Genomic DNA, 56,585 nt, shown 5'->3' with positions numbered 1-56,585 from the left:
GTGCTTCGCGCCCGAGTTCGAGACGACGTAGACCGGGCCCGTGGTGAGGCCGGCGGTCTCTGTGGCATCGGTGTTCACGTATCCGCGGGCGTAGGTGTGGTCGTGTCCCATGAGAACCAGGTCGATGTCGTTGCGCTGGAAGACCGGCAGCCACTCGGCGCGGAGGATGGGCTCATCGCGCCCGGCCGAGGCCGAGAACACGGGCTGGTGGAACGTGACGACATTCCACTTCGACGGGCTGTTCTGCAGCAGCAGGTCGAGCCAAGCGCCCTGGAAGCGCGTCCAGAGGGTGCCGATCTGCGACGAGGGGCACTCCGCCCCCGTGCACGACGGGAGGCCGGCCGGGGTGAGGAACGTCGTGTCGCGAGTGGCGTTCAGCGTGATGAAGCGTACGCCCTGGTAGTCGGTGTAGTACGCGGTCTCGGCGGCGAAAGAGCTCCAGTGGTCGAAGAACGCGCGGTACTGCTGTGCGACCTCGGAGTCGCCCTTCGCCAGGTTCGCGAGTTCGCCGATCGAGCTGGTCGACGGGTTGTTGTGCGGGTACTCGAACGCGGCCTTCCACGCCGTGAGCAGCTTGTCACCGGAGTACTCGTGGTTGCCCGGAGCTGCCATCACGTTGGTGCGGACGGCCGAGTCCTTCATGCCCTTGAACCAGTTGACCCACTCGTTCTCGTTGCTCGACGTGTTGATGAGATCACCCGCGTGCACGGAACCGATCGAGCGGGGAGCCTGCGCCTCGGCCTGCTTCACGACACTCGGCCACGTGGTGTCGAGGCCGATCTGGGCGTCGCCGTAGTAGATGAACTGGAAGTCGGTCGCGGACGGATCCGCGGTGCGGAAGGTGAACCAGTCGCTCCAGCTCCCGGGAAGGCCGACGCGGTAGCGGTACTCGGTGGCAGCGGTGAGACCCGTCACCGTCGCCGAGAAGTGCTTGTTGGGGTTGCCGTTCACGACTCCCGCGTCGTACGCGTCGACCGTGCGGGTCTCTCCGCCGGCGGACGGGGCGATCTCGACCTGTCCGACCGTGTGCGAGGCGTCGCCCGCGAGCCAGGAGAACGACTGCGAGACGGCCGGCTGCTCCGTCGGGGTGAGGATGACGCGCGTCGGCGGTGCGACGACGGGAGTGCCTGGCGCGGAGGCCTTCACGAGGGTCAACGACGACATGTCGAAGAAGATGTCGGAGCTGGTCGCGCGATCCTGGAACAGCGACACCGCGATCGTGTTGGTGCCGTCGTGCAGGAGGGTTCCCTCGGCGCTGAACGTGCTCGTGAGCGGGTCGCCGTTGCTGTCGCCTGCGTACTCGACGTTGACGGTGTCGGTGATCCTGCCGTCGACGTACCGGGCCACCTCCTGGCCGTTGATCCACACGATGACGGCGTCGTCGTAGGTGATGGTGCTCTGCAGGGCGGCGACCTGCTCCGCGACGCCTGCCTCGAGCTCGAACGTCGTGCGGAAGAAGTAGGTCGGCACGGTCGGTGCCGCCGTGCCGTCGAGGTAGTGGTTGAGCAGGGTCTTGGGCGTCTGCGGGCCGACCGGTGCGAGCTTCCCACCCTTGGCGCCGAACGAGCCGGGCGCCGTCTTCCATGCGTTGTCGTCGTAGGCGGGCAGGGTCCAGTCGCGGAGGGCTGCGGGAGCGGGAGACGGGTCGGAGCCGTCGTCGAGGTAGTGCCAGGCGGTGTCGCCGGTGATCAGTGAGCCCGTCGGCACTTCGGGATCGGGGGCGGCAAGAGCCGCGGGGGCGACGACGGCGCCGCCGAGCAGGGCGAGGAGCGCGACGGCCGTCAGTCCGCGGCGCCGCCACCGCACCGCAGGGGTGGGGGAGGTCATGTCAGTCCTTCGAGGTGGGGTATCCGTGCTCAGCCGCACGGGGCCCCTCCACCCCATCGAAGCGGGATGACCGGCGTCTGACCCCGAAGCGAAGGGAGGGTGAACTCCGTTTACGATGAGCGCCCGGCCGAAACGGAGACCGACGTCGTGCGGAGCGGCGTGTCGAGGGGCGGCGCGCCGGCGCGCGGACGGATGGTCTGGGTTTTCGCAGAAGAGTTCGCAGAAGAGGAGACGCCCCGGCGCGGACGGCTCGCCCCGGTACGCTGGAACCCATGCTCAACATGGCTGACGGCCTCGCTCGTCTCGGTGCGCTCGCCGAGAATCCGGTCGTCCGCACCCTGGCGACGGCGTTCGAGGAGGCGGGCTTCGACCTCGCGGTCGTCGGCGGCCCGGTGCGTGATGCCCTGCTCGGCCGCGACACGCACGACCTCGATTTCACGACGAACGCGTCCCCCGACGAGATCCTGGCCATCGTCACGCCCATCTCGACCGCGCAGTGGGACATCGGTCGCGCGTTCGGCACGATCGGCGCACGCGTGCAGCGTGAACAGGTCGAGATCACGACCTATCGCGCGGACAGCTACGACGGTGTGACCCGCAAGCCCACCGTGGAGTTCGGCGACACCATCGACGGCGACCTCGTGCGCCGCGACTTCACCGTCAACTCGATGGCGCTGCAGGTGCCGTCCGTGAAGCTCGTCGACCCGACCGGCGGGGTGGAAGACCTCATCGCCGGCGTCCTGCGCACCCCGGCGGATCCTCGGGTGTCGTTCGGCGACGACCCGCTCCGGATGCTGCGGGCCGCTCGCTTCAGCGCCCAGCTCGGCTTCCAGGTCGAGGAGGCCACGGCCGCGGCGATCACCGAGCTGCGCGAGACGCTGAAGATCGTCAGCCCCGAGCGCATCCAGTCCGAGCTGGTGCGCCTCATGCAGACCGACGACCCGGTGCGCGGGATCCGCGTGCTGGTGGACACCGGGCTGATCGACGAGTTCCTCCCCGAGGTCACCGAGCTGCGCCTCGAAGTCGACGAGCACCACCACCACAAGGATGTCTACGAGCACTCGCTGACCGTGCTCGCCCAGGCCATCGAGCTCGAACACTCCCGTCATCCCGGAGCCGCACCGGATGTGCCGCTGCGCATCGCCGCGCTGCTGCACGACATCGGCAAGCCGCGCACGCGCAAGCTCGAGGCCGGGGGCGTCGTCACGTTCCACCACCATGACGTCGTGGGTTCGCGCATGGCGCGCAAGCGGCTGCAGGCGCTGCGTTTCGACACCGAGACCACGAACGCCGTCGCCACGCTGATCGAGCTGCACCTGCGCTTCTTCGGCTACGCCGAGGGGGCGTGGACGGACGCCGCCGTGCGCCGCTACGTGCGCGATGCCGGCGACCTGCTCGAACGCCTGCACATCCTCACCCGTGCCGATGTGACCACGCGGAACAAGCGCAAGGCCGGCCGTCTCGCGAGCGCCTACGACGACATCGAGTCACGCATCGCCGCGCTCCGCGATCAGGAGGAGCTCGACGCCATCCGTCCGGAGCTCGATGGCAACCGCATACAGCAGGTGCTTGGGATCGCACCGGGGCGCGAGGTCGGCGAGGCCTATCGGTTCCTTCTCGACCTGCGCCTGGACGAGGGTGTGCTCGGTGCGGATGTCGCCGAGCAGCGCTTGCGCGAGTGGTGGGCTGCGCGCGACTGACCGCGCACGGTGGCTGCATGGTGACCGCCCTCGGTAGCCGCACTGTGGTGGCTCAGACCAGGGGCGAGGTCACGATCGCCGCACTGTCAGACGGCAGCGTCACGAGCGAGTCGTCCCGACGGAACCCCGACGTGGACAGCAGCACCCTGGTTCGGGCTCCCACGTCGAACGCCTGCGACGTCGATGTGAGGTTGACGACCACGGAGAGGTCTCCGCGGTCGATGCGGTAGACCCGCCGTTCGGGCGTGCCGTCGGTCTCTCGAACCTCCACCGCGGTGTGCGTGGAGTCGGGGTCGGTGAGGGCGGGCCACTCTCTCCGCAGCATCACGAGGTCGCGGTACAGGGCGAGCATCCGGGCGTGCTCCGGATCGTCGAGCTCGCTCCAATCGAGGTGGGAGCGGGCGAACGTGTCGGGTTCCTGCGGATCGGGCACCGCATCCGGGTCCCATCCCATCCGGGCGAACTCGGCGGTCCGCCCCTCGGCGACGGCGCGGCCCAGCTCGGGTTCGGGGTGCGAGGTGAAGAACTGCCAGGGGGTGGACGCGCCCCACTCCTCGCCCATGAAGAGCATCGGAGTGCCGGGGGCGGTGAGGGTCAGGACCGCAGCGACGGCCAGGCGATCCGGAGAGAGGGTGGCGGAGAGGCGGTCGCCTGCCGCGCGGTTTCCCACCTGATCGTGGTCCTGCGCGAAGGTCACGAGTCGCCAGGTCGGCACGTCGGGGGGAATCGGCGTGCCGTGGGGGCGTCCGCGGAACGAGGAGAACGTGCCGTCATGGAAGAACCCGTGCTCGGTCACCTTCGCCAGGGCATTCTCCGCGGCGAAGTCGGCGTAGTAGCCGCCGGTCTCACCCGTGAGGGCCACATGGACGGCGTGGTGCCAGTCGTCTGACCACTGCGCGGTCAGGCCGTAGCCACCGGCCTCACGGGGCAGGATGAGCGTCGGATCGTTGAGGTCGGACTCGGCGATCAGGGCGAGCGGACGATCGAGATGCACCGACAGCGCGTCGACGCGTTCGGCGAGTTCGCGGAGGATGTGCACAGGGCTCTGATCGTGCAGAGCGTGCACGGCGTCGAGACGCAGCCCGTCGACATGGAAGTCCTGCAACCACATCAGGGCGTTGTCGATGATGTAGTCGCGCACGGCCGGTTCGTCGAGGTTGACCGAGTCGCCCCACGCCGTGCTCTCGCCCTCGCGCAGGTAGGGACCGAACAGGGGGAGGTAGTTGCCGCTCGGGCCGAGGTGGTTGTAGACCACGTCCTGCACCACGGCGAGCCCGTGCGCGTGCGCGGCATCCACGAACCGCTGGTACGCGGCAGGGCCCCCGTACGCCTCGTGCACCGCGTACCAGAGCACGCCGTCGTAGCCCCAGTTCCAGCGTCCGTTGAAGGCGTTGACCGGAAGCAGCTCGACGTGCGTCACCCCCAGGTCCACCAGGTGAGGCAGCCGCGTGATCGCGGCGTCGAGCGTCCCCTCCGGCGTGAACGTGCCGAGGTGCAGCTCGTAGACCAGGCCTCCGGCGAGCTGCCGTCCCGCCCATCCCGCATCGGTCCAGGCGAAATCACCGATGTCGAACGCCGCCGAGGGCCCGTGCACACCGTCGGGCTGTCGGCGAGAACGCGGATCCGGCCGCAGCTCGGGATCGTCGTCGAGGAGGAACCCGTAGCGCTCGCCGGCCTCCAGCTCGGCGGCGGCGCGCCACCATCCGCCTGACGCCGGATCGAGATCGGTCTGCGTCGTGCTGCCGTGTCGAGAGGCCCGTCTCAGCCGCACCCTCCTCGCCTTCGGTGCCCAGACCTCGATCATCGATACCCCGCCGTCATCGATACCTCGCCGTCATCGACGTCCTGCCCTCACCGACGTCGTGCCGACGTCGAGCACACGGAGTTCATCGGGCGAGCTCGAGCAGAGCCACCGGATAGGTGTCCAGCAGCTCGGCCAGCCGGACCGGCCCCGCTCCGATGCGCCGGCCGGTCAGCAGGTCGGTTGCGGGGATGTCGGGACGCATCATGACAGTGTCGCCCCATCCGCCGCGGCGCGCCAGCCCCATCGGAAGACGAGTGGCAACGGAGGTGATCCCTCCGCGATGAGCCGCGACGGCGTGGTCGGCCGCCGCGCCCTCGACGACAGCGGGACGGTAGAACCGGAACAGCTCGGGGTTGTCTCGACGGGCGCGCAGAGCTCGCGACGTGACGAGCAGCTTCGCCCGCGCAGAGTCGTCGACGGCGGGGAGGATGCCCCGCGCGACGTCCGCGTCGAGCTCCGCGAGCATCCGCCTCCGCAGCTCGAAGTCGACGGGGCGGCGGTTGTCGGGGTCGACGAGGGAGAGGTCCCACAGCTCCGTGCCCTGATACACGTCGGGGACGCCGGGCGCGGTGAGCTGCAGCAGCTTCGCGGAGAGCGAGTTGGAGCGGCCGGCCGCCAGGATCTCGTCCACGAAGCCTTCCAGGATCGGCGCGGCTTTGCCCTCGAGCGTCTGCGCGATCGTCGCGAGGCCCTCCTCGAACCGCGCATCCGGGTGCTGCCAGGTCGTGGCCTCTGCCGCCTCGCGTGCCGCCTTGGTCGCATAGGCGAGGAACCGCTCGGAGGAGAGGGGCCACGCACCGACCGCCGCCTGCCAGAGCAGGGCATCCAGCGGACCGTGGCCGCTGGTCGCGATGGTGCGGAGTTCACCCAGCACCTCGGCCCAGCGCTCGGGGATCTCGGAGAGGACCGACAGCCGGGCGCGCACATCCTCCGAGCGCTTCGTGTCGTGCGTCGACAGCGTGGTCATCGAGTGGGGCCAGGCGCCGAGCCTGGCGTTCTGCCGCCGATGGAAGTCGTCGACGGTCACGGCGGGGATCGCGGGGTCGGCGCCCACCTCGGTGAGCGTCCCCAGTCGGGTCAAGCGGTAGAACGCGGTGTCCTCGACGCCCTTCGCCATCACGGCTCCGGTCACCTGGGGGAAGCGCTGCGCGACCTCGAGGTGCGGGTCGGACAGCAGTGGTTCGAGCTCGGCGAAGGCGGCGGAGAGGTCGGGGCGGCGTCGACGGGCCTCGGTGAACGCGGCGCGCAGATGCTCGCGCCCCTCGGGGAGGTACGAGCGATACACCGGGAAGCATGCCACGAGCTCTGCCAGAGCGTCATCGGCGTGCACGATCCCGTGGGGGAGCGTGCGCACGAGCCGGCGCACCTCCGCCTGCAGCAGCCCGTCGGCGATCATGCGCTTGGTGTCGTGGATCAGGTCCGGCCACGCGGGGGCGGCCGGGAGTCCGGTCTCCGCACGCAGTCTCTCGTCGAGTGCGTCGAGCGCATCGACTCCCGCCCGGTCGACGAAGAGCCGATCGATGTCGGCGAGAGCGTCGTATCCGGTCGTTCCGTCGGTGCGCCACCACGCGGGCAGGGCTTCGCCCGGTTCGAGGATCTTCTCGACCAGTGTGTACGCCCGTCCCGTCGCATCCGCCAAGCGCTCCAGATATCCGGTCGGATCGACGAGACCGTCGGGGTGATCGACGCGCAGTCCGTCGGCGAGCCCGCTGCGGATCCATCGGATGATCTCCCGATGGGACTCCGCGAACACGTCCGGCAGCTCGACTCGGAGGCCGGCGAGCTCGGAGACGGCGAAGAACCGTCGGTAGTTGAGGTCGGTGTTCTGCTCTTCCCAGTAGCGCAGGTCGTAGTGCTGGGCGGCGAGCAGTGCGGGAAGGTCGTCGGCCAGCTGCGCGGTGCCGGGGGCGAGAGGCAGCACGTGCTCGAAGTACGTCAGCACCCCGTCTGGCGCGTCGGGCGCCGGGGTCGTGTCGACGGTGAAGGCGCGCTCGGTGATCGCCTCTTCCGGCGAGGAGCCCAGGATCGGCAGGATCAGACGCCCACCGCCGGCCGCCCAGTCGATGTCGAAGGCCGCCGCGAGACGGGTCTCCCTCCCCAGGCGCAGCACCTCCCACCACCAGGCGTTCTGGCGTGGGGCGCCGACTCCCATGTGGTTGGGCACGATGTCGGCGAGGATCCCGAGCCCTGCGGCCCGCGCGGCGGCGGCGAAGCGCTCGAGTCCTTCCTTGCCTCCGCGCTCCGGGTCGACGCGCCCGTGGTCGACGACGTCGTATCCGTGGTTCGAGCCGCTGACCGCCGCGAGCACGGGGGAGAGGTATGCCCAGGAGACGCCGAGGTCGGCGAGGTAGTCGGTCACCCCTGCCGCGGAGTCGAGGGGGAAGTCGGCGGTGATCTGCAATCGGTAGGTGGAGAGCGGACGCAGGGTCACGACGCCGCCTGCCCGCTCTGGGCGCGGAGGGAGGCGTCGACCGAGTCGTCGGAGGCTTCCGGCACTCCGTCGACCTCCTGCAGCACGAGTGTCGCTCTTCCGTCCAGAGGCACACCCTCTCCTGGCGCCAACGCGCGGTCCGCGGCCAGCTCGCCTGCGGTGTCGACGACGATCCGCCAGTGCGCACCGTGCCGCTCGTCGGGGATGACGAGGTCGATCGGCTCGTCTCCGCTGTTGAAGTAGACGAGGAAGTTCACGTCGGTGACGGGACGCCCTCGCGAATCCTTCTCGCGGATGCCCTGTCCGTTGAGGAACATGCCCACCGAGCGGCCGAATCCGGAATCCCAGTCCTCCGGTGCCATCGGTCGGCCATCGGGCCGAAGCCAGACCACGTCGGGGATGCGGTCGTCGTCGGAGCGGCCGGGACGACCGTCGAAGAAGCGGCTGCGGCGGAAGGTGGGATGCTCGCGGCGGAGTCGGGCCACGGCGGCGGTGAACTCGACGAGGGGCAGGTCGGCCGCCTCCCAGTCGATCCAGGTGAGCTCGTTGTCCTGCGCGTAGCCGTTGTTGTTGCCGTGCTGCGTGCGGCCGAGCTCGTCGCCGTGGGAGATCATCGGCACGCCCTGCGAGAGGAGCAGCGTGGCGAGGAAGTTCCGCTGCTGACGCGCGCGGCGCCGGTTGATGTCGATGTCGTCGGTCGGTCCCTCCGCACCCATGTTGTCGGAGCGGTTGTGGGATTCGCCGTCGTTGTTGTCCTCGCCGTTCGCCTCGTTGTGCTTCTCGTTGTACGAGACGAGGTCGCGCAGGGTGAAGCCGTCGTGCGCGGTGACGAAGTTGATCGAGGCGACGGGTCGTCGGCCGGAGTGCTCGTACAGGTCGGCGGACCCGGTGAGGCGGGAGGCGAACTCGCCGAGTGCCTGCGGCTCACCGCGCCAGAAGTCGCGCACGGTGTCGCGGTACTTGCCGTTCCACTCGGTCCACTGCGGCGGGAAGTTGCCCACCTGATAGCCGCCGGGGCCGATGTCCCACGGCTCGGCGATGAGCTTCACCTGCGAGACGATCGGATCCTGCTGCACGAGCTCGAAGAACGCGGCGAGTCGGTCGACGTCGTAGAACTCGCGGGCGAGGGTCGCCGCGAGGTCGAAGCGGAACCCGTCGACGTGCATCTCGGTCACCCAGTAGCGCAGCGAATCCATGAGCAGCTGCAGGGCATGCGGGTTGCCCGCGTTCAGGCTGTTGCCCGTGCCGGTGTAGTCCGTGTAGTAGCGCTTGTCCTCTTCGAGTCGGTAGTACGCCTCGTTGTCGATACCGCGCATCGAGAGCGTCGGGCCGAGGTGGTTGCCCTCAGCGGTGTGGTTGTAGACGACGTCGAGGATGACCTCGATCCCGGCTTCGTGCAGGGTGCGCACCATCGCCCGGAACTCCTGCACCTGCTGGCCGTGCTCGCCCGTCGCGGAGTAGGCGTTGTGCGGGGCGAAGAACCCCAGGGTGTTGTAGCCCCAGTAGTTCGACAGCCCTTTCTCCTCGAGCACGGAGTCGTCGACGAACTGGTGCACGGGCATGAGCTCCAGCGCCGTGATGCCGAGGCGCTGGAGGTGCTCGACCACGGCGGGGTGGGCGATGCCGGCATAGGTGCCTCGGAGCTCCTCGGGGATGTCGGGGTGCCGCTGGGTGAGGCCCTTCACGTGCGCCTCGTAGATCACGGTCTCGGCATACGGGGTCTTCAGTGGTCGATCGCCCGCCCATTCGAAGAAGGGATTGACCACGACGCTCTTGACCATCGCGGCCGCGGAATCGTCGTCGTTGCGCGAGTCGGGGTCGCCGAAGTCGTAGCCGAAGAGGGGCTGGCCCCAGTCCATCCGCCCGGCGACGGCCTTGGCGTACGGGTCGAGCAGCAGCTTGTTCGCGTTGAACCGCTGCCCCTGGGCGGGGTCGTACGGTCCGTGCACACGGTAGCCGTACAACTGCCCCGGCTGAACCGTGGGGAGGTAGCCGTGCCAGACGAACGCGTCCACCTCGGTGAGGGGCACCCGGGTCTCGGTGCCGTCCTCATCGAACAGGCACAGCTCGACGCGTTCAGCGCCTTCGCTGAACAGGGCGAAGTTCGTCCCCTGACCGTCGAAGGTCGCCCCGAGCGGATATGCGGTTCCAGGCCAGATCTCGCCGCTCATCCGGCGACGGTGTGGTTGCGGGTGCCGACTGCCATGGCATCGACGATACTCACTGCACGCTCGAAATCGTAGACCTGCGCGACCTCCACCGAGCGGGGATACGGGTGGCCCAGATAGCAGACGAAGAGCGGTGGCACGACGTCGATGTAGCCGACGGGACGGTCGTGGCTGACGACGTACCGGTCGAAGCCGACGCGCTCGCACACGGCTTCGACGGCGGGCCGGTGAGCCGGGGTGTCGACGGGGTGCGCGGAGGCGTGGCGGGCAGAGCCAGTGGGGGTGGGGGTTCGGACGTTCATGGCGTCTCCTGACTCGTGGGGTGCTCCCACGCTACGAACCACGTCCTCGTTCGGGAACACCGTTGCCAGGGCGGCGAGGAGGAGGTATGGAGCGTCGCCCTCCTCACCGTCCTGGCGTCAGGTTCCGTCCGCAGATCAGCTCTCGTGGGGGCGGCGTTGCAGTTCCGTGACGACGACGCCCGATTCGTAGGCGACGGTCTGCACCGCATCGAACCGCTCGGGACGATAGGAGCGCTCACGGAAGAGCGGGATGCCCGACCCGAAGAGCAGCGGCTGCCGCTTCAGCACGAGTCGATCGACCTCGTCTGCCAGGGTTGCCGCGAGTGCGCCGCCGCCGCACAGCCAGATCGCTGCTCCCTCTTCCTGCTTCAGGCGTCGCACGACCGACACGGGGTGCTCCGCGGTCACTTCGAGGTTCTCGCCGTCCGCTGTCCTGGTGCCGCTGAACACGATCTGACGGAGGTGTCGATAGGGACTCGACAGCCCGCCCACGGCGTAGGTGTTCCACCCCATGAGGACGGTGTCGAACATGTCGCGCCGCTGCGGAACCCCGAGGGCTTCGGCGGCGACGGTCGGCAGCGTGTCGGCGAAGCGGGCATTGATGCCGTCCATGTGGTCGCCCTCGATGAGGAACGCGTCGAACTCGCCGTTCGGACCGGCGATGTACCCGTCGAGGCTGACGGCGGCGTAGTACACGAGCTCTCGCATGGTTCTCCAATCACTACATCTGTAGCGGTTACAGTACAACAGGCGTAGTGATTGCGCTAGGGTTCCTTCCATGGTGAAGAACGACTCGCGACGACGGACCATCGCGGATGCGGGACTCGCCGTGCTCGCACGAGAAGGATCACGGGGGCTCACGCACCGAGCCGTCGACGTCGCCGCTCAGGTCCCGATCGGCACGACGTCGAACTACTTCCGCAGCAGGGACGCCTTGATCGAAGGACTGGTCGAGCGGATCGGGGAGCGTCTCGCACCGAGCGCCGATGATCTCGAACGCCGCGCGAAGGCCGAGCCGGGACCCGCGCTCTTCGCCGACTACCTCCGCGACATCGTGCGGCGCCTGACCGATGATCGGGACGTGACGCTCGCGCTGTTCGAGCTGCGGCTCGAGGGCGGTCGGCGGCCCGAGGTCGCCGCCGTCCTCGGTGCGTGGCAGCGCGCCGGCTTCGACGCCGACGTGGCTTTCAACACCGCGGCGGGACTCCCGGGAGGACGCCGTGAGATCGCCCTGTTCCACTACGCGATCGATGGACTCCTGCTCGACAGGCTCACGACGCCCATCGATCAGGAAACCTCCACCGACGATGTCATCGACGACCTGGTCGCCGGGCTCATCCGCTGACCCGGCGGGGTGTTCCCTCGGGGGCGCGCTGCTCGTACACTGAGGCAACGCACGCTCTCGACGATCGGAGACCGCTGTGTCTGCGCCGTGGCAGGTATCCCGCGAGTCGCTTCCCCCGACATCGCGACTTCTCATCGAGCGTGCGCATGAGGAGCTGCTCGCCGGGAACCTCGAGGACCGGCGTCTGCAGGAGGTGCGGCCGCTCGTCCGGGAGTCGTGGGAGCGGGCGTGGCGCAGTCGCGTCGGCCCCGAGGGCGCTCCTCCGCTCGATCTCGTGAGCGACGAGCTGGACGCCTATCGGTTGGCGCATCCGCTCGCCTCCGTCATGGACATGATCCGTGCGCTCCTGTTGCCGGGCGAGGCCCAGGATGCGGGCGTCGTCATCGCCGTCGGCGACCAGGCCGGCCGTCTGCTGTGGATCGAGGGCGACAGGCAGCTGCAGTCGCTCACCGACGACATGGGATTCGTCGCGGGAGCCAACTGGTCGGAGGATGCCGTCGGCACGAGCGCACCCGGAACCGCTCTGGTCCTCGGGCAGTCGGTGCAGATCCGCGGCGCGGAGCACTACAACCGTCTCGTCCATCCCTGGTCGTGCACCGCGGCTCCCGTCCGCGACCCGGAGACGCAGCGCGTGCTCGGGGTCATCGACATCACCGGAGGGGCAGAGGTCGTCTCGCTGCAGGCACGGCTGCTCGTGGATGCGACGGCCCGCGCTGTGGAGTCGGAGCTGATGGTGGCGCGTCTGCGGGCGCGCAGTGAGACGCACCGACCCCGCGCGGTCGCGGCGAAATCCCGTGTGCCGGCCACCGCGCGGGCGACACTCCACGTGCTCGGACGCGATCGGGCCCGGTTGGAGACGGAGTCGGACCACGACGAGTCCGTGATCGAGCTCAGCGCCCGTCATGCCGCGATCCTGCTGATGCTCGGCGTGCATCGACAGGGGCTCTCGGCCGAGCGCCTGTGCGAGCTCGTGTACGGACCGGGCGTCTCGCCCGACACGCTCCGACCCGAGATGGTGCGCCTGCGGAAGGTGCTCGAGCGCACGGCTCCCGACCTCGTACCCGAGTCGCGACCGTACCGCCTGCCCGTCACGCTCGACACGGATGCGCACGACGTCCTGTCGCTGCTGGACCGGGGTGCCCACAGAGTGGCGCTCACCGCCTACCGAGGACCGGTGCTGCCCGAGTCGACGTCGCCGGGTGTGGAGGAGTTCCGCGAGTCGGTGCGTGCGGCGCTGCGGGAGGCCATGCTGTCCGAGGCGAGTCTCGACGTGCTGCTCTCCTATGCGGAGATCCCCGAGGGGCAGGGTGACGCCGAAGCTCTCCGCCTCGCGCTGGAGATGCTGCCCGCCCGGTCGCCGAAGCGCGCGGGACTGGTCGCACGGATCGAGCGCCTCGAGGCCTGAGCCTCCGCAACCGGTCGCAACGTTGCGCATCGGGGCGCAACGTCTGTCGACCTAGCTTCAGGGAAGAGCCGCAGCACCGACGCGCGGCGCACCCGTCGAAGGAGACCCCCATGACCATCGTCGAAGAAGACGTGTCCGTCGCCCCATCCTCCACCGCCTACGCCGCCCCCGGACAGCCCGGAGCCGTCGCGAACTACCGGCCGCGCTACGGCCACTACATCGGCGGCGAGTTCGTCGCACCCGTGAAAGGCCAGTACTTCGAGAACGTCAGCCCCGTCAACGGCAAGCCCTTCACCGAGGTCGGGCGCGGCACCGGCGAAGACATCGACCGGGCGGTCGAGGTCGCCTGGCAGGCGTTCGCCGGCTGGGGCAAGACGAGCCCCGCCGAGCGATCCGTCGTCCTCAACCGCATCGCCGACCGCATCGAGCAGCACCTCGAGGAGATCGCAGTCGCCGAGACGTGGGAGAACGGCAAGCCCGTGCGGGAGACCCTCGCCGCCGATATCCCCCTCGCGGTCGATCACTTCCGGTACTTCGCCGGTGTGCTGCGCGCTCAGGAGGGCGGCATCAGCCAGCTCGACGAGAACACCGTGGCGTACCACTTCCACGAGCCGCTCGGCGTGGTCGGGCAGATCATCCCGTGGAACTTCCCGATCCTGATGGCGGTCTGGAAGCTGGCGCCCGCGCTCGCCGCAGGCAACTGCGTGGTGATCAAGCCGGCCGAGCAGACCCCGGCCTCGCTGCTGTTCCTGTTCGACATCATCGGCGACCTGCTGCCCGCCGGCGTCGTCAACATCGTCAACGGATTCGGCATCGAGGCGGGTGCTCCGCTCGCGCAGCACAAGCGCATCCGCAAGGTCGCCTTCACCGGAGAGACCACGACCGGGCGCCTGATCATGCAGTACGCCTCGCAGAACCTCATCCCGGTGACGCTCGAACTCGGAGGCAAGAGCCCGAACGTGTTCTTCGAAGACGTCGCCCGCTCGACCGACGACCCCTTCTACGACAAGGCGCTCGAGGGGTTCACGATGTTCGCGCTCAACCAGGGCGAGGTCTGCACCTGCCCGTCTCGCGCACTCATCCAGCGCTCGATCTACGACGGCTTCCTCGCCGACGGCCTGGAGCGGGTGGGCAAGGTCGTGCAGGGCAACCCGCTCGACCCCGCCACCATGATCGGAGCTCAGGCGTCGAACGACCAGCTGGAGAAGATCCTCAGCTACATCGACATCGGGAAGCAGGGCGGTGCGCGGCTGCTGACCGGTGGCGAGCGCGTCGACCTCGGAGGCGATCTGAGCGACGGATTTTACGTGGCTCCGACCGTGTTCGAGGGCACGAACGACATGCGCATCTTCCAGGAGGAGATCTTCGGGCCCGTGCTGTCGGTCACCTCGTTCGACGGCTTCGACGATGCGATCTCGATCGCGAACGACACCCTGTATGGACTCGGCGCCGGGGTGTGGAGCCGCAGCGGCGACACGGCCTACCGCGCAGGACGGGCGATCGAGGCCGGACGCGTCTGGACCAACACGTATCACCAGTACCCCGCGCATGCGGCGTTCGGCGGGTACAAGCAGTCCGGCGTCGGACGGGAGAACCACAAGATGATGCTCGACCACTACCAGCAGACGAAGAACCTCCTCGTCTCGTACGCCGAAGGCCCGATGGGCTTCTTCTGAGTCGCCTCCGGGCGGGCGCACGAGCGTCCGCCCGGACATATTCTCTGAAGGGAATGAACCGTGATCGGCGAAGAGACTGTGGAACGCGTGGCCGTGACGGAAGCGGCGGCATCGCTCGTGCGCGACCTCGCCACGCAGCATGGACCCCTCACGTTCCACCAGTCCGGCGGCTGCTGCGACGGCTCATCACCCATGTGCTACCCGATCGGCATGTTCATCACCGGACCCAGTGATGTGCTGCTCGGGGCGCTCGACGTCGGCCTGGAGCACCCCGTCGAGGTGTACATGTCGGAATCGCAGTTCGAGTACTGGAAGTACACCCACCTGACCATCGATGTCGTCGCAGGCCGCGGTGCCGGTTTCAGCGTCGAGGGCCCGACCGGCATGCGGTTCCTCATCCGCTCCCGGATGCTCTGACCTGCTCCGGTCGCGATATGACAGCCGAATCGGCGAATCTAGCTGGAATATCGCGACGGGAGCGGCGTTCAGCGCGGCAGCCGGGGAACCGCGTCGACGAGTGCTCGCGTGTAGGGGCCCTGCGGGGCGTGCAGCACAGTGGCCGTGGCGCCCTGCTCCACCACACGGCCGTCCTTCAGCACCACCGTCCGGTCGCAGGCCGAGGCGATCGCGGTGAGGTCGTGCGACACCATCACGAGCGAGAGGCCGTTCTCGCGGCGCAGGCGATCGAGCAGCTCGAGCACCTGCACGCGAGTGGTCACATCGAGCGCGCTGACCGGTTCGTCGGCGAGCAGTACCCGGGGGCGGGAGACGACGGCACGTGCGATCGCGATGCGCTGACGCTGTCCACCGGAGAACTCGTGCGGGTATCGGCGTGCGGTGTCGGCAGGAAGCCCGACTGCCTCGAGGGACTCAGCGATGCGGCGCTGTGCATCGGTGCCGGACGCCAGCCCCAGCGACCGGAGCGGTTCGCCGACGATGCGGTCGATGCGTTGGCGGGGGTCGAGAGACGAATACGGATCCTGGAAGACCGGCTGCACACTCGCGCGGAAGCGACGCATCTGGGCACGGTCGCGCAGGTTCAGGACGGCGCCCTCGAACAGCACCTGCCCACCGAGCGGGATGGCGAGACCGAGCAGCAGTCGCAGGACCGTCGACTTGCCCGCTCCGGACTCACCGACCAGGCCGAGCGAGTCGCCTTCATCGATGCTCACAGAGACGTCGTCGAGCACACGACGTGATCCGTAGGCGAAGCCGGCACCGTGCAGTTCGAGGAGCGTCATCGTCCACCCTCCTCGGCGTCGAGGAACGCGTCCAGCGCACGGGCGCTGTCCACCAGCATCCGCGTGTACGGCTCGGCCGGCTCGTGCAGCACCTGCGCGACCGTACCTGTTTCGACCACGAGCCCGTCGCGCAGCACGACGATCCGATCGACCATGCGCGAGACGACGGCAAGGTCATGGCTGATGAACAGCAGCGCCATGCCGCGTTCGTCGACCAGGCGCTCGAGCAGCGCGAGCACGCCGTCCTGCACGGTCACATCCAGCGCGGTGGTCGGCTCGTCGGCGATGAGCAGCTGCGGGCGCGCGGCCAGGGCGATGGCGATCGCCACACGCTGACGCTGACCGCCGGAGAGCTCGTGCGGGTAGGCGCGCGCGATGCGGGTGTCGGTCAGGGCGACCTCGTCGAGCGCTGCGGCGACGGCCTCCGTGAGCGCGGAGCCGCGCAGCCCGAGATGGCGTCGCAGGGGCTCCGCGATCTGACGCCCGACCCGCATCAGCGGATCGAGCGCGGTGAGAGGCTCCTGGAACACGATCTGAGCAACGGGACCGCGCAGCGGACGCAGCTCCGCATCCCGGGCGCCGACGACCTGGTGCCCGTCGAGCAGCACCGAGCCCGATGCGCTGAGGGCGTCAGGGAGCAGGCCGGTCACCGCGAGCGAGGTCAGAGACTTGCCCGAGCCGGACTCGCCGATCAGCCCCAGGCGCTCACCCGCCCCGAGGGAGAACGAGACATCGCGCACCAGCGGCCCGGAGGCAGAGCGGACCGTGAGGCCTGCCACGTCGAGAATGCTCATCGGCTCCTCCGACGGGTCGGGTCGGCGAGGTCGCGCAGACCGTCGGCGAGGAAGTTCACACCGAGCACCAGCGCGATGATCGCGATACCGGGAGCGATGGCACCCACCGGGGCGACGAGGACGGTGCCCTGCGCTTCCTGCAGCATCCGTCCCCACGAGGCGTTGGGCGGCGGTGCGCCGAGGCCCAGGTACGACAGGCTCGCCTCGGCCAGCACAGCCGCGCCGAACTGCAGCGCCAGGCTCACGGCGAGGGTGGGGGCGATGTTCGGCAGCACGTGCTGGAACACGATGCCGAGCACGCCGGTGCCGCTCGTGCGCGCGGCGGTGATGTACTGCTCCTGCAGCACGCGGCGCGCCAGGATGCGGGTGAGACGGGCCACGACCGCCGACATCGCGAGACCGATCGCGAGCACCGCCGACCACAGCGACGCGCCCTGCACGGCGACGACCAGCATCGCCAGCAGCAGCACGGGAAAGGCGATCACGACGTCGAGTCCGGCCGAGAGTGTGTCGTCGACCCAGGGGCGGGCGAACGCGGCGACGAGGCCGACCATCGTGCCGAGGATCGCCGCGATCGCGACGGAGCAGGTCCCGACGATGAGCGCGATGCGCGCGCCCCACATCAGCTGCGAGAACAGATCGCGTCCGAGTCGGTCGGTGCCGAGCAGGTGCAGGGCGCTGGGCCCTTCGAGGCGGCCGCCGCTGGTGTCGGCGAGCGGATAGGGCAGCCAGAACAGCGACACCAGAGCGATCAGCACGATGAGGCCCGTCAGCACGATCCCGATCAGAAGGGTCGCCTTCGGACGCCGCCGCGCGGGTACGGATGCGGTGACCAGCTGTTCGGCGACGCGGCTCATCGGTTCCCCGAGACGCTCGTGCGCAGGCGCGGATCGATCAGACGCTGCAGGATGTCAGCGGCGAACCCGACCAACAGCACGAAGAGAGTGCTGACCACGAGCACGCCCTGGATCACCTGGAAGTCGTGCTGTTCGATGGCCGACAGCAGCAGGCTGCCGAGCCCGGGCAGGGTGAAGACGCTCTCGACGACGACCGCGCCGAGCAGGGTGGTCGACAGTTCGATGCCGAGCACCGCGACGACCGGCACCGCGCCGTTGCGCACACCGTGACGCAGGAGCGCCTCTCCCATGCCCGAACCTCCGGCGCGGGCGGTGCGGAGGTAGTCGCTGCCGAGCACGTCGAGTGTGGCCGAGCGGACGTAGCGGCTGAGGGAGGCGCTCATGACGATCACGATCGTGATCACCGGCAGTGCGAGCGAGCGCAGCGCGTCGGCCGGGTCCTCCCAGTCCTTGCGGGGGAAGCCGCCGGACGGCAGCACGCCCAGACCGAGCGCGAACACCCAGACCAGCACCACTCCGACCCAGAACACCGGAACCGCGACGCCGAGCTGCGCGAACCCCGACAGCACGATGCCGTACCAGCGGTCGGACTTCACCGCGGCGGTGATGCCGATCACGAGCGAGACGAGCAGTGCGATCGCGAAGGCGATGAGCGTGAGCGGAAGGGTCACGGCAAGGCGGTCCGCGATGTCCGGGCCGACCGGGCGTGAGCTGAGGAAGGACTCGCCGAGATCGAAGCGCAGCAGCTGGCCCGCCCACGTCGTGAACTGCTGGAGCAGCGGCTGGTCGGAGCCGACCTGGGCTCGGGCGGCCGCGATCTGTTCGGGGGTCGCATTGACCGAGAGCAGGGCATTCGCGGGGTCACCGGGGAGCAGGCGCAGCAACACGAAGATCGCGATCATCGCGACGACGAGCGAGATCGCGAGGAACGCGAGGCGGCGCAGCAGATAGGCGAGCATGGCTTCTCAGGATGACGTGGGGGATGCCGACGCGCGGCATCCCCCACGCACGTCAGGACTTGACGATGTCGTAGGCGAAGAACTGCGAGTTCAGGCCGTTGACGGGGTAGCCGCTGAGGTCGCTGGAGGCGACCACGATCTGCGGGTACAGGTACAACCATACGCTCGCGGCATCCGCGGCGATCTTCTCGTTGACCTGCTTCAGAAGGGCGGTCTGCTCGTCGGTCGTCGCTGCCTGCTCGGCCTCGGCGACCCACTTCTGCACATCGGCGTCGTTGTAGCCCCAGTAGAAGTCGGGGTTGCCGTACCAGACCACATCGCGGTCGTTCACGTGCTCCTGCAGCGTCGCCTGGAAGTCCTGCTCCTTGAAGACCTTCGTGTACCACTCGTCGGCGCTGATCGTGTTGATCTCGACGGTGATGCCGACCTCGGCGAGCTGCGACTGCAGGAACTCGGCCACGGCGGGGTGCGGGTCGTAACTCGGGGTGTCGAGGGTGAAGGTGAACCCGTCGGCGTAGCCCGCCTCGGCGAGGAGCTTCTTCGAGAGGTCGACGTCGTACGGGTTGACCTTCGTGAGGTCCTCGTACCAGGGGTCGGTGGGCGGCACCATCGAGCCGATCAGTGTGCCGTAGTCACCCCAGATCGACTCGAGGAGCTTCTTCGTGTCGATCGCGGAGTAGATGGCCTTGCGCACGAGCGTGTTGTCGAAGGGGGCGACGCGGTCGTTGAAGGCGAGCAGCTCCTTCGTTGTCGAGGTGCCCTCGCTCACGACGTAGTCGTCGGAGTCGAACTGGGTGAGCGAGTCGGGGTTCTGCACGCTCGTGATGACGTCGATCTCCCCGGTGAGGAGCGCGTTGTTCTCCGCCGTCGCGTCCGTGAAGTACGTGTAGACGACCTCGGCGTTCTTGGCCGGATCGCCCCAGTAGTCGTCCCAGCGCTCGAGGGTGAGGGTCGAGCCCTTCTTCCACTCGTCGAGCGTGTAGGGGCCGGTGCCGTCTTCGGTGCTCGTGATATCGCCTGCCTCGTCGTTCACGATCCACACGTAGCTGAGGTTGTAGAGGAAGGAGATCGACCGCTGCGAGAGCGTGAACACCACGGTCTTGTCATCGGGGGTCGCGATGTCGGCGATCGTCTTGAAGCTCGACTTGCGGGCGGAGACGGAGTCCTCGGCGGTGACGGCCTCGATGCTGGACTTCACGTCGGCGGAGGTGAGCGGGTCTCCGGAGTGGAACGTCACGTCGTCGCGCAGGGTGATCGTGTACGTCAGGCCGTCGTCGGACACCTGGGCGTCCTCGGCGAGAAGCGGCTCGACCTCGCCGTCGTCGGTCAGCCGGTAGAGGCCTTCGTAGACGTTTCCGGTCAGCGCTTCGGTCACGCCCTGGCCGCCGCCCTGGGTGTTGCTGAGGTTGGTGGGCTCGTACAGCGAGCCGATGACGATCGTGGCGTCTTCGCTCGCAGTCGCGTCGTCGTTCGCGCCGGACGCGCAGCCCGCCACGAGGGCGAGAGTGGCGACGGCGCCGAGCGCGCCGAGGATGCGGGTTCTTCTCATGAGTACTCCAGGGTGAGCGGGTGCGGCGTCACGCCGCGTAGATGTCGAAGCCGTCGCGGAACACGACGTTCTTCTCGCCTGCTCGGATAGGCAGGGGGAAGCGGTTGGACGCCGGCGGGAGCGGGCAGTTGTACTGCGCGCTGAAGCCGCAGGGCGGCACGAACGCACGGTTGAAGTCGAGGACGACGGAGCCCTCGTCGTCACGCAGCTCGACGAACAGGAAGCGCCCGGATCCGTAGGTCTCCGATCCGTTCGTCTGGTCGCCGAACACGAGCAGCAGCGTGCCGCCGTCGTCGAAGGCGGCGAGGGTGTACTCGTGGCCGTCGAGCTCGAGGCGGATGTCGCCGGGGACGACCAGGTCGCGCGTGCCGCCGTTGTCGCGGATGTGCTCGAACGACACCCGGCGGTCGCCCGCCACGGGGGTGAAGTGCCCTTCGAGCACCCACGCCGGGTCGTACTCGTAGGTGTCGATGCGGTCGAAGGCGCGAATGGCGCGGGAGTCGGCGTCCCAGACGCGCAGTCCGTGCTCGGCTTCACCGGTCTCGATGTTCGTGCGCTCGATCGGGGTCACGGTCACGGTGTCGGCCGCGGCGCGCTGTTCCGCCTCCACATCTGGGCGTTCGCCGGTCCACCGGGTCTCGATCAGGGCGAGGTTGCCGGTCGCGGACGTGACGGCGGCGCGGCGCTCGGCCTGCCAGTGGGTGTGATCTTCGCGTTCAGACATCACTTTCAATTCTCTTGCATGCAGAACGCGGCGGGGTCGAGCTCGTCACTCGGGGTAACGCGGGTGTGGATCCGGGAGAGAACGACGACGAGATGGTGTCGTGACCGTGCCGGACGGGCACGGAAGGTGGGCCTCCCGCAGCTTCACTCCACGGTGGTGACCTCGGCGAGCACCGCCGCGCGCAACCACGCCGCGTAGCGATCGCGTTCCCAGCCCGATTGCGCGACGAACTGCTGGTAGCTCTCCGGGGAGAGCAGGAACGACAGCACCTCGGCGGTGGCCGGTTCGTCGATGCCGGGTGAGGCGACGCCGCGCCGCCGCAGTTCCGTCACCAGCAGCCGATAGTCCCTGCTCCGGTGTTCGAGGATCCGCCGGAGCGCATCCTCGACCACGGGGTCGGACAGTGCGGCGCCGAGAAGCACCGTCCACAGCCCGTGGCCCCGCTCGTTCGCCGTCGTGATCTGAGTCAGCACGGCATCCAAGAAGACGTCGTCGGGCAGGTCGAGCACTCCCGCGGCGACCTCGGTGTCGGCGAGGGATTCTGCGGCTTCAGATCCGGAGAAGGTCACCTCGAATGCGGCGATCAGCAGCTCGGCCTTCGATGCCGTCGTCTTCACCGTCTCTGCAGAGACTCCGGCTTCGCGGGCGATCGCCGCGATCGTCGTCGCCTGATAGCCCTGGGTGGCGAACAGGTGGGCGGCCGCGGCGACGATGCGCGCACGTGTCTCCTGAGCTTGGCGCGCGCGCAGCTCGGATCTGTAGGCGCGGGGAGCGGCCTCAGTCATTGACTTTCCTCACAGGGTGATGAATACTTCAGCGGTACATTCAATTCTAGGGAAAGACACCGCCATGTCCAGCTACCTCATCACGTGCACGCCCGCACACGGCCATGTCGTGCCGTTGCTGCAGATCGCTCGTCACCTCCTCTCGCTCGGGCACGACGTGAGGTTCCTCACGAGTCGGCGCTACGCCGAGCGCGTCGAAGATTCGGGAGCGCGTTTCGTCCCGCTGCCGGCCGAGGCCGACGTGGACCTGGACGACGCCGACGGCGCATTCCCCGACAGGGTCGGGCTCACCGGTCCCGCAGCACTGCGCTTCGACATGAGCACGCTGTTCGTGCGCCCCGGTGCCGCCCAGCTCGCCGCGGTCCGTGCAGAGCTCGACGCACATCCCGTCGATGCGATCCTCACGGAGCCGCTCTTCATCGGTGCGGCACTGCTGCAGTTGCTGCCCCCGAAAGAGCGGCCGCCCGTCGTGGTGCTCGGCATCTTCCCTCTCGGAGCCCGCAGTCGGGATGTCGCGCCGTTCGGTCTCGGGGTCACTCCACTGTCCGGCCCGATCGGGTGGGTGCGCAACGCGGCCCTGCGCATAATCGCGGAGCGGGTGATCTTCGGCGGCGTTCAGAAGGAGGCTGACGCGATGGCGCGGCACGAGGTCGGACGCCCGCTCGACGGCTTCGTCCTCGACTGGGCAGGCAGCGCTGACGCCTACGTGCAGTTCACCGTGCCGGAGTTCGAGTATCCACGCATCGACCTCGCGCCCACCGTTCGCTTCGCCGGCCCCCTCCCGCCCGCCGCTTCCGACCCGACGCTGCCGTCCTGGTGGTCCGACCTCGACGGCTCACGGCCCGTCGTACACGTCACCCAGGGCACCATCGCCAACTCCGACTTCGCACAGCTCGTGCAGCCGACGATCACCGCGCTCGCCGCATCGGAGGCCCTCGTCGTGGTCTCGACCGGTGGTCGTCCTGTCGACGCATTGGTGGGAGACGTGCCGGCCAATGTCCACATCGCCGAATACCTGCCCTATGACCGCCTGCTGCCTCTGGTCGATGTGCTCGTCACCAACGGCGGCTATGGCGGCGTCCAGCAGGCACTCGCGCACGGGATCCCGCTCATCGTCGCCGGTCAGACCGAAGACAAGGTCGAGGTCTGCGCACGCGTGGGGTGGTCCGGTGCCGGCGTGAACCTGCGCACGAGCACGGCTACTCCATCGAAGGTCGCGCAAGCCGTCGATCTCGTGCTGTCGAAGCCATCGTTCCGCGAGAACGCCGAGCGGATCGGCGCCGCGATGCGGGAAGCGGACACGTGGGGCGCTCTCGACGGAGCGCTGGAGGATGTCGTGGGACGCTGGCCCCACCCGAAGCCTCTGGCATCTGCCCGACGATCATCCCGGGCTGGTGACCGGCCATCGGGGATCGGGCCCGATGGCCGGTCCGCACACTGACGCGGCCGCATCAGTTCCTCCCGTGCGTCACGATGTCTTCTTGAAGCCCCAGTCAAGCCGGGCCCACCGCCCGGTGCATCGTTCACCGCCTCAATTCTTCGCGGGCGCTGAGGGCTCGAAAAAGCTGAAGGCGAATCTGTGTCGGATTCGGGGCGATAGGTGGCGAATCCGACAAAACGCCGATGGACATGTGTTCGGTGCCACGATCCCGCTCCAAAGTGGGGCCGAAGCCGTTCAACCCTCAATACTGTGGACGCGAAAGTGTCAGACGAGGGGAGCGTGGATGCGGCCGACCACGGTCACGGGTGCGTCGCGGCGGTGAGAATATCGATGCCACAGGACCGGCGCAGCGAGTCGCTGAACCTCCAGACGTACCATGCCCTCAGGAACGCGCTTCTCGGGGGCCAACTGCCTCCCGGTGCACGGGTGAACATCGAACTGGTCGCGCGTGAACTCCACGTGTCGACGAGCCCGGTGCGACACGCGCTCAATCGACTGCAGCGGGAAGGCTTCGTCACCGCGACTCCGAACCGTGGTTTCACGACGACCTGGCTCATCGATCAGGACAATGTGCTGAACGTCTACACGTACCGGCAGATCGTCGAGCCTGCTGCAGCGGCGCTCGCAGCGCGACGGGCACCGTCGTCGCACTCGAAAGAGCTCTTGGAGGTCTGCGAAAGGTCTCTGGACGACAGGCGACGCTCACCGCGTGGCGCCCCGGAGCCGCTGCGGCGAAACCGGAGTTTCCACCGGACGGTCGCGGCGGCCACGGGCAACCCGCTCGTGGTGAGATACCTGTCCGATGCGCTCGCCTCCATCCACGTAGGCCCCGTGCATCTCGAACGGACGGCGTGGGAGCAGTCATGGGAGGAGCACCGGGAGATCGCTTTCGCGGTTCGGGACGGCGATGCGGAGGCTGCCGCCGCGTATATGCGAGCCCACCTTCAGAACGGGCTTGATCGGATCAAGTTCTGCGCGGAGAAGCGTCCCGATGAGCACGAGTGATCGTTCTGAGCTGAGGCGCAACACAATCCGGCTGCGGTGCCGGGCGCGCTCGAATGACTCGAATGAGAAGCGCGGGGCATCGCCCACGATGGTCTCCGTCACGCAGGACGGGAGAGCGGACGGACGAGACCTCACCCGTTGAGTCGCTCGGTGAGATGCACCGTCACCTCGTCGCCGTCGCTCTTGCCGATGCGTTTGCGGATCGCGGCCGCGATCGGGAGCTTGTGCGTCCCGTCGCCGAGCGCCATGAAGGCACCCCGGAAGGGCTCGCCGTCGACCGAACCCGCGACCTTCACGAGTCCGCGCGTGCCGAAGATCGTCGCCGAGTCATCGAGTTGCACGCAGGTCCAGGTATCGCCTTCGCGCACCTTTCCGAGGGTGGCTGTGAACGTGATATCGAGGGGCGTGGGCATGGCAGTCTCCTTCTGGATCAGAGGAACGATCCGACGATCGCCCCGATGATGACGAGTTTGAGGATCCAATCGAGCAGGTGGATGCCCGCCGCGGAGGGGGCGGTGCCCTCGTGCACGACACCGCCCATGAGCAGGGTGAGGGGGAGCGCGCTCAAAGCCAGCCCGAGGAGGGCCCCGGTGCCGATGCCGTGCCACCCCGCCGCGAGCATCAGGCCGGCCAGGAGGCACGAGGCGATGAGGCTGCGGAGCGCGACGGATGCCATCTGCGCGATGACCGGAAGGCCCTTTCGGGGTGTGCTCGTCCTCGAGATCACGGCCGAGACCGGGGGTAGGGCGTACAGCGCGGCGCTCGCGATGAACGATGCCAGCGTGGCGAGGGCTACGGCCAGAACGATCATGTCTGCTCCTTTAGTACTTACTAGTACTCAAGGTAGATCCGGGGCACGGAACTGTCAAGTACTAAACTTTGAGTTGTGACTACGACGCCTCGAACCCCAGGGCGCCCCGCCGGTCTCACCGGCGATGCTCTGCTCGACACCGCCCGCGATGTCTTCCTCGAATTCGGATACGCCGGAGCATCCATGGACGAGGTGGCGAGGCGAGCGCGGATCTCGAAGGCATCGCTGTACCGGGAGCACGACTCGAAGTCCGCTCTGTACGCGGCGGTTGTGCGACAGTGGGCGCTCGCCGGGCGAGATGCCATGCGACCCGCTCTCGATGCGCTGAAGGCGAACCCCGACATCCGGGCGGGACTTGTTGCGCTCGGTGAGACCATGCGTGCCGGAATGCTGAGCGCTCCCGTCATGGCGATGCGTCGCCTCGTGGTGGCTGAGGCCCCCGCCCATCCCGAAGTCGCGCGAGATTACCTCGCGCAGAGCTGGGACAGCAACATCCGCAATCTCGCTGAGGTGATGACCGAAATCTCCGATACGCACGGACTGGTCGTCGACGATGCGAAGGCCCTCGCGAGTGATTTCACCTGGCTGGTCGTCGGTGCGCCGCTGAACGCCGGGCTTCTCGGTGGGGAGAACACCGCGCAGCCGGTGACCAGGGCGGTCGACCTGTTCTTGACCGCCTACGGTCGTCGCTAGCTCGGACCCGGGTGCGTCGAGGCCGAAGCGCAACATATTGCAACCTCTGCCGGTATACCATTTGGGCATACGCCCAGCAGCGTCAGTCCCCAGCTGACCGTGGGCGGGGCGGCTCAGCCGTCATGCGGAGGGAGAGTGGATCTCTTTTCGATCCCGAGGGGGGATGGGGTGGGAGTTCGGTCCCCAGCCGGCACCCACCCCCACACTCGGGCTCTCCGCCACCGCCGCTCCGGCGTCTCCCGGCTCCATCGGCTCAGTTCATCCGGCTCAGTTCATCCGGCTCAGGATCCAGAACCCGACGATCGCGACCAGGACGATGACGGGCACCCACGTCCCTCCCCGCTTGAGGCGACGGCCCTGTCGTGCGACCCCCGGTGGTGGGGTGAGCATGCCTGCGGGAGGGGCGAACGGGAGCGCGGGCGTCGGCGGCAGTGCCGAGGCCGCTGTCTCGGCGATGAGGCGTTCGTCGCGCCACCGCGCCCACTGATCGAACTTCGTCAGCAATGCTCCGACGGTGCCGAACAACCAGGCCCAGGTGGCGGGGTCGAGGGTCGAGACTTTGCGCTGGGTGTACAGGAACAGCCAGTCGTCAACGATCTCCACGTCGAGCGCTGCGGCGTTGTCGATGAAACGCGCCATGATGTCGGGCGTGAACAGGTACAGCGCATCGCGTTCGTAGCCGCGGGGGCAGTAGAGCGTGAAGTGCTGATCGAAGTCGCCTTCGAGCGACAGCCGTTGGCTCTTCTGGAACGACGCCGGCAGATTCGATCCGAATCCGTTGTTGCCCTTGGCATCGAGCACGATGTTGGGCAGCGGCACATCGAGCTTCACGGCCACGTACCCCCAGCGATAGGTCGTGGAGTTCTTTCCCGACTGCACCGTGTACTGGTAGTTGCCGAACTCGACGAAACGCGGCCTGGTGCCCCTGATCAGATCGGTCGCCTGTCGTGCGCGCCCCAGCTGGAAGATCATGCCGGGCAGGGGCGGGTCGGCGACCTTCGGCTCGTAGGTCATGCCGTTCGCCTGGGCGAATCCGTGCATTCGGTACCGCCGCACCCGCGCGTTGCGGACGCTCATCCAGATCATCACGCCGACCGCGGCCAGGAGCAGCGCGATCAGCACGAGGGGGATCGCCGCTGCTCCGGGAGACTCGCCGAACGACGCGAGGCTCAGCACCACGCCGACGAGGGTCGGGATCAGGACGACCGCGGCGATCGCGACGGCGACGATCCCGATGATCGTGGATGCCGAGGGGCCGCCGGTCGGCCGGGAACGCAGCTCGGCCGCGAAGGCACGCACCTTCGCGGGATCGACGGGGTCGGTGAGAGGGCGGGCGTCGAAGCTCATCGGCGGGCGCTCAGCTGTTCACCGTGTCGGCGCCCCAGGTGAGGTCGGCGCCTTCCGAGAGGGGGAGGGCTTCCAGCTGTTCGTCCGCGCAGAGCGCCTCGATCAGCGCGGGGGAGCCGGCGACGATCGTGGAGTCGAAGTCGACCTCGCTGACCATGACCCAGGAGCGGTCCTCGGGCCAGAGCAGACTCGGGCTCTGCGCCGAGGGCCGGAACCCGTGCTCCTCGGCGGGGCGATCACGCCACGGCACCTGCAGCACCCACTCCGGATCGGCGAAAGCGCGAGGGGGTGCGGAGAACAGCACGTGGTCGCGGCCCGGCAGCTCGAACCTCGGGCCTTCGGAGATCTCTTTCGACAGGATGCCCTCCTGCCAGGTGGGCCTGCGGAAGACGTTGTTGAACGGGTCGCGTGCGCTGCGGTCGAGCATCGCCTGATGGTTCGGGTCGTCCGAGAACGTCAGGAAGGATCGCGAGGGGGTGATCCCGAAGAAACCGAGCAGTCCCCCTCGTCCCTCCCACAGCGCGGCGAAACCGGAGTCAGGGGTCTGCGTGTGGTCCACCAGGTGCGCGGCGACGGCTGCCAGGTGCGCGGGCTCCAGCTCGCCCTCCATCGGGGCGGAGAACTCGCGACCGTCGGGGGCCATCCTCGTGCGCCAGTCGCTCTCGGGCGGGGTGCGCACCAGTCGCTGCCACTGTGCGAGCGGATGCAGAACCGTGCCGAACGCCGCTGCCGTCTCCGCCCACGAGACCTGCTCGTCGACGAACTCGGCCATGAGCGCGTGCTGCTCCGACTCGGGCATGCGCACCAGCTCTTCGGCCGTCGGAACCGCTCGTCCGGGCAGCGATCTGACGATGGCGGGATGGAAGATGCGCGCATATGCCGGATACCCGCGAGGTACCACGCCGTGCATGGTCTCGTAACCCGCATCGAGCCGCTCACGCAGCCATGACCCCGCCGAGGGATCGGACATCCACTCCATGCCACCACGCTACCTGCCGCGCTGCTGCCCACTACGGTAGGAGTCGCGTCACGCGGGTCGACCGTCATGGGGAGAGTTCGAAATGCTGGATCAGGCTGAAGCGATGTCTGGTGAACGAGTGTTCCGCAGGAACCCGCTGCGCTCAGCCATAGGCGCGATCCTGCTCTCCGCTGCACTGTCGGCGGCGACGCTCTTCGTGCTGCCGAAGTTCCTGCCGGGCACCATGAACATCTCCACCCGCGGCGTGGTGGTGCTCGTCGTCGCGATCGCTCTCACCGTGGCGGTGTTCGCCGGGTTCTTCTGGTTCCGCAACATCCGGATCGTCGTGCGCCCCGATGCGGTCGAGATCGGGAAGGCGGGCAATCGCGAGACGTTCGCGCGTGCGTCGACGCAGTTCCGCTCCAAGATCACCGAGCATCGGACCAACGGACTCCCGAGCGGCACGACGCGCGCTCTGATCGTGCAGACGGGCGGCCGTGAGATCACGATCGAGCTGCCGGGGTACTCGCGGACGATGTTCAACGAGCTCATGGCGACGCTGAATCCGATAGCGCTGCCCGTCTTCGACGATCCGGTCGCTGCGGCGCGGGCGGTGTCGCAGCTGCCGACGCAGTTCACCGTCGACGGCACCGGGGAGCGGCGCCTCGCCACCCGGATCACGATCGCCGCGGTCGTCTTCCTCGTGATCGCGGTCGGTGCGGGCCTGCTCGCCGCCGTTCCCGGATTCCTCGAGGGCGAGCTCTCCGCCCTCATCCTGCTCGCGCCGTTCGCCGCGCTCGCCGCCGTCGGTTTCGGGATCGGAGCGCTGCAGCGCCGACGCGTGGTGCGTTCGATCCCCACGCAGGTCTCCGTCGGCGTCCAGGGCATCCGGATCGACGACGTCGACACCCCGTACGCGCACCTCGATCGCATCTGGCTCACTCCGCCCGCCTATCCGGTGAGACGGCTCCGACTGCAGCGCGCCGGTGGCGGGACCGCCACCCACCTGCTGGCGTCCTCCCGGGTGGAGATCGTGCCGGAGTACGACGACCTGCTGTTCGTGGTGCGTGCCAGGACCGCCCAGGTGCCCGGTCTGCTCTCCTTGGACCTCGAATGACGACCGGATCGACCGTGCCGCCGGTGGGGCACGACCCCGAGTACCCGATCGTCACGGACCGCTTGCTCCTGCGCCCGATCGCACCCTCGGATGCGGTCGCGATGCACGCGTACAAGTCGGATCCGGACGCCGTGCGCTATGTGCCCTACCCACCGCTGAACCTCGCCGACGTCGAGCAGCGCATCGCCACCACCTGGGCGAACACGCGATTCGCGGCCGAGGGCGATGCCGTGTGTCTCGCGGTCGAGGAGCGCGACACGGGGTCGCTCATCGGAGACGTCGTGCTCTTCTGGCGCAGCGAGACCGACCGATCCGGCGAGGTCGGGTACATCTTCGACCCGCGCGCCGCCGGGCGAGGCTACGCGACCGAAGCGGTCCGCGCCCTGCTCGCCCTCGGCTTCGACGGGCTCGGTCTGCACCGCATCGTCGCGCGGATGGACGAGCGCAACACATCGTCCGCTCGTGTGGCGGAAAGGCTCGGATTCCAGCGAGAGGCACGGCTGGTGGAGAGCGAGTGGTTCAAGGGCGAGTGGACGACGCTGCTCGTCTACGCGCTGCTCGAGCACGAGTCGCGCGAGCGCTCCGCGGCGGCCGACGCCTGACGGCATCCTCCATAATCGAGGATGTGACTGCGACTGCAACCCTCCCCTCCCTCGACGGCCGCCGATTCCGGATGGTGTCGTCCACGACCTCGGCGGTCGACCCGGATTCCCCGAGCATCTTCGAGTACTTCGAGCGCGACGGCGCGATCTGGGGCGGGTACGAGGGCGACACGGTCACCTTCGGCAAGTTCGTCGGCACCCGCACCGGCGACACGATCTGGGTGTCGTTCGTGCACGTGCTCAAGAGCGACGGCACGGTCGTGACCGGCGACGGCGAGAGCGAGCTGGAGCTGACCGACGACGGCGGCATCCGCCTCGTCGAGCACTACGAGATGCACGGACTGCCGCAGCTGAGCGTGTGCGAGGAGATCTCGGCCTGACCCGGGTCAGCGTGGCGGAAGCGTGTCACGCCCCGGCGAGGCCGGCGTCCACCGCGTCATGCCCAGGGGTGCGGTGACGCTGCTGCGCTCCGGCAGATCGGCCGGCAGCAGGTAGGGCCGACGGATCACCTCGTCGAGCACGACGACGCTGACCACCGTACGCACCTCTGGCAGCTGGGCGATCACCCCGGTGGAGAACTCGTGCACGCCGCTGACGTCGACGGCCCGGATGAGCAGCATCGCATCGTGCTCGCCCGTCGTGATGGCACACCATTCGACGTCCGGCATCTCCGTCACGCGCTCGCGGAACGACGCCCATGCCTGCGGCATCACCGTGACGAACACGAGCGCCCCGATCGAGAGACCGGCCTTCGCCTGGTCGACGCGCGCGCTGAACCCGGTGATCACCCCGTCATGCACGAGCGACTCGACGCGGGTATAGGCGTTCGCGCGAGAGATGCCGACCTTGTCGGCGAGGGCGGCGATCGAGACACGACCGTTATCACGGAGCACTTCGAGGATTCTGTACGCCGTCTCGTCCAAGGGTGCGGCACTTCGTCCAGAATGCTTCGACTCTTCCGCATTCTTGCTGGACATATTGTTACCCACAATCGAGGTTCTGGACAGAGCGTGCCGAGGTGACCCGCTCTTGCTGGACACATCGTCGCATATGATGCGAATCTGATCCACGGTCGTCCACATCGGTGGCGGCTCACCCGAATGTACTCCTCGCCCTTGGAGGCCCTCATGTCGTCACGCCGTATCACGCCGGTCATCGCGCTCGGAGCCGTCGCGCTCCTCGCGCTCGCAGGTTGCTCGGGAGGGAACTCGGCGAGCAACGGCGGGTCTTCCCAGGGCTCCGACTCCCTCGTCATCGACACCGCGTTCTCGATCGAGACGACCGACCCGGGTCACACCTACGACCCGACCGGCAACATGATCGCCAAGGCGCTCTACGAGACCCTCGTCGACTTCGAGGGCTCCGACGTCTCCACCCCGGTTCCGGGCCTCGCGTCGTGGGAGCAGAACGACGAGGCGACCGAGTTCACCTTCACCCTCGAGGGCGACCGCGTCTTCTCCGACGGTTCGCCCATCGAGGCGAAGGACGTCGTGTTCTCGCTGCAGCGCATCCAGGGCATGGAAGACGCCAAGCCGAACTTCCTCCTCGGCGGCCTGACCATCACCGAGGTCGACGACAAGACGATCACGTTCACGTCCGAGACCCCGTTGCTGCAGCTGCCCGCGATCCTCGCGAACCCGGCGCTCGGCATCGTCAACTCCGACGTCGTGATCGAGAACGGCGGCGCGACCGACGGCACCGACTCGGCGCAGAAGTTCCTCGACGGCGCATCCGCCGGCTCCGGACCGTTCGTCCTCGACACCCTCGACCTCAGCTCGCAGGTCGTGCTCACCAAGAACGACGAGTACAACGGCGACGAGGCGACGGACTACAAGCGCGTGGTCGTGCGCAACGTCTCCGAGAGTGCGACGCAGCTCGCCAACCTCAAGGGCGGCGACTCGATGGTCGCGATGGACCTGAACGGCGACCAGGTCGCCGGTCTCGGCGACGACATCACCGTCGACTCGGTGCCTTCCGGTCAGACCATCTTCCTGCTGCTGAACCAGGGTGCCGCCGGCGGCGACCTGGCGAACGTCAAGATCGCCGAGGCCATCCGCTACGCGCTCGACTACGACGCGCTGCTGGAGCTGGCCGGTGCCGGCTCCGTCCAGGCGACCGGCGTCATCCCTCCCGGCTTCGAGGGCGCGCTCGACAGCGGTGTGAAGCAGGACCTCACCAAGGCCAAGGCGGCACTCGCCGAGGCCGGATACACGGGTCAGACGCTCAAGCTGCAGTTCCCGAACGACTACCCGGTCGGCGGCGTGGAGTTCACCCCCCTCGCCGAGCGTGTGCAGGCACAGCTTGAAGACGCCGGCATCACGGTCGACCTGGCCCCCGCGCCGTTCGCGACCGAGCTCGACGCCTACGTCAACGGCACCGAGGGCTTCGGCCTGTGGTTCTGGGGCCCGGACTACGCCGACTCGGCGAACTTCCTGCCCTTCGCCCCGGGTCTGAAGGTCGGCCTCCGCGCCGGCTGGGCGGCCGAGGCCAACCCGGAGATCGCGGGCATCGCCGCCGGTGCTGCCGCAGCGACCGACTCCGAGCAGCGCACGTCCGCGTTCACCGCGTTCGCCGAGGCGATGCAGGCCGAGGGTCCCTTCGTCCCGCTCATCGTCCCCGGTCGCAACATCTCGTCTGCCGACAGCGTGAAGGGCGCCGTGTACAACTCCGTGTGGGAGATGGACATCGCCGAGATCACGCCCGCCGGCTGATCGGACGACTCATGACGACAGTGGCCGTGCAGAGGCAGGCGCAGCGGCGCCGCTCGCCTCTCGTCGGGTACCTGCTGCGGCGGGCCGGCACCTCCCTGCTCCTGCTGGTGGGCGTGACGATCGTCACCTTCGCGCTCACCAACCTGGTGCCGGGAGACCCGGTCTCGGCCGCACTCGGTGAGGGCGCATCGCAGAACCCCGCGACGCGCGAGGCGTTCATCAAGGCGAACGGACTCGACCAGCCACTGTTCGTGCAGTACTTCATCTACATGGGGAACCTCCTCCGCGGAGACCTCGGCACGTCGCTGGTGACCGGACGCCCGGTCACCAGCGACCTCGCCACGGCCGTTCCCGCGACGATCGAGATCGCGATCGGCGCGATCATCGTCAGTCTCGCGGTCAGCATCGTGCTCGGCACCCTTGCGGCCTATCGCCGCGGACTCGTCACCGACCAGGTCATCCGCGTCGTGACGCTCGTCGGCCTCAGCGTCCCGACCTTCTGGCTGGCGCTGGTCAGCTTCTACGTGTTCTTCCTGGAGCTGCGCATCGCTCCGGGTTCCGGCCGCATCTCGCCGTCGATCACCCCGCCGCCCCGCGTCACCGGGCTCTACACGGTCGACTACCTCCTCAACGGAGACGCCGTCGGCTTCTTCGACGCCCTCGCGCATCTCGCTCTTCCGGTCATGGTGCTCTCACTCGTGACCATCGGACTGCTGACCCGCTTCATCCGCACCTCGGTGCTCGAGGTGCTCGGCAGTGACTACGTACGCGCGGCCCGCGCCAAGGGACTCCCGGCCATGCGTGTGATCCTCGACTACGTGCTGCGCGGCGCCTCGCTGCCGATCCTCACCGTCGTGGGTGTCGCGTTCGGGGCCCTGCTCTCCGGCACGGTGCTCGTCGAGTCGGTGTTCGCCTGGCCGGGACTGGGTACGTACGCCTACAACTCCGCCGCGAACCTCGACCTGCCCGGCATCATGGGCGTCGGCCTCGTGGTCGGAGTCATCTACCTCCTCATCAACTTCATCGTCGACCTGCTGTACGGCGTGCTCGACCCGAGAGTGAGGATCGCATGAGCCGCATCGCCGCAGCGACCCCCGCCGGACGCTTCCGTTTCCGCTGGCCGCGTGCCTGGCGCACCCCGCTCGGCATCATCGGCACCGTGATCGCCGGCGCGTGGATCATCGTCGCCTTCACCGCGCAGTGGTGGGTGCCGTACCCGCCGAACGCGCAGGTGCTCCCTCGACTGCAGGCGCCGGGCATCGACACGCTCCTCGGCACCGACGGCAACGGGCGCGACATCTTCTCGCGTCTGATGACCGGCGCCACCGTGAGCCTGCCGCTCGCGCTCATGCTCGTGATCGCCGCCATGATCATCGGCACGCTCATCGGTGCGCTCGCCGGATACTTCGGCGGCTGGGTCGACGAGACCCTCATGCGCATCACCGACCTGTTCATGGCGTTCCCGACCGTGATCCTCGCGATGGTGGTCGCCGCCTCGCTCGGGCCGTCGCTGTTCAATGCGGTGATCGCGGCGATCGTGGTGTCGTGGCCGCAGTACTCCCGCGTCACGCGCAGCATCGTGCTGGGCCTGCGCGGACAGAACTACGTGATCGCCGGTCGCCTGCTCGGGCACTCGCCGGCGCGCACGCTGTTCGTCGACATCCTCCCGAACATCGCCGGCCCGGTCCTGGTGCTCGCGACGCTCGACATCGGTGCGGCGATCCTGCTCCTCTCCGGACTTTCCTTCCTCGGTCTGGGCGCGCAGCCGCCGACAGCCGAGTGGGGGTCGATGATCTCCGGCGCGATGCAGAACTTCGATGCCTGGTGGCTCGGAGTCTTCCCCGGTCTCGCGATCCTCACGGTGGTGCTCGCGTTCAACTTCCTCGGAGATGCGATGCGCGACGTGCTCGACCCGACCGCCGAGATCACGCACGAGAAGGCTGCAGAGCACAAGGCCTCGGCGACGGGGGTGGCCGCATGAGCGCCTCAGCACTGAGTATCCGCGAGCTGACGATCGACATCGGGCGGCCCCTCGTGAAGGGCGTCTCCCTCGAGCTCGAGGCCGGACGCATCCACGGCCTCGCCGGCGAATCCGGGTCGGGAAAGACCCTCACGTCGCTCGCCGTGCTGGGGCTGCTCCCTCGTCAGGCGAAGACCGGTGGTTCGATCCTGCTCGGCGGCGAAGAGCTCGTCGGTCTGAAACGTCGTTCCCTCAACCGGGTGCGCGGCGCGCGCATCGCCATGGTGTTCCAGGATCCGTCGGCGTCGTTGCACCCGCAGCTGCCCGTCGGTCGTCAACTCACCGACCACATGCGCGTGCATCTCGGACTCAAGGGTGCGGCGGCACGGGAACGCGCCGTCGAACTGCTCGAGACCGTGCAGGTGCCCAATCCGACGGAGGCGCTGAAGCGCTACCCGCACCAGTTCTCGGGCGGACAACGGCAGCGCATCGCGATCGCCTGTGCCCTCGCCTGCGACCCCGAGGTGTTGCTGGCGGATGAGCCGACCACCGCGCTCGACGTGACGGTGCAGGCGGGGATCCTTCAGCTGCTGCGAGACCTCGCCGTGGAGCGGAACCTCGCCGTACTGCTCGTGACCCACGACCTGGGCGTGATGAGCGCGATCGCCGACACGGTGGCCGTGATGAAGGACGGTCGGATCGTGGAGCTCGCCGACCGCGAGACGCTGTTCCGCGATCCGCAGCACGAGTACACGCGTATGCTGCTCGCGGCCCTGCCGGGTTCGCGCATCGATGAGGCACCGGAAGGGCAGGCCGCAGATGAGTGAGGTCGCAGTCCTCGACGCGCAGGACGTGGTCGTGCGCTACCCGGGCAACCCGCCGGTGATCGCCGTGAACGGGGTGTCGATCAGCGTCGCCGCCGGGGAGACCGTCGCGCTCGTCGGCGAGTCCGGCAGTGGCAAGTCCAGCCTCGCCCGTGCCGTCGTCGGCATCGAGAAGACCGCTGCGGGGACGGTTCTCTTCCGCGAAGCACCCGTCTCGCCGCTCGGCATCCGCCGTCGCTCGCTCGCCCTCACCGGCATCCAGATGGTCTTCCAGGATCCGGCGACGTCGCTGAATCCCCGACGCCGTGTCGGAGACCAGATCGCGGACGGTATCGCGACGGCACGGGCACGAGGTGCCGAAGGATCCACCGTCGACGAGTGGCTCGAGCGCGTCGGGCTGCCGACGAACGTGAGCACCCGCTTCCCTCATCAGTTCTCCGGCGGGCAGAAGCAGCGCATCGCGATCGCCAGGGCGCTGGCGGCCCGACCGTCGCTGCTCGTGGCCGACGAGCCGATCTCGGCGCTCGATGCGTCGACCCAGACGAGTGTCGCCGGCCTGATGCGCGACCTGGTGGCCGAGTCGGGTGCGGGCATGCTGTTCATCTCGCACGACCTCGCCGTGGTGCGCCGCATCGCCGACCGCACCTTCGTGATGTTCGGCGGTCGCGTGCTGGAGTCGGGTCCGACGGATCAGCTCTGGGCCGCTCCGCAGCATCCCTACACGCAGGCGCTCCTGGCTGCTATCCCCGAGCCCGACGGCGCCGGACGCATCCCCGCCGCCCCCACTGTCGACGACCGCACGGTGTGGGCGGAGGTTCCCCCGGTCGCGTACTGACCCGCGGCGGCTCCTGCCGAAACGGAGACGACCCCTGCCGCAGGCGGAGTGTCGAGGTACGACACTCCGCGCTGAGAGGGGATCGTCTCCGTTTTCGCTTGCGCTCCGAGTGGCGGTGCTGGGTAAGCTTAGGCAACCCTTACAGCTCGGAACGGTGCCCCCATGCCTCTCACCCGCTTGAAGGCGCTCGCCGCCCTCGTCGCCGTCACCGTCTCGGTGGCCGCTCTCACCTCCTGCGCCCCCGCCGCCGACGGCACGGGAAACACCCCCGCCGGCGACCCTGGCGCCTTCCCCGTCACGGTCGAGCACGCCTACGGCGAGACCACGGTCTCTGAGCAGCCGCAGCGCATCGTCTCGGTGGGCTACACCGAGCAGGACACCCTCTGGGCGCTCGGACTCGAGCCCGTCGGCGTGACCGATTGGTACGGAGACTACGACTTCGCGTCCTGGCCCTGGGCCGACGAGGCGCGAGGCGACTCCGAGCCCGAGGTGCTCACGACCAGCGACGGCCTGGACTTCGAGGCCATCGCGCTGCTCGATCCCGACCTCATCATCGGGACGAACGCCGGGCTGACGGAGGAGGACTACGACCGCCTGTCCGACATCGCCCCCACGGTCGCCCACTCGGGCGACTACTCGATGTACTTCGAGCCGTGGGATGTGCAGACCCTGCAGATCGGCGAGGCCGTGGGGATGAAGGACGAGGCGCAGAAGCTCGTCGACGACATCGACGCGAAGTTCGCCGACGCCGCGGCCGCCAACCCCGAGTTCGCCGGGAAGTCGATCGTCTTCCTGCAGAACGCCATCTACGACGGCGCCGCGATCGCCTATCAGGACGGCCTCAGCACTGACTTCCTCACCGGTCTGGGCTTCACGGTCCCGTCGGACATCGATGCGTACGCGCCGAAGGATGCCTCGGGTGGCCAGGCCTACATCCCGGTCGAGAACCTCGACGTGCTCAACGCCGCCGACGTGCTGATCTGGGGTACCGAGTCGGACGACGATATCACGGCGCTCGAGGGCGAGGCCTTCGTCACCGCGATCGACGCCATGAAGAACAACTCGGTCGTCTACACCGACGGAGTCACCGCCGGCGCGATCTACTTCACCTCTCCGCTCAGTCTCCCGTACGTGCTCGACGCCCTCGTGCCGGCGCTCGCGGATGCCGTCGCCGGGAACGGGCCCGCCCGAACCGCGGAGTGACCCTCAGCACGCGCACGAACCGCGGTCCGCGCCGGCTCTCCGCCGGGCGGACCGCGCTCGTCGTCGTGCTCTCCGTGCTCGCTCTTCTCGTTGCGGCCGTCGTCGGGTTGACGGTCGGCACGAAGTACGTCGGGCTCGACACCGTGCTCGACACGATCTTCCGGTACGACGGGAGTGACCTGCAGCTCGTCGTGCGCGAATCGCGCATCCCGCGCACCGTGCTCGGGATCGTCGTCGGGCTCGCGCTCGGCGCGGCCGGCGCCATCATGCAGGGGCTGACCCGCAACGCGCTGGCCGATCCCGGGCTCCTCGGCGTCAATGCCGGTGCATCGGTCGCAGTCGCGATCGCCGTCGCGGCGCTCGGTATAAACGCCTTCCCACAGCTCATGGCCTTCGCCCTCGTCGGCGCCCTGATCGCGACCGTCGGAGTCGTTCTGCTCGGAGCAGCGGGCGGGGGCAGCCCTGTGACGCTGGTGCTCTCCGGTGTCGCGCTCACGGCGGTGCTCGCCGGCATCACGACCGCACTCGTGCTGCTCAATCCGACGGCTTTCCTGCAGATGCGCAGCTGGGAGTCCGGGGCGCTCGCGGGGCGCGAACTCTCGATCCTCCTGGTCGCCGGTCCCGCGATCGCGATCGGCCTGGTGCTGGCCCAGCTGATGACGAGGAGCCTTGATCTGATCGCCCTCGGTGACGACACCGCGGCAGCGCTCGGCGTGAAGATCGGCCTGCTCCGCGTCGGATCGATAGGAGCTGTGACGCTGCTGGCAGGCACCGCGACGGCGGTTGCCGGACCGGTCGCCTTCCTTGGCCTTGCAGCTCCGCATATCGCACGCGGTATCGTCGGGCCGGCCCAGAAGGCGGTCGTCCCGCTCGCCGCCGTCATCGGTGCGATCGTCGTCGTGCTCGGCGACGTCATCGGTCGGGTCATCATCGCGCCGCAGGAGGTGCCGGTCGGCATCGTCATGGCGTTCGTCGCCGCGCCGTTCCTGATCTGGGTGGGCCGCCGCAGGAATCCGGTGCAGATGTGAACGTCTCGACCCGCACCGACATCCGCCGCGCACGTCGCACCCTCGGCCGACGCGGACGCTGGGCGATGGGCATTCTCGTGGCCGCCCTGCTGGCCTCGTTCCTCGCGAGCCTGTCCATCGGCGACACCGTGCTCTCGCCGATCCGTGTGATCCAATCCCTGTTCGAGACGCAGGGCGGCATCCGCATGGTCGTGGTCGACTGGCGGCTTCCGCGCGCGCTCGCCGCGGTGTTCTTCGGGGCGGCGCTCGCGCTCTCCGGAACGGTCTTCCAGACCATCACACGCAACCCCCTCGGAAGTCCCGACGTGATCGGATTGACGACCGGCGCCTACACGGGTGCCCTGGTGGTGATGACCAGCGGCAGCGGATCGGGCGCTGCGGTCGCGATCGGCGCGATCCTCGGCGGCTTCGCCACGGCCGCTCTGGTCGCGCTGCTGATCGCCGGTCGTGGCGCCCTGGGGTATCGCATCGTGATCGTCGGCATCGGAGTGAGCGCCGTGCTCGCCGCCCTGAACTCCTGGATGCTGCTGCGCGCCCGACTCGAGGTCGCCGTCTCCGCGGCGATCTGGGATGCCGGATCGCTGAACGGGGTCGGATGGCAGCAGGCGACTGTGCCGATCATCGTGGTGACGGTGCTGATGCTGCTGGTCGTCCTCGCCCGACGCGGGCTGTGGCTCATCGAGCTCGGTGACGAACTGGGCACCAGTCTCGGTGGACGCATGGGCCTGGCCAAGATCGGGCTCGTGGCGATCGCCGTCGGCCTCACCGGTGTGGTCACCGCCGTGATCGGACCGATCGCGTTCGTCTCACTCGCGGCGCCGCATCTGGCGCGCCTCGTGGTCAAGAGCGGAACAGCGCATCTCGTGGCGACCGCGCTCATGGGTGCCATGCTGCTCTCGGTCGCCGACATCATCGGGCAGAACCTCGTGCCCAAGCATGCCCTGCCCGTCGGCGTGGTCACCCTCGTGCTCGGTGGTGTGTATCTGGTCTTCCTCGTCGTGCGTACTGCTCGGCGGCGCTACTGACTCGCATCCTCCTGCCGAAACGGAGACGACTCCTTCCGCCTGCGGAGTGTCGAGGTGTGACACTCCGCGCTGAGAAGGGATCGTCTCCGTTTTCGCCGGCGGCCCTGCGGATGTCAGAGTGGTGCGACGATGTCCTGCTTCACGTCCCACTCGGTGACTTCCTGAATGCTCTCGATCTTCTGGCCCTCGACCTCGGTGGAGGCGTTGGCGGCGAGCACCGCGTAATCGCTCGTGACCTCGAAGACCATCGCGACGCTGGTGCCCTGCGCCTCCGAGGTGCCGGTGAGGAGGAACACGTCCTGGCCCAGACGCGTGCCCTTGCCGGTGACGGTGTACTCGCCGGAGAGCGTGTCGGCCACGCCCATCGGGTCGGACGCGTCGACGGCCTTCGCGGCCGTGCTGAGCGTGCTGATCTCCTGGTCGGTCGAGTTCTCGTCGGCGACCTGCCACTCGCCCGTCGCGGACTTGACCCATGCGTCATCGCCGATCACGATGACCGACCCGAACGTGGTGGTGGTCTCGACCGCGTCGTCGGCGGGGTTGTAGCGCGTGGTCGACTCCATGCCCAGGGTCGTCATCTTCGCCGAGAAGCCGGCGGTGTCGGTCATCGCGGCCGTGACGCACTCCGCGAGGGTGGCACCGTCGATGGTCGCGCCCTCCTTCAACTCGGGGCAGTCCGTCTGCGGTGCTTCCGCCTCCTGCGAGGCCCCGGCGCTGGGCTTCTTCTCGGCGGTCGAGTCCGAACCGCTTCCGGTGCATCCGGTGAGCAGCACGGCGGCGGCGAGCACGACGCCGACCCCCCATTTGTTGACGCGCATCGCGTCCCCCCTCTGGTCGAGTGCCCGATGACCGTCATCGGGCACTCTTTCCAGCATGCCAAACACCCCAGGCGTTCCCGTCACCACCGACCGCTGTGTCGGGGTCTTGTTCGCGCCCGCACCGCTCTTCCGCTAGACTGTCGAGGTTGTCTGCCTTGCGGCGTCCATTCGGGATTCCAGAGGCGGGCACGTGCACACACCCTCCTGCTCCCGGGAAATTCCCGAGAGCCGTTCTAGTCCGAAGGAGGTGGGTAAGTGACGCACCAGTACGAACTCATGGTCATTCTGACCCCCGAGATCGACGAGCGCCAGGTCGCACCTACGCTCGACAAGTTCCTGAAGGTCATCACCAACGATGGTGGCTCTATCGAGAACGTCGACATCTGGGGCAAGCGCCGTCTCGCCTACGAGATCCAGAAGAAGACCGAGGGCATCTACGCCGTCGTCAACTTCACCGCGACCAGCGCCGCCACGCAGGAGCTCGACCGTCAGCTGAAGCTGAACGAGCAGATCATGCGCACCAAGGTGCTCCGCGCTGAAGAGGCTCAGGCGATGATCGCTTCCGAGGCCAAGCGCTCCGAAGAGAAGGCTGCCCGCAAGGCCGCCAAGGCTGCGAAGGCCTAAGTCTCATGGCCGGCGAAACCGTCATCACCGTGGTGGGAAACCTCACGGCCGACCCCGAGCTGCGCTACACGCAGAACGGGCTGCCGGTGGCGAACTTCACCATCGCATCGACACCTCGGAACTTCGACCGTGCCGCGAATGAGTGGAAGGACGGCGACGCGCTGTTCCTCCGTGCATCCGTCTGGCGCGAGTTCGCCGAGCACGTGGCGGGTTCGCTGACGAAGGGCATGCGCGTCATCGCGCAGGGCCGTCTGCGTCAGCGCTCCTACCAGGACCGCGAGGGCAACCAGCGCACCGCGATCGAGCTGGAGGTCGACGAGATCGGCCCCTCGCTGCGGTACGCGACCGCGCAGGTCACCCGTGCGGCCTCGACCGGCGGTGCCGGCGGTGCCGGTGGCGGTGGACAGTCTCGCCCCGCGCAGCAGCAGGTGTCGGAGGAGCCGTGGTCCACGCCCGGCTCGTCGACCAGCGCGGATGCCTGGAGCACTCCGGGCAGCTTCGGCGACGACACCCCGTTCTGAACAACTTCTGGATCCGGCCCGCACGGCCGGCATCCGCTCATCACTAAGGAAAAACTATGGCTGGAAAGTCGAGCGGCGACCGCCGCAAGCCGCGGAAGGGTGGCAAGCCCACCGCTCCCGCGAAGTCCATCCGGGTCGGTGTCATCGATTACAAGGATGTCGCCACCCTTCGCAAGTTCGTCTCGGAGCGCGGCAAGATCCGTGCCCGTCGTATCACCGGTGTCTCGGTGCAGGAGCAGCGTCTGATCGCCACGGCGATCAAGAACGCGCGCGAAATGGCGCTCCTGCCCTACGCTGGCGCCGGCCGGTAAGGGGTATCGAGATGGCAAAGCTGATTCTCACGAACGAGGTCGCCGGGCTCGGTAGCGCCGGTGACGTGGTCGAGGTCAAGAACGGGTACGCCCGTAACTTCCTCATCCCGCAGGGCTTCGCTACGGCGTGGACCCGCGGTGGCGAAAAGCAGGTCGCTTCGATCCAGGCCGCGCGTCAGGCACGCGCGATCCACGATCGTGACGACGCTGTCGCACTGAAGAACGCCCTCGAGGGCACCAAGGTGCGCCTCACGGTCAAGGCCGGCAAGGAGGGTCGTCTCTTCGGCTCCGTCAAGACCGACCACGTCGCGGATGCTGTCGCAGCCGCCGGCCTGGGTTCGATCGACAAGCGCAAGGTGCACATCCCGTCGCCCATCAAGGTGACCGGTGAGCACGAGGCGACCGTGCGTCTGCACGACGATGTCACCGCAGTCATCACGCTGCAGGTCATCGCCGCCAAGTAAGCACACGCGGCAAAGCCCCCTGTCCTTCGGGACGGGGGGCTTTCTGCATCCTCGGCGATGAGGCCGCCTCAGAGGTCGCGGCCATGCACGGGTCTGGCATTCGCCGGGGGCTCCCCGACCTCGTCGACGGTGTGGCCGGTGCAGGCCGCCGCTGTCACGCTGGCCCGCTCGACGCGCGAGACGGCGAACCACCGCATGGCATCGCGCAGTCGACACCAGCCGACCAGGTACCACCGCCCGCCTGTGGAGGCGAACAATACGGGTTCGACATCTCGGGTGGTCGTGATGCCGTCCCCCGAGGTGTAGCGGATGCGCACGACACGCTGCTCGGACATCGCCTCCTCCAGCGCCGACCGGACCGCGCGCGACGGCGACGGGGGTGCGTCGACCCAGACGCGGTGGGCGAGCTCGTCGGCACCGGCGCGGGTGCGCGGGTCGAGGACGTCGATGATCTTGCTCACGGCGGCTGCGGCCAGATCGCCGTACGGAGCATCCGGGCTCGCCGACACGGCCGCCATCAGGGCCACGGCCTGCGCGGGGGAGAGGGTCACGGGTGGCAGAGATGCGCCCGCCGCGAGTCCGTAGCCCCCACCCGGGCCGGGTCGTGACCACAGCGGCGCGCCGCTGCGCCCGAGAGCGGCCAGGTCGCGCTTGACGGTGCGCACGGAGACCTCGAACTCGCGCGCCAGACGCTCGGCCGACACGCCCCGCGAACCGCTGCGGCGCAGCATCTCGGACAGGGCATGCAGGCGCTCCGCACGCTTCACGGGTGGACCATCACAGAATTCATGACATAGATGGTGACACACACCTGTCTGCCGTGCAGCGCAGGCTGGTGGCATGACACACACCACGAGCAGCCCGACCATCCTTTTCATCGCCGGACATTGGCTGGGGGCGTGGGCGTGGGACGAGGTCCTCCTGCACCTGGACGATGACGTCATTCGCGCGTCCGCGATGACGCTGCCCGGCCTCGACGCGGACGACCCCGACCGCTCCGCGAGGACCCTCGACGACCAGACGGAGGCGATTCGCGAAGAGCTCGTCCGACTCGGGGTGTCGGCGCAACGGCGCGCAGTGATCGTCGCGCACAGCGGTGCGAATGCTCCGGTCAGCCTGATCCTCGATCGGCACTCTGAGCTGGTCGCGCGCGTCGTCTGGGTCGACTCGGGACCGGTCGCGTCCGGGAGTGTCTTCGCCCCCGACCTGCCGCCGGAAGTGGTCGAGCTTCCCCTTCCGCCCTTCGACGTGCTCGGGCAGCAGGCGAGCCTGGAAGGACTGAGCCCAGAGCTGCTCGCCCGCTTCCGTGAACGGGCCGTCCCCGAGCCGGGCCCCGTGCTGCGCCAGCCCGTCGAGCTCGTGAACGACGACCGTCGTGCCGTACCCACCACCCTGGTGTGCTGCTCGATCCGAAGCGGTCAGGTGCGGGAGCTGGCTGACGCGGGTCACCCGATGTTCGCGGAGGTCGCCCATCTGAAGGATGTCGACATGATCGACCTCCCCACGGGGCACTGGCCCCTGTGGAGCAGGCCGGGCGACCTCGCCGATCTGGTCCGGGCGGCGGCCGCCCGGACCAGCTGATCGAGTCGGAGCGTCACTCGCGCTCGGCCGCGACCTCGAAGATGTCGGTCGGTGTCTCGGCTGCCGCGGCACGGCGTTCCTCGCGTCGTGCGCGTCGCTCCGCGCGCTTCGCGATCCGGCGGTCCCGGCGGCGCTCCACCAGCGTGTAGAGGATCGGCACGAGCACGAGCGTGAGCAGCGTCGAAGACACGAGCCCGCCGATCACCACGATCGCGAGGGGCTTCGAGATGAACACCCCACCGCCGGTCAACCCGAGGGACATCGGGATCAGGGCGAACACCGTGGCGGCCGCCGTCATCAGGATCGGACGAAGGCGCAGACGGGTGCCGTGCTCCACGGCGTCGTCGAGGCTCGCGCCCGCCTCGCGGAGGCGGTTCACCAGGTCCATGAGCACGATCGCGTTCGTCACGACGATGCCGATCAGCATCAGCAGTCCGATCAGAGCGGGCAGACCCATCGGAGTGCCGGTGAGGAGCAGCCCGAGGATCGCCCCGGTCGCCGCGAACGGGATCGAGATGAGCAGCACGAGCGGTCCGCGGAAGTTGCGGAACGTCGCCACCATCACCAGCAGCACGAGCACGATGGCGCCGAGCATCGCCAGACCGAGCTGGCTGAACGCCTCGTCCTGCTGCGCCGAGGCGCCGCCCTGTTCGAAGGTGACACCCGCCGGCAGGTCGGTCTCGGCGATGGCTCTGTCGATGGCCAGTCCGGCGGCGGACAGCCCGCCCTTCTCCGGCGTCACCGTGAGCGTGACCTGGCGCTCTCCATCGGCGCGTGTGATGGTCGGAGCCGTGAGCTCCTCCTCGACCGTGGCGATCGCGGCGAGCGGGATCGCGGTGCCGGTGACCTCGGCCGCCGCCTTCTGCTCGGCCTCGGCGGCCTCGGCCTCGGCCTGCTGGGCCGCGGCGTCGGAGCGGCTCTGACGCAGGGCCTTGATCTGCTCGTCGGCGGCCTGTATCCCGGACTGCGCGCCCTCGATCGCACCCTGGAGCGCGGCGAGCTGCTCTGCACGCTCCGTCTGCGCCTTGAGCATGGCCTCGTCGTCCGGGCTCAGCGGATCCGCCGGCACGATGGGTGCTGCCGACAGCTCGGCCAGCTGCCGGTTGAGGGCGCCGATCTGACCGGCCATCTCCGCGCGCTGCTTCGTGGCGGTGTTGATCTGCGAGTTGAGTTCGTTCTCCGCCTTGACCTTGGCCTCGTTCGCCTTCGCATCGGCCTTGGCCTGGAGGGCGTCCGCTGCCGCTTTCTGCGCTTCGGCAGTCTGCTGGGGCGTGACCGGAAGCATGATCTCACCGAGCTTGTCGGCCGTGCGTGCCGATCCCGGCGTGCGCACGACGATGTCGCGCTCCTGGCCCTCGTACATGAGGGTGCCGACCGTGATTCCGGAGAGCGCCTCCTGAACGGCCTTGGCGATCATGGTGCGGTCGAATCCGAGGCGCGTGGCCAGCGGCTCGTCGACCTTCACGCGCAGCACCGGCTGCTCACCGGACAGCTCGCTCTTCACGGAGCGCACTCCGTCGGCGTCGGCCAGCTGCTTCTCGAGCAGGTCGCTCGCCGTCCGCAGCGCGGTGGGGTCGTTGCCCTGGATCTGGAGGGCGATGCCGTCACTCGCCCCCGCGAGGGAGGCGTCCTGCGCGGCGAGCTCGATCTCTCCGCTGTCGGGTAGCCCGTCGAGGGCCTTCTGCACCTGTGCTTCGACGTCCGCGACCTCGGCGCCATCCTCCACGCGGAGGTCGTAGGTGATCGAGGTGGGAGTGCCGGGGGTCGGCACCGGGATCGACGTGGTGATGTCGGCGATGCCGTCGATCTTCCCGAGCGCCTTCTCGACGGGTTCCGCCGCGGCGACCAGATCGGTCGTGGCCTCCTTCGGCGGAGTCTGCACGACCTGGAGGCTCGCCTGGCCGGACGATCCGAGGAAGTCCGTCTGGATGAACGGGGTCATACCCAGCGTCACGACGAGCAGCAGGGCGGAGGCGACGAGCGTGATCACCGGGTGTCGACGGGTCGCGTTCAAGGCCGGCATGAATGTGCGCTGCAGGCGATCCGGAGCGGAGTGGATCTCGTCGAGCTCAGACGGGATCTCGCTCTCACGGGCGGGCTCGGCGACGGCGGAGGCCGTCCCGAGCGCTACCGGCGCACCCACCCCGGCGGTAGGACTCCCGTCCTCGCCAGACGCCTCCGACGAGGGCTGCGCCTCCGCGGGGGTCGAAGTCCGGTGCCGGGGTGCCTTGTTCAAGAACCACGAGGCGAGCACGGGCACGATGGTGAGCGACACCACGAGCGAGGCGAGCAGGGCGATCGAGACGGTGACCGCGAACGGGCGGAACAACTGACCGGCGATACCGGAGACGAACGCGATCGGAAGGAAGACCGCGACGGTGGTGAGCGTCGATGCGGTGATGGCACCGGCGACCTGCCGCACGGATGCGACGATGCCGTCGATCGTGAGCGGACCATCACCGCGCCGCCGGGAGATGTTCTCGATCACGACGATGGAGTCGTCGACCACGCGTCCGATCGCGATCGTGAGAGCGCCGAGGGTCAGGATGTTGAGAGTGTTGCCGCTCCACCACAGGCCCACGAGAGTGATGAGCAGCGACAGCGGGATCGAGACCGCCGCGATGACCGTCGAGCGCCATGAGCGCAGGAAGGCGAGGATCACGAGCACCGCGAAGAGCAGGCCGAGACCGCCTTCCACGGAGAGGTCGTGGATCGACTGCTCGATGTAGGGTGCCTGGTCGAAGATGGTGACGAACTCGGCGTCCAGGATCGGTGCGAGCCGGTCGAGCTCGGCGTTCACGCCGTGCGAGACGTCGACGACGTTGGCGCCCTGCGAGGGGATGACCTGGAGTGTGAGGGAGGGCTTGCCGTTGACGCGCGAGATGGTCTGCGCCGGAACCGTCTCGATCGAGACATCGGCGAAGTCGGCCACCGCGACCGCGCCGTCGGGGGTGGGGACGGAGAGCGTCTGGATGTCCTCCAGGGTCGCCAGCCGGGATCCGACGGTGATGGAGAGCGGGCCCTCGGCCGAATCCGCCTGACCGGCGGGGAGCGCCGCTCCGTGGGCCTCCAGGAGCGGTCCGAGTGTGGAGGGCTCGACCTTGAGGCGCGTGACGTCTGCGGTGCGGAGGTCGATCGTGATGCGCTGCGTCTCCTGACCGGCGAGCGTGACGTCGCGAACACCCGAGACGCTCTTCAGCGCCGGGACGACGGTCTGCTGCAGGGCATCCCCGAATGCCTCCTGGTCGCCGCCGGTCCCCGCGCTCAGCACCATCGCCGGCAGGTCTCCCGCGCCTCCGGAGGCCACATTGACCTCGGTGCCGGAGGGGAAACCGGGCTTCAGGGACTCCGCCGCGCTGCGGATGGTGCGCAACGTCTCCTCATCGTCTTCGCCGAAGGTCCACTCGACGAGGACCTGCGCGTCGCCGGTCGCCGTCGTCGAGGTGACGCTGGTCACGCCGGGTACGGCGCGGACCGCCTGCTCCAGAGGCTCGGTGATCGTGCTCGCCATCTCCTCGGGAGCAAGGCCCTGCGACTGCGCCGAGATGAACGCCATGGGCGCCTGCAGCGACGGCATCAGCTCCTGCTTGAGCGAGTTCATCGATATCAGCCCGAGGGCGACGATCGCGAGCGTCGCGAGCGAGAGGATGAGGCGGTTCTTGAGGCTGCTGCGGGTGAGGAACGACATGGCGCGGTGGCGTGCTTTCGTGTGAGGCGCGACGGACGGACAGGCGGACGCGCGGCGGGTGCGGCCGGCGCGCAGGCGCCAGTCATCGGGCCGTACCGGTTCCCGCCCGGTTCCTGCACAGATCGATGAGAGGCGACTGCGCAGCGGCGACACGGTCGATGCTTCGAGCCTGCCGGGTCGACCGCGCCGGGACATCCCCCCGAGGGCTGATAGCGGTCATCCCGCGGGACGATGGTCGGCCGGGAACAGCACGGTTGCGGGAGCGTATGCGGTTCTGCATACGCTCCCGCAACATCGGCTGCGATTGGCTCGAAGACATGAGTGCTCTCCTGCTGAACCCCGCGTCTCGTCGCCGAACCGGCCTCCGCGCGTGACCGCGGTCTCGTCGCCACCGCGGGCGGCGTGGGGAGATGCCGCGAAGGGTCTGCTGATCGTCCTGGTGGTCTTCTGGCACGTCGTGCTGAAGACGTACCTGCAGGTCGATTGGCGCATCGGCATCCCGATCCCCGGTGTCTGGGGACTCGCGAGCGATCTCATCTGGCCGTTCCTGATGCCGTTGTTCCTGCTCGTCTCCGGCTACTTCGCCGCCGGCGCGCTCGCGCGGCCATGGGCTGCCGTGTGGCGACCTCGGGTCGTGCGCTTCCTCTACCTCTATCTGGTGTGGACACTCATCCACATGGTCGCGATGTGGGCGTTCCCCGACTTCCCCACCTTCGTTCCCCGGAGCGTGTCCGAGTTCGTCGAAGGGGTGACGATCAGCCCGCCGAACACCTGGTACCTCTATGCGCTCGCGCTGTACTTCCTCGTGGCCAAGGGGCTGCAGCGTCTTCCGCGCTGGATGCTCCTGGTCGCCGCATCTGCGCTGTCTGTCACGGTCGCCGCCGGCGTGGTCGACGTGGTGAGCAATCGAGGCTCGCTCCTCTACAACCTGCTGTTCTTCCTGGTCGGGGCCTATCTCGCGCCTCGGATCGGTCGCTTCACGGCACGGCCGCGGCGTCTCGCGGCAGGGGTGCTCCTGCTCGCCTACCTTGCCGCCTACGCCGTGATGCGGGTGACGGGCGCGGAGCAGGTACCCGGCGTCTGGCCGGCCGTGTCGGTCGTCGGAGTGGCGATGGGTCTCGCCGTCGCGACCCTCCTCCCGGGGGTGCCGTTGCTGGGGAGAGGGCTGACTTGGCTGGGGCCCCGCACCCTCCCGGTCTACCTCCTCCACATGCCGCTCCTCGTGCTCGCGGATGCCGCACTGGTCGGGCCCCTGTCCGACGCGGGGAACGCCGCGCAACTCGTGGGCGCGCTGGTGCTCCCGCCGTTGCTGACGGGTGCACTCGTGGCGGCCTGCGTCTTCCTCGCGCGGCTCACCGAGCGCGATGGGCTGTCCTGGCTCTGGGACCTTCCCCGGTGGCAGCCCGACCGGAGGAGTGGTGCCGCTCGCCCGCGCATCCCCTGGCGCACTCCGGTGGCGGTGCTGGTGCTCGTCGCCATCGCCGTCGGGCTGAGCGCGGCCGCGGCATTCCCGGCGCGTACGTCAGAGGCGGGGGCTTCCTCTGCGACGCGCTCGGGGGAGGTGAGCATCGGAGCGGTCGGGGACATCCTCCTGTACGACGCGCAGCACGCCGTGCCGGATGATCGCGGCCGGGCGTACTTCGACGATGTCCGGCCGTGGTTCACGGAGGACATCGTCACGGGGAACCTCGAACAGGCGATCAGTGCGGAGACCGGGTACGACAAGTGCGGTCGCAGTGCGAGCTGCCTGGCGTTCCGGAGTGATCCCGATGCCGCCGCCCACCTGCAGGGCTTCGACCTGCTCAACCAGGCCAACAACCACAGCCACGACTACGGCAGGACGGGTTTCGACGAGACGAGGACGCTTCTGCGTGCCGTGGGGATCGACGCTGTGGGGGAGCGCGACGAGATCGTCGTCACCCGCGTGGGGAGCACCTCGGTGGCGATGGTCGGATTCGCGCCCTACAGCGGCTTCAACCGCATCACCGACCTGCGGCACGTGCGGCAGCTGGTTCGCGCTGCTGCGGCGCAGGCCGACATCGTGGTGGTGCATGCCCATATGGGGGCGGAGGGCCCCGGCGCCGACGCGGTGACCCCGGGCACCGAGTTCATGTACGGCGAGAACAGGGGGGACCCGATCGCGTTCGCGCACGCGGCCGTGGACGCGGGCGCCGACCTGGTGATCGGACACGGCCCGCATGTGCTCCGCGGGGCAGAGCTCTACCGCGGGCGTCTGATCGCGTACAGCCTGGGCAACTTCGGGGGCGGGGGAGTGTTCGGCGCTGAGGAGGAGACTCGCTACGGCGCCTATCTCTCCGTCCGGCTGCGGGCGGACGGCAGCCTCGTGACGGGGCGGGTGCGACCCGTGCGGTTCGAGTTCGACGGTGGCGCGCCTCATCCCGACTCGACCGGTCGGGCGACCGACCTGATCAACGAGCGGAGTCGGCGTGACTTCCCCGACACGGCGGCGCTCATCGACGAGGACGGCGTGCTCCGGGTGTCATAGCGCGTCGAGCCTGGCCGAAGGTCGTCGAAGATTGGACGAAAGTCTCCCCGGTTCGGCGTAATGATCCGACCTCCCGCTCCATCTCTCAGTGTGAGGGTTGCTCGGTCGAAAGGGGGCCGGGCATTGCGAGGGGTGAGGGAAATCGTGAGTGGTCGAAGCCCAGCGGATCGGCTTATGGATGAGTTGGAGGTCGAGTGCGGGGCGAGCGTGCAGTGCGTCACGGATCGGGTCTCCGCCATGATGGGAATCGATATCGAAGTGCAGGTTCTCGGGGAGGCGGAATGGCAGGCGACCCCCAGGCACGTACTGGTGGAGGGTGATCGCGCCAGGATCCCCGTCCGGGCTTCCGACCCGCGCTGGTATCGGTTGCATGTGGTCGTCCACGAACTCGCGCATCTGTTGAGCGGAGACTCCCGCTGCACCGCCCTGCCCATGTCGTTCGATCAGCTCCGGCGCCCCGCCCAGGCGCGCGTGCTCATGCACGCGGGTGTCAGCGGCTTCGAGCCGGACGAACCGGGTGTTGACGAGATCGCGGAGCAGCAGGCCGACGTCCTCGCTCGTCGACTGGGCGCCCTGCTCTGAAGCGTCGCGCCAGAGCGCATGAACTGCCCGGGCATCCGTACTCCCGGCCAGTGCGCCGATGACGGACTTCCGGGCGCGACGGATGCCCCGTGGGTGGGGTTTCCACGGGGCATCCGCCCTTCTGCGCCGGCGTCGAACGACGGTGTGAGCTGGGGGCTACGACTCCGTCGACGTATGGGGTTGACGCAGCGGCGCACCGGCGATGCGGGTCTCCTCCCCCGAGGACGAGCGCACCGCCGGCGTCATCGCTACGCCGTCAGCCGGCGGCGTCGCAGCAGTCCCGCGCCTCCGAGGAGAAGCAGGATCGCGGCGAGGGCGATCAGTCCGTCAACGGGCGCTCCACCCGTCATCGCGAGCCCGTGGGCCTGGCCGGTGGTCGCTGCGCCCGAGGCGAAAGCGGCTCCGGAGGTCCCGGCGGTCGGGGTGCCGGGGTTCGTACCCGGGTTCGTACCGGGGTTGGTGCCGGGGTTCGTGCCGGGGTCTGTCCCCGGATCCGTTCCCGGATCCGTTCCGGGGTCGGTGCCCGGGTCCGTTCCCGTTCCCGGGTCGGTCACCGTGGCCTCGCCGATCACGGAGATGGCGTTGCCACCGAGTGTGATCGGCAGGTTGACCGGCAGCGCCAGCTGGGTGCCGCCGAGGATGCCGTCGGTTCCGGTGGTGGTGTTGCCGCCGGTGGCCGGGGCGGGTGTCGTGGTCCCGCCGGTTCCGGTGCGGGTGACGGTGGCGTCGTCGAGGACGGAGATCGCGTTGCCGGTCACGCCGATGGGGGCGGTGACGGGTGCGGTGATCTGGGTGCCGCCGAGGACGCTGTCGGTTCCGGTGGTGGTGTTGCCTCCGGTCGCGGGACCGGGGGATGCGGTCGCAGCCGCTCCGCTGCCCGTGGCCGAGGAGTCGCCGAGCAGGGAGATCGCGTTGCCCGACACCGTGACGGGTGCCGTGACGGGCGCGGTCGCCTGCGTGCCGCCGAGGATCGCGTCGTCACCCGAGGTGCCAGCCGACGTGGCGGGAGCGGACGAGCCTGCCGGACCGGCGGTGCCGACGCCCGTCGAGCTCGTGTCGCCGAGCAGCGAGATCGCGTTGCCCGACACCGTGACCGGTGCCGTGACGGGAGCGATGACCTGTGTGCCGCTGCCGACGCCGTCCTCACCGGACGTCGTCGATCCGGTCGGGGAGGGCGCCGGTGCTGCGGTGCCCTGCCCGGTCGGAGCCGTGCTCTCGGTGTCGCCGATAACCGACAGGGCGTTGCCCGTCACGGTGATCGGTGCGCTGACCGCGAGCAGTGCCTGGGTGCCCGAGAGCACTCCGTCCATGCCGTTCGTGGTCACGAGAGGCGCCCCGGCCGATGTGCCGGTCTGGGGAGCCGAGCTCTGGGGAGTCCCGGCCGGGGCGCTGGTCGTCGACGTGTCGGTCACGCTCACGGCGTTGTTCGACACGGTCACGGGGAGGTTGACGGTGACGGCGGCCTGGGTACCGGACGCCGTCCCCGACGCGCCGCTCGTCTCGGCAGGTGCCGGGGCGGGTGCAGGTGCGGGTGCAGGTGCGGGTGCGGGTGCCGGAGCCGGTGCCGGAGCCGGTGCCGGCGCGGGGGCTGGCGGGGTCGACACGACGGCGTCGCTCAACACCGAGATGGCGTTGTTCACGACGGACACCGGGGCGGTGATCGCCGTCTCCGCCTGGGTGCCGGAGAGCAGTCCGTCGTCTCCGGTCGTCTCGGCTGCATTCGCGACCGTCGCGCCGAAGAGCGTGATGCCCCCGGCGATGAGCGTGCCCCAGAGGGCCCGCTTCAAGGAAGTACGCATGATGGTTCTCCTGACTGGGTGGATCGTCTGATGGGTGCACGCGATCGAAGTGCGCGTGCAGCACGGCATCTGTCGTTCCTCGGAAGGAACGACGTGACGATCCGTCAGTCAGGAGAGACGTCGGTGTCGGCGACCGGCGAGGAGGGAACCTCGTCGTCGGAAGCGCCGGAGGTCCGCTCGCCAGCACGGAGCGGAGAAGCGTTCGCGTCGCTGAGACGCGCGGGGGAGGCGCCGTTTCCGCCGCCGGAACCGGCAGAGGAAGACGCGGGGACAGCAGTGCCGAGTGGGCCTCCTGGCGGAGACCCCGCGGGCACAGGAGTGGTGTGGTCGAGGGCCGCGGTGGTGCTCTCGATCGCTGAGCGCGCGGTCGATGGAGGTGACACTGCGGTGGACCCCGAGGTCGCTGTGCCCGATTGTGCCGCTGCGGCATGCTCCGTCGCGAGGACGGCGTCCGTCACCACCGCGTGTTCGACGATCACGCCGGAGACCTCGCCTGGTTCCTGCGTCGGTTCCTGGGCCGTCGGAGGGTTCGTCGGGTCGATGGCTTCCAGTACGGGAGGGACGGTTCCGTTCGTCACGTTCCCGAGGAGGGCGGTGGTGTCGTCGACGACACCGACCACGTCTCCGACTGCCGAGATCAGGCCGAGGTCGGAGGCGAGTCCGCCGACGACGGGGATGCCGGACACGGCCTCGAGAACCGGGTCGGTGATCTGCGAGACAGGCGCACCGGTCAGGGTGTCGGTGACCGGTGCGACGACGGCGGCCGCCGTCTCGGTCACGGCGTTCACGACGGGTGCCACGGCCGGGCCGACGACCGGTGCGCTCGTGACCGGCTGCGTGACGGCGGCGACCACGGCGGGGGCGGCCTGCTGTACGGGGGCGACCACCTGAGTGACCACGGGAGCGACCACCTGCGTGACGACCGGAGCCACAGGGGTCGTGACGGTCGACACCGTCTCGCTGACCAGCGTGGTGAGTCCGTCGAGGGGTCCGTCTTCCTGTTCGTCCGCGTGCGCGGACCCGCCCGCGAAGAGCACTGCGAGCGTCGTCAAGGCGAGCACGCCGATGCCACCCCAGAAGACGCCGGCAGAAATGCCGCGTCGGGTGGCTCGAGCGTCCACGTCAACCTCCCCCTCAGAAGGCCAAGCACGTGTGCCTCCCCCTCAGAAGGCAACGCCTGTCGACGCAGGTGCGTCGATTGCGGGTGACGATACTCGCGCGCAGGCCATCTGTCTAGGGGGTTATCCGCGGGTTTCTGCGGATGTCAGCGCGTGACGCGCCCGAGGAAATCTCGGCTTGACTTTCCCCAGGTTCTACACATCCCGAACGCACACAGGGCAACCTTCAACGCCCGATTTAAACTGATTTTCATCCACAGCCTGGGGAATAGATAAAAGGCTGATCAGAAGCCATAAAAAAGTTTGGATGCGCACTCCTCCACGGGGTTATCCACACCCGTTGTGCACAGACACTCCAGGTTTGTTCGCACGCTCTCCACAGAGTTATCCACAGGCCGTCTTGCATGGGGAAACAGTCGCTCGTAGCGTGGGCGAGCGACCGAATGTCGGAAGCCTCTGTTCTGCTGTTCAGGACGGCGTGAGCGTCGAGACCCGAGGGGCCCGCCCCCGGCCGTCGCACCACGACATCGCATCGGAAACGTCGCATCGAAGGGAAGACTGTGTCGATCGCCGACATCTCAGAGGAGCGCATGGGCGCGAAGCGCGCGCCGGAGCGCACGCCTCCCCACGATCTCCTCGCCGAGCAGAGCGCCCTGGGCGGAATGCTCCTGTCGAAGGACGCGGTAGCGGATGTCATCGAGACCCTCAAAGGTGCCGACTTCTACATCCCGAAGCACGAGCTGATCTTCGAAGCGATCCTCTCGCTGTACTCGCACGGCGAGCCCACCGACGTCGTCGCCGTCACCGATGAGCTCATCAAGACCGGCGAACTCGGTCGCGCCGGCGGCGCCGACTACCTGCACACGCTGACGTCGATCGTCCCCACCGCCGCGAACGCCGGCTACTACGCCGGCATCGTCTCGGAGCGCGCCATCCTGCGCCGCCTCGTCGACGCCGGCACCCGTATCGTGCAGCTCGGCTACGCCGGTGAGGGCGATGCGACCGACATCGTCAACAACGCGCAGGCCGAGATCTACTCGATCACCGGATCCGAGACGGCCGAAGACTACGTGCCGCTGCAGATCGCCGTCGACGCCGCGCTCGAGGAGATCGAGGCGGCGAGTGGCCGCGACGGTTCCATGACCGGCGTGCCTACCGGCTTCAAGGAGCTCGACGAGCTGACCAACGGCCTGCACGGCGGTCAGATGATCGTCGTCGCCGCACGACCCGCCATGGGTAAGTCCACGCTCGCGCTCGACTTCGCGCGCGCGGCATCCATCGGTCACAACCTCCCCTCCGTCTTCTTCTCGCTCGAGATGGGCAAGAGCGAGATCGCGATGCGTCTGCTCAGCGCCGAGGGAGCGATCCCGCTGCAGAACATGCGAAAGGGAAACCTCGACCCGCGCGACTGGACCACCGTCGCCGCGACGCGAGGACGCATCAACGACGCGCCGCTCTACATCGACGACAGCCCCAACATGACGCTCGTCGAGATCCGCGCGAAGTGCCGTCGCCTCAAGCAGCGCGAGGGCCTGCGCATGGTCATCATCGACTATCTGCAGCTCATGACGTCGGGCAAGCGCGTCGAGTCGCGTCAGCAGGAGGTCTCGGAGTTCTCGCGAAGCCTCAAGCTCATCGCCAAGGAACTGCAGGTTCCGGTCATCGCCCTGTCGCAACTGAACCGTGGCCCGGAGCAGCGCACCGACAAGAAGCCCGCCATCAGCGACCTGCGAGAGTCCGGATCGATCGAGCAGGACGCCGACATGGTCATCCTGCTGCACCGCGACTCGGTCTACGACAAGGACGTGCGTCCCGGTGAGGCCGACCTGATCGTCGCCAAGCACCGCAACGGTCCGACCGCGACGATCACGGTCGCGTTCCAGGGACACTACTCGCGCTTCGCCGACATGGCTCCCGGCGGCGACTTCAACTGATCACGGGTCTGTCCTCACGCGGCGTCGCCGCGAGGGAGAGGGCCACACCGCTGCGGTCAGAGGGCCAGCAGCCGATCCGCACGCTTCCTGTCGATGCCCCCGCGCCATCCGGAGAGCGGCGGTGTGATGTCCGACCGCGGCCCGCCGGCCCACGCGTCCGCGACCTCCCCGCGCGACACGAATCGGTCCCAGCTCGGGGACAGCGTGCTCGGCAGCAGACCGTACTCGGCGAGTCCGATGAGGATGCCGTACCGCTGGTACTTGTCCGTTCCCGGGATGACCTTGGCGCGGGCGACGGCCTTCTCGAGCCCGCCCGCCGTCGTGCCGGTCGGTAGCGAGTCGATCACCTCGATGAGGGTGTGCAGTCGCTCGCGGTCCTCCTGCGTCGGAACGGGGAGTCCCGTCGTGACAGCGGTCTCGAGGTCGGGGAGGTAGCGGGCCGGCTGTTCGTTCCACGCCCAGCCGAGCGCGATTCGCAGCAGCACCTCGGTCGCGTCGAACTCATGAGCCTCTCCCTGCCCTCGCGCCAACCCGCAGTCCGGGAGACCGTCGACGTCGACGGGAGCGGTCGCGAGGTGTCGTGCCCAGGCGAAGGAGATGACGATCTGGCGTCCGTGCGCGGCGCTGCCGAGTCCCGCGACGAAAGCGCCGAGCACCGCATCCTCGCCCAGTGCCGAGGCGGCGGTGATCGAACGTTCGAAGACATCGGCGGGAGTGAAACGCTCGACCTCGCGAATAGGCCAGCCGAACGATGACGCCGCCGCCACATCGCCGGGGTCGTCCGTACGGTCGGCCCCGGCGATGCCGCCCGTCCGTGTGAAGCGGTATCCGTACAGTCGCATGAGGACGTCGAGCTCGGTTCCGGTGGGAAAGCGGCGTGGTGCGGTGATCACCTCGCCAGGCTAGAGCACAGCGGGATGGAGGAGACGTCTCAGCGCCGGACCGGGACCAGAGGTTGGAAGTCCCCGGGCGCGACAGCCGGGTCGCTGCTGTCCCGCCGCAGCCGTTCGATCGCCTCGTGCAGAGGGTTCCCGACCGAAACGCATACGCTCACGCAACATCGGATGCGGTGGGGTGGACGTATGAACCCCTCTGCTCGCCCTCGCGCATCCTCCGGTCCCCGGCTGCTCGTCGCGGGTCTCGCGGCGCTGGCGGTCGTCGCCGTCACACTGACACCGCGCCGATTCGCGGGTCCTGCCCGCGCGCTCTTCATGGACTTCGCCCACGTCTTCGCCGCGCCGCTGGTCGAACCGATGAGCTATCTCCAGCTGGAGAGCACTCTCAATGCTCTGCTCTTCGTCCCGCTCGGAGCCGCAGTGGCGCTCGCGCTCAGCAGGCGCCTCTGGATACTCGCGCCCGTGCTGGTGTTCGGCGCGTCATTCGCGATCGAACACGTACAGGCCTCGATCCCCGGTCGCGTTCCCGACGTGCAGGACATCGTCTGGAACACGGTGGGCGGCGTCGTGGGAGCAGCCGTGGTGGGGATCGTCCGTGCGATCGGGGGAGTGCTGC

At 68.7% G+C, this 56,585-nt stretch carries 52 protein-coding genes (2 of these 52 running past the window's edge); 28 read left to right on the top strand and 24 right to left on the bottom strand.

Annotated elements, in window-relative coordinates:
- On the bottom strand, positions 1 to 1,827 hold the 5' portion of the coding sequence (locus tag AB4070_RS12020) for a fibronectin type III domain-containing protein (protein WP_441980297.1). It extends 756 nt beyond the left edge of the window; 1,827 of the gene's 2,583 nt are visible here — the first part of the coding sequence; it begins with the start codon at positions 1,825 to 1,827; its stop codon lies beyond the left edge, outside the window.
- Positions 1,828 to 2,099: 272 nt separating this feature from the next.
- On the opposite strand from AB4070_RS12020, the gene AB4070_RS12015 reads away from it, so the two are divergent.
- A complete protein-coding gene (locus AB4070_RS12015; protein ID WP_441980296.1) occupies positions 2,100 to 3,527 on the top strand; it encodes a CCA tRNA nucleotidyltransferase in 1,428 nt (475 codons plus the stop codon).
- A 52-nt stretch (positions 3,528 to 3,579) separates the two neighbouring features.
- Here AB4070_RS12015 and treZ read toward each other — a convergent pair whose 3' ends face one another.
- The 5 genes from treZ to AB4070_RS11990 form a co-directional block, all read right to left on the bottom strand.
- Positions 3,580 to 5,331 (bottom strand): malto-oligosyltrehalose trehalohydrolase, encoded by a 1,752-nt coding sequence (gene treZ, locus AB4070_RS12010; RefSeq protein ID WP_441980295.1) that lies wholly within the window; start codon positions 5,329 to 5,331, stop codon positions 3,580 to 3,582.
- Between the two features lie 82 nt (positions 5,332 to 5,413).
- Positions 5,414 to 7,762: a malto-oligosyltrehalose synthase gene (gene treY, locus AB4070_RS12005; RefSeq protein WP_441980294.1), complete on the bottom strand. Its 2,349-nt coding sequence runs from the start codon at positions 7,760 to 7,762 to the stop codon at positions 5,414 to 5,416.
- On the bottom strand, positions 7,759 to 9,933 hold the full coding sequence (glgX, locus tag AB4070_RS12000) for a glycogen debranching protein GlgX (protein ID WP_441980293.1): 2,175 nt from the start codon (positions 9,931 to 9,933) through the stop codon (positions 7,759 to 7,761). The genes treY and glgX overlap by 4 nt, the downstream gene beginning before the upstream one ends.
- A complete protein-coding gene (locus tag AB4070_RS11995; protein ID WP_441980292.1) occupies positions 9,930 to 10,232 on the bottom strand; it encodes a hypothetical protein in 303 nt (100 codons plus the stop codon). The genes glgX and AB4070_RS11995 overlap by 4 nt, the downstream gene beginning before the upstream one ends.
- A gap of 135 nt (positions 10,233 to 10,367) precedes the next feature.
- Positions 10,368 to 10,940 carry a dihydrofolate reductase family protein gene (locus AB4070_RS11990; RefSeq protein ID WP_441980291.1) on the bottom strand — a complete coding sequence of 191 codons (573 nt, stop codon included), beginning with the start codon at positions 10,938 to 10,940 and terminating at the stop codon, positions 10,368 to 10,370.
- 70 nt (positions 10,941 to 11,010) lie between these two features.
- Between AB4070_RS11990 and AB4070_RS11985 the strand changes: the two genes are divergently transcribed.
- The 4 genes from AB4070_RS11985 (at position 11,011) to AB4070_RS11970 (ending at position 15,075) form a co-directional block, all read left to right on the top strand.
- Positions 11,011 to 11,577: a TetR/AcrR family transcriptional regulator gene (locus AB4070_RS11985; protein ID WP_441980290.1), complete on the top strand. Its 567-nt coding sequence runs from the start codon at positions 11,011 to 11,013 to the stop codon at positions 11,575 to 11,577.
- A 76-nt stretch (positions 11,578 to 11,653) separates the two neighbouring features.
- A complete protein-coding gene (locus AB4070_RS11980; RefSeq protein ID WP_441980289.1) occupies positions 11,654 to 12,982 on the top strand; it encodes a GAF domain-containing protein in 1,329 nt (442 codons plus the stop codon).
- A gap of 110 nt (positions 12,983 to 13,092) precedes the next feature.
- The gene (exaC, locus tag AB4070_RS11975) at positions 13,093 to 14,658 is read left to right on the top strand and encodes an acetaldehyde dehydrogenase ExaC (RefSeq protein ID WP_441980288.1); all 1,566 of its coding nucleotides are present in this window, start codon (positions 13,093 to 13,095) and stop codon (positions 14,656 to 14,658) included.
- Between the two features lie 60 nt (positions 14,659 to 14,718).
- The gene (locus tag AB4070_RS11970; RefSeq protein WP_441980287.1) at positions 14,719 to 15,075 is read left to right on the top strand and encodes a DUF779 domain-containing protein; all 357 of its coding nucleotides are present in this window, start codon (positions 14,719 to 14,721) and stop codon (positions 15,073 to 15,075) included.
- A gap of 68 nt (positions 15,076 to 15,143) precedes the next feature.
- Here AB4070_RS11970 and AB4070_RS11965 read toward each other — a convergent pair whose 3' ends face one another.
- The 7 genes from AB4070_RS11965 to AB4070_RS11935 all read right to left on the bottom strand — a co-directional run bounded on the left by AB4070_RS11965 (position 15,144) and on the right by AB4070_RS11935 (position 21,567).
- The gene (locus AB4070_RS11965) at positions 15,144 to 15,899 is read right to left on the bottom strand and encodes an ABC transporter ATP-binding protein (protein ID WP_441980286.1); all 756 of its coding nucleotides are present in this window, start codon (positions 15,897 to 15,899) and stop codon (positions 15,144 to 15,146) included.
- A complete protein-coding gene (locus tag AB4070_RS11960; protein WP_441980285.1) occupies positions 15,896 to 16,693 on the bottom strand; it encodes an ABC transporter ATP-binding protein in 798 nt (265 codons plus the stop codon). Before AB4070_RS11960 ends, AB4070_RS11965 begins: the two co-directional genes overlap by 4 nt.
- Positions 16,690 to 17,550, bottom strand: coding sequence for an ABC transporter permease (locus AB4070_RS11955; protein ID WP_441980284.1), 861 nt, complete (start codon positions 17,548 to 17,550; stop codon positions 16,690 to 16,692). Before AB4070_RS11955 ends, AB4070_RS11960 begins: the two co-directional genes overlap by 4 nt.
- A complete protein-coding gene (locus AB4070_RS11950; RefSeq protein ID WP_046748510.1) occupies positions 17,547 to 18,509 on the bottom strand; it encodes an ABC transporter permease in 963 nt (320 codons plus the stop codon). The genes AB4070_RS11955 and AB4070_RS11950 overlap by 4 nt, the downstream gene beginning before the upstream one ends.
- A 52-nt stretch (positions 18,510 to 18,561) precedes the next feature.
- Complete coding sequence (locus AB4070_RS11945; protein ID WP_441980283.1) at positions 18,562 to 20,058, bottom strand: ABC transporter substrate-binding protein; 1,497 nt, start codon at positions 20,056 to 20,058, stop codon at positions 18,562 to 18,564.
- Positions 20,059 to 20,086: 28 nt separating this feature from the next.
- On the bottom strand, positions 20,087 to 20,782 hold the full coding sequence (locus AB4070_RS11940) for a DUF1684 domain-containing protein (protein ID WP_441980282.1): 696 nt from the start codon (positions 20,780 to 20,782) through the stop codon (positions 20,087 to 20,089).
- Between the two features lie 143 nt (positions 20,783 to 20,925).
- Positions 20,926 to 21,567 (bottom strand): TetR/AcrR family transcriptional regulator, encoded by a 642-nt coding sequence (locus tag AB4070_RS11935; protein ID WP_441980281.1) that lies wholly within the window; start codon positions 21,565 to 21,567, stop codon positions 20,926 to 20,928.
- Between the two features lie 64 nt (positions 21,568 to 21,631).
- Here AB4070_RS11935 and AB4070_RS11930 point away from each other — a divergent pair, with 64 nt between their 5' ends.
- Positions 21,632 to 23,008: a nucleotide disphospho-sugar-binding domain-containing protein gene (locus tag AB4070_RS11930; RefSeq protein WP_441980280.1), complete on the top strand. Its 1,377-nt coding sequence runs from the start codon at positions 21,632 to 21,634 to the stop codon at positions 23,006 to 23,008.
- Positions 23,009 to 23,257: 249 nt separating this feature from the next.
- Positions 23,258 to 24,013 (top strand): GntR family transcriptional regulator, encoded by a 756-nt coding sequence (locus tag AB4070_RS11925; RefSeq protein WP_441980279.1) that lies wholly within the window; start codon positions 23,258 to 23,260, stop codon positions 24,011 to 24,013.
- A 131-nt stretch (positions 24,014 to 24,144) separates the two neighbouring features.
- Here the strand turns inward: AB4070_RS11925 and AB4070_RS11920 are convergent, their stop codons facing one another.
- Both AB4070_RS11920 and AB4070_RS11915 read right to left on the bottom strand, forming a co-directional pair.
- Positions 24,145 to 24,426 (bottom strand): DUF1905 domain-containing protein, encoded by a 282-nt coding sequence (locus tag AB4070_RS11920; protein WP_441980278.1) that lies wholly within the window; start codon positions 24,424 to 24,426, stop codon positions 24,145 to 24,147.
- A 17-nt stretch (positions 24,427 to 24,443) separates the two neighbouring features.
- On the bottom strand, positions 24,444 to 24,824 hold the full coding sequence (locus AB4070_RS11915; RefSeq protein ID WP_441980277.1) for a DUF1761 family protein: 381 nt from the start codon (positions 24,822 to 24,824) through the stop codon (positions 24,444 to 24,446).
- Positions 24,825 to 24,899: 75 nt separating this feature from the next.
- Here AB4070_RS11915 and AB4070_RS11910 point away from each other — a divergent pair, with 75 nt between their 5' ends.
- Positions 24,900 to 25,517, top strand: coding sequence for a TetR/AcrR family transcriptional regulator (locus tag AB4070_RS11910; protein WP_441980276.1), 618 nt, complete (start codon positions 24,900 to 24,902; stop codon positions 25,515 to 25,517).
- Positions 25,518 to 25,784: 267 nt separating this feature from the next.
- Here the strand turns inward: AB4070_RS11910 and AB4070_RS11905 are convergent, their stop codons facing one another.
- Together AB4070_RS11905 and AB4070_RS11900 are read right to left on the bottom strand one after the other, a co-directional pair.
- Entirely contained in the window at positions 25,785 to 26,864 is a 1,080-nt protein-coding gene (locus tag AB4070_RS11905) for a hypothetical protein (protein WP_441980275.1), read from the bottom strand.
- 10 nt (positions 26,865 to 26,874) lie between these two features.
- Entirely contained in the window at positions 26,875 to 27,843 is a 969-nt protein-coding gene (locus tag AB4070_RS11900) for a hypothetical protein (protein WP_441980274.1), read from the bottom strand.
- A 103-nt stretch (positions 27,844 to 27,946) separates the two neighbouring features.
- Between AB4070_RS11900 and AB4070_RS11895 the strand changes: the two genes are divergently transcribed.
- Genes AB4070_RS11895 through AB4070_RS11885 form a run of 3 tightly spaced genes read left to right on the top strand, consistent with a single transcriptional unit; the run spans position 27,947 to position 29,921 of the window.
- Positions 27,947 to 28,939, top strand: a complete 993-nt coding sequence (locus AB4070_RS11895; protein WP_441980273.1) for a hypothetical protein — start codon at positions 27,947 to 27,949, stop codon at positions 28,937 to 28,939.
- Positions 28,936 to 29,541, top strand: coding sequence for a GNAT family N-acetyltransferase (locus AB4070_RS11890; protein ID WP_441980272.1), 606 nt, complete (start codon positions 28,936 to 28,938; stop codon positions 29,539 to 29,541). The genes AB4070_RS11895 and AB4070_RS11890 overlap by 4 nt, the downstream gene beginning before the upstream one ends.
- Before the next feature lie 23 nt (positions 29,542 to 29,564).
- Entirely contained in the window at positions 29,565 to 29,921 is a 357-nt protein-coding gene (locus AB4070_RS11885) for a hypothetical protein (RefSeq protein ID WP_441980271.1), read from the top strand.
- A gap of 6 nt (positions 29,922 to 29,927) precedes the next feature.
- On the opposite strand, the gene AB4070_RS11880 is transcribed toward AB4070_RS11885, so the two are convergent.
- Positions 29,928 to 30,518 carry an Lrp/AsnC family transcriptional regulator gene (locus AB4070_RS11880; protein ID WP_319031352.1) on the bottom strand — a complete coding sequence of 197 codons (591 nt, stop codon included), beginning with the start codon at positions 30,516 to 30,518 and terminating at the stop codon, positions 29,928 to 29,930.
- A 150-nt stretch (positions 30,519 to 30,668) separates the two neighbouring features.
- Between AB4070_RS11880 and AB4070_RS11875 the strand changes: the two genes are divergently transcribed.
- The 8 genes from AB4070_RS11875 to AB4070_RS11840 all read left to right on the top strand — a co-directional run bounded on the left by AB4070_RS11875 (position 30,669) and on the right by AB4070_RS11840 (position 39,127).
- A complete protein-coding gene (locus AB4070_RS11875) occupies positions 30,669 to 32,252 on the top strand; it encodes an ABC transporter substrate-binding protein (protein ID WP_441980270.1) in 1,584 nt (527 codons plus the stop codon).
- 11 nt (positions 32,253 to 32,263) lie between these two features.
- Complete coding sequence (locus AB4070_RS11870) at positions 32,264 to 33,325, top strand: ABC transporter permease (RefSeq protein ID WP_058631931.1); 1,062 nt, start codon at positions 32,264 to 32,266, stop codon at positions 33,323 to 33,325.
- Positions 33,322 to 34,233: an ABC transporter permease gene (locus tag AB4070_RS11865; RefSeq protein ID WP_017203805.1), complete on the top strand. Its 912-nt coding sequence runs from the start codon at positions 33,322 to 33,324 to the stop codon at positions 34,231 to 34,233. The genes AB4070_RS11870 and AB4070_RS11865 overlap by 4 nt, the downstream gene beginning before the upstream one ends.
- Complete coding sequence (locus AB4070_RS11860) at positions 34,230 to 35,039, top strand: ABC transporter ATP-binding protein (RefSeq protein WP_441980269.1); 810 nt, start codon at positions 34,230 to 34,232, stop codon at positions 35,037 to 35,039. Before AB4070_RS11865 ends, AB4070_RS11860 begins: the two co-directional genes overlap by 4 nt.
- The gene (locus tag AB4070_RS11855) at positions 35,032 to 35,871 is read left to right on the top strand and encodes an ABC transporter ATP-binding protein (RefSeq protein ID WP_441980268.1); all 840 of its coding nucleotides are present in this window, start codon (positions 35,032 to 35,034) and stop codon (positions 35,869 to 35,871) included. Before AB4070_RS11860 ends, AB4070_RS11855 begins: the two co-directional genes overlap by 8 nt.
- Before the next feature lie 162 nt (positions 35,872 to 36,033).
- Entirely contained in the window at positions 36,034 to 37,074 is a 1,041-nt protein-coding gene (locus AB4070_RS11850; protein ID WP_441980267.1) for an ABC transporter substrate-binding protein, read from the top strand.
- Positions 37,071 to 38,102 (top strand): FecCD family ABC transporter permease, encoded by a 1,032-nt coding sequence (locus tag AB4070_RS11845; protein ID WP_441980266.1) that lies wholly within the window; start codon positions 37,071 to 37,073, stop codon positions 38,100 to 38,102. Before AB4070_RS11850 ends, AB4070_RS11845 begins: the two co-directional genes overlap by 4 nt.
- Positions 38,099 to 39,127: a FecCD family ABC transporter permease gene (locus AB4070_RS11840; protein ID WP_441980265.1), complete on the top strand. Its 1,029-nt coding sequence runs from the start codon at positions 38,099 to 38,101 to the stop codon at positions 39,125 to 39,127. The genes AB4070_RS11845 and AB4070_RS11840 overlap by 4 nt, the downstream gene beginning before the upstream one ends.
- 113 nt (positions 39,128 to 39,240) lie before the next feature.
- Here the strand turns inward: AB4070_RS11840 and AB4070_RS11835 are convergent, their stop codons facing one another.
- Complete coding sequence (locus tag AB4070_RS11835; RefSeq protein WP_441980264.1) at positions 39,241 to 39,945, bottom strand: hypothetical protein; 705 nt, start codon at positions 39,943 to 39,945, stop codon at positions 39,241 to 39,243.
- Between the two features lie 255 nt (positions 39,946 to 40,200).
- On the opposite strand from AB4070_RS11835, the gene rpsF reads away from it, so the two are divergent.
- The 4 genes from rpsF to rplI are packed head-to-tail and all read left to right on the top strand — an operon-like array spanning position 40,201 to position 41,865.
- Positions 40,201 to 40,569, top strand: coding sequence for a 30S ribosomal protein S6 (gene rpsF, locus AB4070_RS11830; RefSeq protein WP_021201450.1), 369 nt, complete (start codon positions 40,201 to 40,203; stop codon positions 40,567 to 40,569).
- A gap of 5 nt (positions 40,570 to 40,574) precedes the next feature.
- Positions 40,575 to 41,090, top strand: coding sequence for a single-stranded DNA-binding protein (locus AB4070_RS11825; RefSeq protein WP_021201451.1), 516 nt, complete (start codon positions 40,575 to 40,577; stop codon positions 41,088 to 41,090).
- Between the two features lie 56 nt (positions 41,091 to 41,146).
- Entirely contained in the window at positions 41,147 to 41,401 is a 255-nt protein-coding gene (rpsR, locus tag AB4070_RS11820) for a 30S ribosomal protein S18 (protein ID WP_017829850.1), read from the top strand.
- 11 nt (positions 41,402 to 41,412) lie between these two features.
- Positions 41,413 to 41,865: a 50S ribosomal protein L9 gene (rplI, locus tag AB4070_RS11815; protein WP_045262454.1), complete on the top strand. Its 453-nt coding sequence runs from the start codon at positions 41,413 to 41,415 to the stop codon at positions 41,863 to 41,865.
- Positions 41,866 to 41,933: 68 nt separating this feature from the next.
- Here the strand turns inward: rplI and AB4070_RS11810 are convergent, their stop codons facing one another.
- Positions 41,934 to 42,632, bottom strand: a complete 699-nt coding sequence (locus tag AB4070_RS11810) for a helix-turn-helix transcriptional regulator (protein WP_441980263.1) — start codon at positions 42,630 to 42,632, stop codon at positions 41,934 to 41,936.
- A gap of 73 nt (positions 42,633 to 42,705) precedes the next feature.
- Here AB4070_RS11810 and AB4070_RS11805 point away from each other — a divergent pair, with 73 nt between their 5' ends.
- Positions 42,706 to 43,446, top strand: coding sequence for an alpha/beta fold hydrolase (locus AB4070_RS11805; protein WP_441980262.1), 741 nt, complete (start codon positions 42,706 to 42,708; stop codon positions 43,444 to 43,446).
- A gap of 13 nt (positions 43,447 to 43,459) precedes the next feature.
- Here the strand turns inward: AB4070_RS11805 and AB4070_RS11800 are convergent, their stop codons facing one another.
- A complete protein-coding gene (locus AB4070_RS11800) occupies positions 43,460 to 47,134 on the bottom strand; it encodes an efflux RND transporter permease subunit (RefSeq protein WP_441980261.1) in 3,675 nt (1,224 codons plus the stop codon).
- Between the two features lie 370 nt (positions 47,135 to 47,504).
- Here AB4070_RS11800 and AB4070_RS11795 point away from each other — a divergent pair, with 370 nt between their 5' ends.
- Both AB4070_RS11795 and AB4070_RS11790 read left to right on the top strand, forming a co-directional pair.
- Positions 47,505 to 49,640 carry a CapA family protein gene (locus AB4070_RS11795; RefSeq protein ID WP_441980260.1) on the top strand — a complete coding sequence of 712 codons (2,136 nt, stop codon included), beginning with the start codon at positions 47,505 to 47,507 and terminating at the stop codon, positions 49,638 to 49,640.
- 174 nt (positions 49,641 to 49,814) lie between these two features.
- Entirely contained in the window at positions 49,815 to 50,222 is a 408-nt protein-coding gene (locus tag AB4070_RS11790; protein WP_441980259.1) for a hypothetical protein, read from the top strand.
- A gap of 248 nt (positions 50,223 to 50,470) precedes the next feature.
- Here the strand turns inward: AB4070_RS11790 and AB4070_RS11785 are convergent, their stop codons facing one another.
- Both AB4070_RS11785 and AB4070_RS11780 read right to left on the bottom strand, forming a co-directional pair.
- The gene (locus tag AB4070_RS11785) at positions 50,471 to 52,021 is read right to left on the bottom strand and encodes a chaplin family protein (RefSeq protein ID WP_441980258.1); all 1,551 of its coding nucleotides are present in this window, start codon (positions 52,019 to 52,021) and stop codon (positions 50,471 to 50,473) included.
- 104 nt (positions 52,022 to 52,125) lie between these two features.
- Positions 52,126 to 53,142 (bottom strand): hypothetical protein, encoded by a 1,017-nt coding sequence (locus AB4070_RS11780; RefSeq protein ID WP_441980257.1) that lies wholly within the window; start codon positions 53,140 to 53,142, stop codon positions 52,126 to 52,128.
- A gap of 557 nt (positions 53,143 to 53,699) precedes the next feature.
- On the opposite strand from AB4070_RS11780, the gene dnaB reads away from it, so the two are divergent.
- On the top strand, positions 53,700 to 55,073 hold the full coding sequence (gene dnaB, locus AB4070_RS11775; protein ID WP_082066285.1) for a replicative DNA helicase: 1,374 nt from the start codon (positions 53,700 to 53,702) through the stop codon (positions 55,071 to 55,073).
- A 56-nt stretch (positions 55,074 to 55,129) separates the two neighbouring features.
- Here dnaB and AB4070_RS11770 read toward each other — a convergent pair whose 3' ends face one another.
- A complete protein-coding gene (locus AB4070_RS11770) occupies positions 55,130 to 55,966 on the bottom strand; it encodes a hypothetical protein (protein ID WP_441980256.1) in 837 nt (278 codons plus the stop codon).
- A 189-nt stretch (positions 55,967 to 56,155) separates the two neighbouring features.
- On the opposite strand from AB4070_RS11770, the gene AB4070_RS11765 reads away from it, so the two are divergent.
- Positions 56,156 to 56,585 carry the 5' portion of a VanZ family protein gene (locus AB4070_RS11765; RefSeq protein WP_441980255.1) on the top strand. 14 nt of this gene lie beyond the right edge of the window, so the window shows 430 of its 444 coding nt (coding positions 1-430); it begins with the start codon at positions 56,156 to 56,158; the stop codon falls past the right edge of the window.

Source organism: Microbacterium sp. 2RAF4, from assembly GCF_052115285.1.
In the GTDB taxonomy this organism is placed as follows: Bacteria; Actinomycetota; Actinomycetes; order Actinomycetales; family Microbacteriaceae; genus Microbacterium; species Microbacterium oxydans.
Note: the sequence above shows the minus strand (reverse complement) of the source record. Positions and strands in the feature narration are given on the sequence as shown.

Bases quoted from the DNA above. Each gene is read 5' to 3' on its own strand.
- AB4070_RS12015 (WP_441980296.1), top strand. From the start codon at position 2,100: ATGCTCAACATGGCTGACGGCCTCGCTCGTCTCGGTGCGCTCGCCGAG.
- treZ (WP_441980295.1), bottom strand. From the start codon at position 5,331: ATGATCGAGGTCTGGGCACCGAAGGCGAGGAGGGTGCGGCTGAGACGG.
- glgX (WP_441980293.1), bottom strand. From the start codon at position 9,933: ATGAGCGGCGAGATCTGGCCTGGAACCGCATATCCGCTCGGGGCGACC.
- AB4070_RS11995 (WP_441980292.1), bottom strand. From the start codon at position 10,232: ATGAACGTCCGAACCCCCACCCCCACTGGCTCTGCCCGCCACGCCTCC.
- AB4070_RS11990 (WP_441980291.1), bottom strand. From the start codon at position 10,940: ATGCGAGAGCTCGTGTACTACGCCGCCGTCAGCCTCGACGGGTACATC.
- AB4070_RS11985 (WP_441980290.1), top strand. From the start codon at position 11,011: ATGGTGAAGAACGACTCGCGACGACGGACCATCGCGGATGCGGGACTC.
- exaC (WP_441980288.1), top strand. From the start codon at position 13,093: ATGACCATCGTCGAAGAAGACGTGTCCGTCGCCCCATCCTCCACCGCC.
- AB4070_RS11965 (WP_441980286.1), bottom strand. From the start codon at position 15,899: ATGACGCTCCTCGAACTGCACGGTGCCGGCTTCGCCTACGGATCACGT.
- AB4070_RS11960 (WP_441980285.1), bottom strand. From the start codon at position 16,693: ATGAGCATTCTCGACGTGGCAGGCCTCACGGTCCGCTCTGCCTCCGGG.
- AB4070_RS11955 (WP_441980284.1), bottom strand. From the start codon at position 17,550: ATGAGCCGCGTCGCCGAACAGCTGGTCACCGCATCCGTACCCGCGCGG.
- AB4070_RS11950 (WP_046748510.1), bottom strand. From the start codon at position 18,509: ATGCTCGCCTATCTGCTGCGCCGCCTCGCGTTCCTCGCGATCTCGCTC.
- AB4070_RS11945 (WP_441980283.1), bottom strand. From the start codon at position 20,058: ATGAGAAGAACCCGCATCCTCGGCGCGCTCGGCGCCGTCGCCACTCTC.
- AB4070_RS11940 (WP_441980282.1), bottom strand. From the start codon at position 20,782: ATGTCTGAACGCGAAGATCACACCCACTGGCAGGCCGAGCGCCGCGCC.
- AB4070_RS11935 (WP_441980281.1), bottom strand. From the start codon at position 21,567: ATGACTGAGGCCGCTCCCCGCGCCTACAGATCCGAGCTGCGCGCGCGC.
- AB4070_RS11930 (WP_441980280.1), top strand. From the start codon at position 21,632: ATGTCCAGCTACCTCATCACGTGCACGCCCGCACACGGCCATGTCGTG.
- AB4070_RS11920 (WP_441980278.1), bottom strand. From the start codon at position 24,426: ATGCCCACGCCCCTCGATATCACGTTCACAGCCACCCTCGGAAAGGTG.
- AB4070_RS11915 (WP_441980277.1), bottom strand. From the start codon at position 24,824: ATGATCGTTCTGGCCGTAGCCCTCGCCACGCTGGCATCGTTCATCGCG.
- AB4070_RS11905 (WP_441980275.1), bottom strand. From the start codon at position 26,864: ATGAGCTTCGACGCCCGCCCTCTCACCGACCCCGTCGATCCCGCGAAG.
- AB4070_RS11900 (WP_441980274.1), bottom strand. From the start codon at position 27,843: ATGGAGTGGATGTCCGATCCCTCGGCGGGGTCATGGCTGCGTGAGCGG.
- AB4070_RS11895 (WP_441980273.1), top strand. From the start codon at position 27,947: ATGTCTGGTGAACGAGTGTTCCGCAGGAACCCGCTGCGCTCAGCCATA.
- AB4070_RS11890 (WP_441980272.1), top strand. From the start codon at position 28,936: ATGACGACCGGATCGACCGTGCCGCCGGTGGGGCACGACCCCGAGTAC.
- AB4070_RS11880 (WP_319031352.1), bottom strand. From the start codon at position 30,518: ATGTCCAGCAAGAATGCGGAAGAGTCGAAGCATTCTGGACGAAGTGCC.
- AB4070_RS11875 (WP_441980270.1), top strand. From the start codon at position 30,669: ATGTCGTCACGCCGTATCACGCCGGTCATCGCGCTCGGAGCCGTCGCG.
- AB4070_RS11870 (WP_058631931.1), top strand. From the start codon at position 32,264: ATGACGACAGTGGCCGTGCAGAGGCAGGCGCAGCGGCGCCGCTCGCCT.
- AB4070_RS11865 (WP_017203805.1), top strand. From the start codon at position 33,322: ATGAGCCGCATCGCCGCAGCGACCCCCGCCGGACGCTTCCGTTTCCGC.
- AB4070_RS11860 (WP_441980269.1), top strand. From the start codon at position 34,230: ATGAGCGCCTCAGCACTGAGTATCCGCGAGCTGACGATCGACATCGGG.
- AB4070_RS11855 (WP_441980268.1), top strand. From the start codon at position 35,032: ATGAGTGAGGTCGCAGTCCTCGACGCGCAGGACGTGGTCGTGCGCTAC.
- AB4070_RS11850 (WP_441980267.1), top strand. From the start codon at position 36,034: ATGCCTCTCACCCGCTTGAAGGCGCTCGCCGCCCTCGTCGCCGTCACC.
- AB4070_RS11835 (WP_441980264.1), bottom strand. From the start codon at position 39,945: ATGCGCGTCAACAAATGGGGGGTCGGCGTCGTGCTCGCCGCCGCCGTG.
- AB4070_RS11825 (WP_021201451.1), top strand. From the start codon at position 40,575: ATGGCCGGCGAAACCGTCATCACCGTGGTGGGAAACCTCACGGCCGAC.
- rpsR (WP_017829850.1), top strand. From the start codon at position 41,147: ATGGCTGGAAAGTCGAGCGGCGACCGCCGCAAGCCGCGGAAGGGTGGC.
- rplI (WP_045262454.1), top strand. From the start codon at position 41,413: ATGGCAAAGCTGATTCTCACGAACGAGGTCGCCGGGCTCGGTAGCGCC.
- AB4070_RS11805 (WP_441980262.1), top strand. From the start codon at position 42,706: ATGACACACACCACGAGCAGCCCGACCATCCTTTTCATCGCCGGACAT.
- AB4070_RS11800 (WP_441980261.1), bottom strand. From the start codon at position 47,134: ATGTCGTTCCTCACCCGCAGCAGCCTCAAGAACCGCCTCATCCTCTCG.
- AB4070_RS11790 (WP_441980259.1), top strand. From the start codon at position 49,815: ATGGATGAGTTGGAGGTCGAGTGCGGGGCGAGCGTGCAGTGCGTCACG.
- AB4070_RS11785 (WP_441980258.1), bottom strand. From the start codon at position 52,021: ATGCGTACTTCCTTGAAGCGGGCCCTCTGGGGCACGCTCATCGCCGGG.